Here is a 55,674-nt window from a genome sequence, read left to right on the forward strand (position 1 = left end):
GCCCTGGGCACCAGCATGGCCTGGCTGTTGTCGGCGGCGGTGACGTTGCTGGGGCGGGAAGACCAGCATGTCTATTTTGAAGCCAGCGCCTCGGTAATTACGCTGGTGCTGCTGGGCAAGCTGCTGGAAGCCCGCGCCAAGGGGAAAACTTCGGCCGCGATTGAGGAGCTGATCCGGCTGGCGCCCAAGACCGCCCGCGTGGAGCGCGAGGACGGCCGGGTGGAGGAGGTGGCGGTCACCGCGCTGCGCCAGGGCGATCTGATTGTGGTGCGCCACGGCGAAACCTTGCCGGTGGACGGCGAGGTGGTGGACGGCGCGGCGGCGCTGGATGAAAGCATGTTGACCGGCGAAAGCCTGCCGGTGGCCAAGCGCGTCGGCGACAGCGTCTACGCCGCCACCCGCAACCAGGACGGCATGCTGAAGATCCGCGCCACCGGCGTGGGCGGGGACACCCAGTTGGCCGAGATTGTGCGCCTGGTGAGCGCGGCCCAGGGCTCCAAGGCGCCGATTCAGCAATTGGCGGACGTGATTTCCGGCGTGTTTGTGCCGGTCGTGGTGGGCATCAGCCTGTTGACCTTCATCATTACCGGCCTGTGGCTGCAGGATTGGCCGGCGGCGCTGATCCACGCGGTGGCGGTGCTGGTGATTGCCTGCCCTTGCGCTTTGGGCCTGGCCACGCCGACAGCGGTGATGGTGGGCGTGGGCAACGGCGCGCGGCGCGGCATCCTGTTCCGCAACGCCACCGCGCTGGAACTGGCAAGCCAGGTGGGGGTGCTGTTGGTGGACAAGACCGGCACGCTGACCGAAGGCAAGCCGCAAGTCAAACAAGTGCTGCCGCTGGCGGCGGACACGGATTTGGTGCTGCAACTGGCCGCCAGCGTGGAGGCTGGATCGGAACACCCGTTGGCGCGCGCCATCCTGCAACAGGCGCAAGAACAGGGCCTGGGCTTGCTGCCGGTCAGCGGCTTCGCCGCCCAGGTGGGGCAGGGGGTGCAGGCGGAAGTGGCCGGTCACGGCCTGGTGCGCGCCGGCGTGCCCGGCTGGTTGGGCGAGCAGGCCTTGAACGCCGCCTTGCCCTTGCAACAGGCGGGAAACACCGTGGTGGCGGTGGCGCGCGGCGAGGAGCTGTTGGGCCTGCTGGCCATCGCCGACCGCATCCGCCCCAGCTCGGCTCAGGCGGTGGCGCAGTTGCAGCGGATGGGCATACGGGTGGCGATGCTGACCGGCGACAACCCGGCCACCGCCGCCGGCATCGCCGCGGAGGCGGGCATCCGTGATTACCGCGCCGAGGTGAAGCCGCAGGACAAGGCGGCGGAAGTGCGGCGTTGGCAGGCGCAGGGCTTCAAGGTGGCGATGATGGGCGACGGCGTCAACGATGCGCCGGCGTTGGCCGCCGCCGACGTCAGCCTGGCGATGGGCGCCGGCTCGGACGTGGCGATAGAAGCCGCCGATATCACCCTGATGCACGGCGACTTGATGCACGCGGTGGACGCGATTCGGCTGTCGCGCGCCAGCCTGCGCAAAATCCGGCAGAATCTGCTGTTCGCCTTCATTTATAACGTGATGGGGATTCCGCTGGCGGCGCTGGGCATGTTGAACCCGGTGATCGCCGGCGCGGCGATGGCGATGAGTTCGGTATCGGTGGTGAGTAATTCGCTGCTGCTGCGGCGCTGGAAATAAGGCGGCATCGGTGTGAGAACGTGTTTACGATCTCGCGAGCTAAGGCGAAAACAGCTGAGAAGGCGCAGTGTACAGACGGTATATGAGTATTTCGAAGCTGTACTCACCGTGTGACGTCTCACGACGCGCAGCAGATCGTGAACAGGTTCTGAGGGGCGGTTTGAATTTTTTCAGGAGAAAGCAATGTCCGAATTGATCATGAAAGTGGATGGCATGACCTGCCAGGGGTGCGTGAAAAGCGTCAGCGGCGTGCTCAGCGGCATGGCCGGCGTCAGCGAGGCCGAAGTCAGCCTGGAGGCTAAGCAGGCCAAGGTGGTGTACGACGCGGAGATCGTGTCGCCGGAGGAACTGGCGGCTGCGGTGGAGGACGCGGGCTTCGACGTGACGCGCTGAGTGTTAAACGGTGGCGAGGCGGAACAGGGCATGGCTTGCGGGGCATGCCCTGTTTCATTGTTCGTCGCCTTTGGGCGTTGACTGAGTCCCGTCGTTTTCAGAGGAGAGGGCGTAGGGGAATTGCCGGCAATGTATTGTTTTTCAATGACCTTGCCGGCTTGACGATTCGGGGAACGGGTGCCGGCATCAAGCTATGCCTGGCTGGCAAAGGTCAATGATGAGCGACGAGAAAACCATAGAGAAGATGAGACAGCGGGCGGCCTCAGCTTAGATGAACTCATGGCCGTGCGCGACGCCAGCTGAATCAAGGGCAGCCACCAGCTCTACAAGATCCCCGGAGTTCCAAGTAGCGTGAATATGTGAAGTTCAGACCTTATCCGCCGGTCCTTGCCGGCTGGGTTGTCACTATTCCTCCTCCCCCAACACGCCGAACTCCACCGGCGTCTTCACGTAAAACACCTTGACCCCGGCGGCGGCGAGCGCGGCCAGCAGCCGCTCGGCCTCGTCGGCGCTGATCACCAGCGTGACTTCCTCGGGCTGGTCCGCCAGATCGAAGAAATGGACGGAGTGCAGCCGGCGGTGGCGGCCGTAGCCTTCGCTGGCGGTGAACAGCGTGGCGCCGCGGATGTCCATCCGCCGCGCCTGTTGCACGATCCATTCCGCCAGCGGCAGGCCGTCGTGGCAGTGGTCTTGCTGGGTGAAGAAGGAGAGTTGATAGCCTTGCATGGTCTTGGCCTCCGGCGGCTACAGTTCGATCAGCATGCCTTCGCGCAGCGGGCAGACGCGCAGGCCGTTGGCGTATTCGGAGCGCAGCTGTTCCAGCAGGTGTTCGCGGCAGCCGGGGTCGATGTGGCTGATCCAAAGATGGGTGTTGGCCGGCAGCAGCGGCAGGAAGGGCAGCAATAGCAAGGGCGTCATGTGGCCCTGGCGCGCGGCCTCGCCCTGGCGTTCGTCGGTGTAGGTCAATTCGCAGATCACGTCGGTCAGCGAGGGCACATTGGACACCCATTGCCAGAAAGCCGGGCAAGGGCCGCTGTCGCCGCTGAAAGCGAGAGCGCGCCAGCTGCCTTCTATCAACCAGCCCAGCGCCGGCACGCTGTGATTGGCCGGCAGCGCGGTGGCCAGGCCTTCGCCTATCGGCAGCGCGTAGCCGGGCTCCACCGCTTGCAGCCGCAGCCAGGGCTGTTCGACGCTGGGTTGACGGGTGTAGTCCGGCCAGAGTTCGCCGTTGAACAGATGGGCGCGCAGCGCGTCCAGGGTTTCTTGCTGGCTGTAGACAGTGAGGCCGGGGCCGCGGCGGCTGGCGTGAACGTCGGCCAGCAGCGGCAGGCAGCCGCAGTGGTCGGCGTGGCTGTGAGTGAGCAGCACCTGGCGGATGGACAGCATCTCGTCCGCGCGCAAGCTGGTCACGCCGGTGCCGCAATCTATCAGGGTGTCTTCGTCAATCAGAAAACTGGTGGTGTGGCCGGGGTGGCCAATGCAGGCGGCGGCGCCGAGAACCTTGATGTGCATGGGTTTCTCCTGGTTGCGGCCGTTGACCGGCCGGGCTTGGCCGGTCCGCCGCTGCAAACATGGAAACGATCTGCTGCCCGCCCCGCCCGATGCGAGTTATTGTCGCGCCGCCGCCCAAGAGACCGCCGGCTTGAATCTTTCTAGTGTAGACAAGCCGGCGGCCGCTTGCGCGGTCTGGGCTTAGCGCACGATGCCCACCGGGTAGAGGAAGCGGTTGCTGTCGGCGAACGGCGTCTGCTCATAGAACCAGTTGAGCCGGGCGTTGCGGTCCTTGGCGAACTTGGGGTCCTTGAGCCTGGCCTGGAAGGCCTGACGCAAGGCCGGGCTTTCCGCCAGCATGCGCCGCGCCATCGGTTCCATCACATAGGCTTCCGGCGCTTCCGCCGAGGTGAGGTTGGCGTTGAAGAAGCCCCAGTGCAGGAAGGAGTCCGGGCTGGCCGGTTCCAGCAGCAGCATCGCCAGCGTGCCCAAGGGTTGTTGCGGGTTCACCACCACAGAGCCAGCCGGATAGGTGACTTTGCGCTGCAAGGGGCTGGGCTTGCCGTCTATCAGCAGGCGGCCTTCGTAGCCGGGAATCTTGTCGGCGGATTCGCGGTCCGGCTCAAACGGCGTGCCCAGCTTGATATCGTCCAGCCGGTAGACGGTGACGTCCAGTGTTTCCGGCCGGCTCAGTTCGCGCAGCTGGATGCCGTGAGCGCGTAGCCGAGCGATCACCTCGTGCCACTGCGCCGGCACCACATAGGCCTTGGGCCGTGCGGCGGTGAGGTCCGGCACGGTCAGCGGGGTGATGGGCAGGCGGTAGTCGCGCGGCTGATTGCTCCAGCGCACGATCTTGTCGCCGGTGATCGGAGATTGCACTTTGTCGAACTTGACGCCCTTGAAGTCCACCAGCTTGGGTTTGCCCTCGGCTTCCTTCCAGGTCAGCGTCACCGGGTCCGGCCGCGCGGCGCGGTCCTTGGCGATGGCGGCGCGCAGGCTGTCGTAATGGCGGGACACGCTGTCGAAGATGGCGCGATAGAGCACGTAGTTGCCCAGCACTTGCTGCTTGTAGGGCTTGAGCGCGTGCAGTTCCACCAGGATGGCGGGGATGCCGCGGGCGTCGGCGTACTGATTGGAGAAGCGCGCCAGATCGCTGTAATACGGGTAATAGCCCTTGTCGGGGTTCTCGTTGTCGTTCATCGAGATGCAGACATTGGGTTCATGGCCGTAGCGGCGCAGTTCGCGGTAGACCTCGGGCGTCATCACCTGGTCCATCCAGCGGCTGGACTCGGGCGACCAGCCTTGGCCGTTGTTGCAGTAGGTGACGTCGTATTGGTAGTTGACGCCGTCCGTGCTGTGGGTGTCGATGAAGAAGTCCGGCTGGTAATCGTTGAGCGCGCGTGCCACGTTGCGGATTTCCGGGCTGTCCAGCTTGGTGAAATCCCGGTTGAGGTTGAGGTTGCGGCCGTTGACCCGCCAGCCGGTCTGTTCCGGCCCGTTCTGGTTGATGCGGCCGTATTTGCCGTAGCGCATGTCGCCGTCCACGTTGACGGTGGGGACGAACAGCAGGTTGACCTTTGACAGCAGTGCGTCGTCGCGGATGAGTAGATCGCGGATCAGCATCAGCCCGGCGTCCTTGCCGTTGGCTTCGCCCGGGTGGATGCCGGCTTGCACGTAGATCAGCGGCTTGCCGCTGGCGCGCAGGCCTTGCGGCGATTTGTCGGCGGCGGCGGACACCACCGCCATCATCATCTCGTGGCCTTGATCGGTTTTTTCCGCCATCGGGCCCAGCTTGAGCAGCGCCGGTTTGGCCGCGGCCAGCTTGTTCAGGTAGGCGATGGTTTCCGGATAGGCCGGCGTGTGCTTGAAGCCGCTGGCCTCCAGCGGCGTGGCCCACGGGTCGTCCGCCTTGGCGGCGAAGCGCTGGCTGTCCCCCTGCCAGGGGATGTCCGGGGGCAGCACGCGCTGGCGCGCGGCGGATAGGTATTGGCTGTCGTCGACGTAGTCCGGCGCGGCCGGCATGGCGTGTGCGTGCGGACCGAGGTGCAGGGCGGCGAAGGCGGAAACGATGGCGAGGCGCAGCGGCAAGTGCATGATGATTATCCTGATTGTCCAAGACCGAAACAGGCTACGCCCGCCGGCCCGGCGGACGCACGGGCTGTTGCACGGCGGCTTGACCGGGGTCAAGCGGTGCCTGCGGGGGTGTGGTTCGAGAATCGATATTTTTTGTGGCATATTGTCGCAGGGGTCCAGCGCGGCCGCGCCGGATCGGGATCATTTCAGACAAGGGGTTCTCGTGAAAACTTGGGTATCGAGCCTGGCCTTGGCCGTCGCGTTGTCCAGCGCGGCTTACGCCGCGGACATTCCGCTGCGTGACTTTTTCCGTAATCCGGAGCAGAGCAATTTCACCTTGTCGCCGGATGGCAAGAGCGTGGCTTTCCTGGCGCCTTGGGAGGCGCGGCGCAATATTGTGGTGCGCATGCCGGGGCAGCCGGACCGGCGCGTCACTGAAGTGAAGGACCGCGACCTGTCGGGTTATTTCTGGAAGGGCAATCAGCGGCTGGTTTACAGCAAGGATAATGGCGGGGATGAGAATTTCCACCTGTACGCGGTGGACCTGGTCAGCGGCAAGAGCCGCGATCTGACGCCGTTTCCCGGCGTGCGCGCGGAGATCGTCGACGAACTGACCGAGCGGGACGACGAATTGCTGGTGGGTCTGAACAAGCGCAAGCCGGAAGTGTTCGACGTTTACCGGGTGAACCTGAAAACCGGCAAGTTGAAGCTGGAGGCGAAGAACCCCGGCAATGTCACCAGTTGGAGCACTGATCACAATGGCCGCATCCGCATCGCCACCACCACGGACGGCGTCAACAGCACCCTGCTGTATCGCGACCAGCCGGGCGGCGCCTTCCGCAAGCTGATGACCACCTCCTTCCGTGACAGCTTCAATCCCTTGTTCTTCACTTTCGACAACCAGCGTTTCTACGCCGCCAGCAATCTGGGCCGCGATAAGAGCGCCATCGTCGAATTCGATCCCAAGACCGGCAAGGAAGTGAAGCAGATCTATCACCGCGACGACGTGGACGTCGACGGCCTGGGCTTTTCCCGCAAGCGCAAAGTGATCACCTGCGCCCGCTTCGAAACCGACAAGCCGGGCCGGCAATGCCTAGATGAGAAGAGCGAGGCCCTGCTTGCTAGGCTGGAGGCGCGGCTGCCCGGCTACCAGGTGGATATCCAGTCCGCCAACCGCGCGGAGAACCGTTTCATCGTGGCGGCCTGGAACGACCGTACCCAGGGCAAGCGCTATCTGTACGACGAGGCCGGCGACAAACTGGAACTGCTGGCCGAGATCACGCCCTGGTTGAAGGAAAGCGAGATGGCTACGATGCGGCCGGTGCAGTACCGCAGCCGCGACGGTTTGACCATCAACGGCTACCTGACCCTGCCCAAGGGCAAGGAGGACGCCAAGGGGCTGCCGGTAATCATTAATCCGCACGGCGGGCCATGGGCGCGCGACAGCTGGCGCTTCAACCCCGAGGTGCAGTTCTTCGCCAATCGCGGCTGGGCGGTGCTACAGATGAACTTCCGCGGCTCCACCGGCTATGGCCGTGATTTCTGGCAGGCCTCGTTCAAACAATGGGGCGGCACCATGCAGGACGACGTCAGCGACGGCGTGGACTGGCTGGTCAAGCAGGGTGTGGCGGATCCGAAGCGCGTCTGCATCTACGGCGGCAGCTACGGCGGCTATGCCACGCTGGCGGGCATCACTAAGACGCCTGATTTGTATCGCTGCGCGGTGGATTACGTGGGAGTGTCCAATCTATTCACCTTCATGAACACCATACCGCCGTACTGGAAGCCGATGCTGGACATGATGCACGAGATGGTGGGCGATCCGGTCAAGGACAAGGCGATGATGCGCGAACGCTCGCCGGTGTTCCAGGTGGACCGCATCAAGACTCCGCTGCTGGTGTTGCAGGGGGCCAAGGACCCGCGCGTCAACATCGACGAATCCAATCAGATCGTCAAGGCGCTGCAGAAGCGCGGCGTGGAAGTGGAATACATGGTCAAGGACAATGAGGGCCATGGTTTCCGCAACGAGGAAAACCGCTTTGACGCGTATGGCGCGATGGAGCGTTTCTTCCGTCAGCATTTGAATTAAGACCCGCTAAGAACGTGTTTACGATCTCGCGAGCCAAGGCGAGACAAGGCGAAAACGAGCGAAAAAGCGAAATGTACCGTGGTACATGAGCATTTTGAGCTCGGTTTCAACGCCGTATCGCCGGCGCGCAGCAGATCGTAAACAGGTTCTCAGGCCCTGGCCGGCAGACTCCAGCGCCTGTCGCTCCAGCGGCCCAGCAGTTGCAGGCCGCCGCAGACCACAAAGTAAGCCAGCGCGATGAAGGCGAAGATCTCCAAAGGGTAGACCTGCTCGCGGTTGTTGACCTGAGTGGCGACGAAGGTGAATTCGGCCACGCCCACCACATAGGCGAGCGAGCTGTCCTTGATCAGGGTAATCCACTGATTGACGAAGGAGGGCAGCATCATGCGCAGCGCTTGCGGCAGCACGATCAGCCGCAGCGTCTGCCTGCGGTCCAGTCCCAACGACAGCCCGGCCGCCCATTGTCCGGGGCCGATGGCGGCGATGCCGGCCTGCACCGACTGGCTCAGATAGGCCGCGTTGATCAGCGCCAGCGCCAATACCACGGTGAGTACGCCGGGGATGTCCACCCCAAACAGGATGGGCAGCAGGAAATAGCACCAGAAGATCAGCATCAGCACCGGGATGGCGCGCAGCAGCGCCACCAGCGTGGCCAGCGCGCGGCGCGGGCCGGGCCCGCACATGACTAGGGCGATGCCGCCGGCCAGGCCCAGCAGGCTGGCCAGCACGCCCGCGGCGGCGCTGATGGCCAGGGTCAGCAGCAGGCCGCCGGGCTCGCCGTTGGCCAGATTGCCCCACAGCAGATAATCGAGATTGTCCTGAATCACCGGCGGCATCATTGCGGCGCCCTCCATGCCGGCTCGCCGCGCTGGCTCAGCGCCTGAGTCAACAGCACCAGCAGCAGATAGGCGGCGGTGGCCACGGCGAAGGCCTGGAAGGCGAGCAGGGTTTCGGTTTCCACCTGGCGCGAGGTATAGGACAACTCCGCCACGCCTATGGCCATCGCCAAGGAAGTGTTCTTCACCACCGCGGTGTATTGGCCGACCAAGGGACGGCGCGCCAGCGCCCAGGCCTGCGGCAGCACCACCCAGCGGAATTCCTGCCAGCCGTTCATGCCCAGCGCGCGCGCCGCCTGGCGCTGGCCGGCGGCGACGCCGCGCAGCCCGGCTTGTAGTTCGCCGCAGATGAAGCTGGCGCTATAAAGGGTTAGCCCCACCAGCGCGGCCAGGAATTCGAAGGACGGCCATGGCAGCGTCAAGCCGCCCGGCAAGGGGAGGCTGCGCGGCGTGTTCAGCCACAGCATGGCGGTTTCCGGCAGCAGGCCGGCCACGCCGAAATACCACAGCAGCAGCTGCACCATCAGCGGCGTGTTGCGATGCAGACTGACCCAGAGGCCGGCGCCGTGGTTCAAGGCGCGCCAGCGCGATTCCAGCGCAGCGGTCAGCAGCATGCCTAGCGCGGTGGCGGCGACGCAGACCAGCAGAGCCAGCCAGCCGGTGAGCAGCGCGCCCTTGAGCAGCCAGCCCAGGTAGTGGGGTTCCAGCCAGTGGTGGCCAAGCCAGGAGGGGGGATTCATTGCTTGCTGTCCTGTATTTCGATAAGGCCGCCGTTCGGCGCCGGCGGCGCTTCAAATGGCGAAACCGCCGGGCGCGCCCGGCGGCTTGGGATACGGATGGGAAAACGCGCCGTCTTAGAGTCTGTTTACGATCTCGCGAGCTAAGGCGAGACAAGGCGAAAACGAGCGAAAAAGCGGAATGTACGAGTGGTACATGAGCATGATGAAGCCGTTTTCAACGCCGTATCGCCGACACGCAGCAGATCGTAAACCGGTTCTTGGAGCCGCTAAGAAAACCTCGCGGAGAACCTGAGCCAAGGTGCGCCGACGCAGGCAGTACAAGTCGTACGACAAGGAGGCGCAACGCAGGATCAGGGGTTTTGTTAGCGGGTCTTAGCTGGCTTCGCCGATCTTGAAGTCCCTAGGCAGCGGCGCCTTGGTGGCCGGCCCGAACCACTGGTTGTAGATCTTGGCGGCCTGGCCGGATTTTTCCAGTTCCAGCAGGCTGTCGTTCACCGCTTTCAGCAGACGCGCTTCGCCCTTGGGCAGGCCGATGGCCTGGTATTCGCGGGTCAGGGTGAACGGCGCCAGTTCAAACTTGGCCTTGTCCGGCGCGTTGGCCAGCAGCGCGGCCAGCTTGGAGCCGTCCTGGCTGATGGCCTGGACGTTGCCGTTGCGCAGCGCGGTGAAGGCCAGCGGGGTGTCATCGTAGGCCACTACGGTGGTCTTGGGGTATTTGTCGCGCAGGTTCACCTCCTGAGTGGTGCCCTTGTCCACGCCCACGCGCAGTCCGGCCAGTTGCTCCGGCTTTTGCAGCGAACCCTTGCGGGCGATGAACTGCTGACCGGAGGCGAAGTAGGGCAGGCTGAACGCCACTTGCTTCTTGCGCTCGTCGGTGACGGTGAAGTTGGCTGCGACCAGATCCGCCTTGCCGGAGACCAAGAGCGGCACGCGGTTGGCCGGATTGGTGGGGATCAGGCTGAGTTTGACGCCCAGCTTCTTGGCGATGTGCTGGGCCACGTCCACGTCCAGGCCGGAGATCTGGCGAGTCTTGGCGTCGAGAAAGCCGAATGGCGGATTGCTGTCGAAGGCGGCGACGCGCAGCACGCCGGCTTTCTTGATGTCATCCAGACGGTCGGCCCAAGCGGCGGTGGCGGCGGTGCTCAATGCGATGGCCAATGCGATGGCGTGTTTCATGATGATGCCCCTTGTCTGAAGACGCGCCGGGGGTTCCGTTCGCGCTGTTTGGCGGCGCGTTTTCAGAAGATGCCGGCGCATCGTGATTCCGAGAAATTTTCTGCCATGGATAAACCCATGACATGCGATGGAGTGATGCTAAGGCATTCTGCAAATTCTTGGAAATTATTAAAAATTAGTCTTATATATTGTTTTGTTTTGATTGTGTGATTTTCCTCATCGGAACAATGCCTTGTCCAAATCGAGATCGTGGCGACGGCAGGCCGATATTTTTGTTCGAGGTAGGATTGCCAAACAATTTCCTTTGCCGCGCTTTTCTGCAATCGGCATAATCGCGTTTTCCGTGTGCCCGCCCTTGGCGGACGCCTCGACGGATTTGCAACTTTTCTTGACGACTGTGATGACTGTCGCGTAAGCGCGCCGGGACGGATCAGACAAGCCAAAGCCGAAATGCCCAGCATCTATCAACTCAAATCCCGTTTTCAGGACCTGCTGCGCCCCTTGCTGCGCGGCCTGGTTTCCCTTGGCGTTACCGCCAACCACGTTACGCTCGGCGCCATGCTGGCTTCCATCGCCTACGGTGGCTGGCTGGCCACCCAGCCGGAGCGGGCCTTGCCCTGGTTGCTGTTGCCCGTATTCCTGTTCCTGCGCATGGCCTTGAACGCTATCGATGGCATGCTGGCGCGCGAGCACGGCCAGAAGTCCCGGCTGGGCGGCATTCTCAACGAAGTGGGCGACGTGGTGTCCGACGCCGCGCTCTACCTGCCGTTTGCCTTGTTGTTGGCGGAGCCGGTCTGGGTGGTGTTGGCGGTGACGCTGGCCTTGCTGACCGAGTTCGTCGGCGTGTTGGGCCCCAGCCTGGGCGGCACGCGGCGCTACGACGGCCCTATGGGCAAGAGCGACCGCGCTTTCGTATACGGCGCCTACGCGTTGCTGCTGGGCCTGTGGCCGCAGGCGACGGCCTGGGGGGCTTGGGTGTTTGGATTGAGCGCCGCCTTGATGGCGCTGACCTGCGTCAACCGGGCGCGGGCCATTTTGAAAGAGGGCGAAGATGTTTAAACCGCTGTTGCCGCAGGCATTGATCTGGGCGCTGGGCGCCGTATTCGCGTTGTTGGTGATCGCCAGCGTCGCCATCCGCGTGCTGGAGAGCCGATCGCCGCAAAAGAACTGGCTGGAGTTGAAGCTGCGCATCCGCACCTGGTGGTGGATCGTCGCCTGCTTCTCGCTGACTTTGCTGGGCAATGTGCCGCTGGCGCTGGTGGTGTTCGCGCTGATCAGCTTCCTGGCGCTGAAGGAATACCTGACGCTGTGCGCCACCCGCACCGCCGATCACGTGGTGCTGTTCTGGGCTTATCTGAGCATCCCGCTGCAGTATTACTGGCTGGGCATTCACTGGTACGGCATGTTCATCATCTTCATCCCGGTTTACATCTTTCTGTTCCTGCCGATGCGCATGGTGCTGATCGGCGAGACCCAGGGCTTCCTCAAGGCGGCCGCCTCGCTGCAATGGGGGCTGATGATTTGCGTGTTTTGCCTGAGCCATATGGCCGCCGTGTTGACCCTGCCGCAGCTGACCCATATCGGCGAACCGGCCCAAGGCGCGATGTTGCTGTTCTACCTGGTGGCGCTGACTCAGCTCAACGACGTGGCGCAATACTTGTGGGGCAAGGCCTTCGGCCGGCGCAAGGTGGCGCCCAAGGTATCGCCCAACAAGACGCTGGAGGGCTTCCTGGGCGGGGCGCTGACCACCTGCCTGCTGGGCTGGCTGCTGGGGCCGCTGCTGACGCCGTTCTCGCCGCTGCACGCGGCCTTGGCCGGTTTGTTGATCGGGGTGATGGGGTTCATCGGCGACATTGTGATTTCCGCGGTGAAGCGCGACATCGGGGTCAAGGACTCCGGCCGCCTGCTGCCCGGCCACGGCGGGGTGCTGGACCGGCTGGATTCGCTGACCTATACCGCGCCGCTGTTCTTCCACTATGTCCACTACTTGTACTTCTGAGCCGATGATGAGCCGATTGCTGCGCATTCTGTTTGTGTTGCTGCTGGCCCGGCCGGTGGTGCGATTGTGGTTGGGGGTGACGGTGCGTCATCAGGAGAGGCTGCCGCTGAACGGCCCGGCCATCGTGGTGGCCAACCACAATAGCCACCTGGACATCCTGGCGCTGTACAGCCTGTTTCCGCTGGGGCGCATCCCCGAGGTGCAGCCGGCGGCGGCGGCGGACTACTTCCTGAAAAACCGTCTGTTCGCCTGGTTCGCCACCCAGGTGGTGGGCATTATCCCGGTGGTGCGCGGCGGCGTGGCCAAGGGCCTGGACCCGTTGGAGGGTTGCCGCGAGGCGCTGCGCCAGGGACGGATTCTGATCCTGTTTCCGGAAGGCTCTCGCGGCGAACCCGAGGTGCTGTCCGAGATCAAGTCCGGCATCTGGTATCTGAGCCGCGATTTCCCCGACGTGCCGGTGGTGCCGGTCTATCTGCACGGCCTGGGCCGGGCGATGGGGCGCGGCCAATGGCTGCCGGTGCCCTTCTTCGTCGACATCGCCATTGGCCGGCCGCTGCAGTGGCTGGAAGAGAAAACCGCTTTCCGCGACCGCATCCGCGAATCGCTGTTGTACTTGAAGCAAAAAACCCTGCCCGCCGCGCCGGCGGAGCAGGAGGCTTGAAAGGAGCCGGAGCATGCGCCAAGCCGAAGAATCGCAGTTTGTCAGTTTTGACGGTCAAACCCTGTTTTATCGGCATTGGCCGGCGCTGACTCCCGGCGCGCGGCCGCGCGCCATCGTGCTGCTGCACCGCGGCCACGAACATTCCGGCCGCCTGCAGCACCTGGTGGACGAGTTGCAGCTGACGGATACGCCGATGTTCGCCTGGGACGCGCGCGGTCACGGCCGCAACGAGGGGCCGCGCGGCTACAGCCCCAGCCTGGGCGCCACGGTGCGCGACCTGGACTGCTTCGTCCGCCACCTGTGCCGGCGTCACGGCCTGGCGATGGAGGAGATCGTGGTGATCGCCCAGAGCGTGGGCGCGGTGCTGGCGGCCGCCTGGGCCCACGACTACGCGCCGCGCGTGCGCGCGCTGGTGCTGGCCTCGCCGGCCTTCAAGGTCAAGCTCTACGTGCCCTTCGCCCGGCCTGGGCTCCGGCTGATGCAGCGGTTGCGGGGCAATTTCTTCGTCAACTCCTATGTCAAGGCGCGCTTCCTGACTCATGATCCGGAGCGCATCGCGTCCTACAACAGCGACCCGCTGATCACCCGGCCGATTTCCTCCAACATCCTGCTGGACTTGTACGACACCGCCGAGCGCATCGTCGCCGACGCCGGCGCCATCACGCTGCCGACCCAGTTGTTGATGTCGGGCGCTGACTTCGTCGTGCACCAGGGGCCGCAGCGCGAGTTCTTCCAGAAACTGGGCAGCCCCCTGAAGGAAATGCACCTGCTGCCGGGCTTCTACCACGACACCTTGGGCGAGCGCGACCGCGCGTCGGCGCTGGACAAGATTCGCGCCTTCATCCAACGAGTGGAGGCCGGCGCGCCGGCGGTGGACTTGAGCCGCGCCGACGCCGCCGGCCATACCGCGCTGGAATACCAGCAACTGCAGCAGCCGCGCTCCTGGCTGTCGCCGTTGCGCTGGCAGTTTGCGCTGACCCGGCTGACCCTGGCCACGCTGGGCCGCCTGTCCGCCGGCATACGCCTGGGCTGGCGCACCGGTTTCGATTCCGGCAGCACCCTGGATTACGTTTACCGCAACCAGGCGTCCGGCTTCAGCCCGCTGGGCCGGCTGGGCGACCGCGCCTACCTGGACAGCGTGGGCTGGAAGGGGATACGCCAGCGCAAGCTGAACCTGGAGGAGCTGATCGCCGCGGCGATGAGCCGCCTGCGCGTCGATGGCCGGCCGCTGCGCCTGTTGGACATCGCCGCCGGTCATGGCCGCTACATTCTGGACGCCGTGGCCGGCCAGCCGGTGGAACATGTACAGCTGCGCGATTACAGCGACATCAACGTAGGCGCCGGCCGACGCTTGATCGCTGAACGCGGCCTGGAAGCGGTGGCGCGTTTCGACCAGGGCAACGCCTTTGACCGCGCCAGCCTGGCCGCGCTGCAGCCGGCGCCGACGCTGGCGGTGGTGTCCGGCCTCTATGAGCTGTTTCCCGAAAACGAACCTATCCGCCAATCGCTGGCCGGCCTGGCCGAGGCGGTGCCGCCCGGCGGCTATCTGGTCTACACCAACCAGCCCTGGCACCCGCAGCTGGAACTGATCGCGCGCACGCTGAGCAGCCATCGCGGCGGCGCGGACTGGATCATGCGCCGGCGCACTCAGCAGGAAATGGACCAACTGGTGTCCGACGCCGGCTTCGAGAAGCTGGAGCAGCGCATCGACGAATGGGGCATCTTCAGCGTCAGCCTGGCGCGACGCCGCGCCGACGCCGCAACGGAGCGGCCACAGCCGCTGGCCGAGGCCGAGGCGTGAGCGCGCCGGCCGCCGCCGGCCGTCCTTGGCGGCTGGCCTGTCTATGGCTGTTGCTGTTGGGGCCCAGCTTCTTCCTGCTCTACGGCGCGGCCAATCAATACGCGGCCGGCCTGCCGCCGGAGCGGGTGGGTAATGTGGCGATGGCCTGGGAGCGGGCCATCCCGCTGTGGCCGTGGACCATCGTGCCGTATTGGAGCATAGACCTGCTCTACGGCCTGTCGCTCTTCCTGTGCGTCAGCCGCGCCGAACTCAATGCCCACGCCAAGCGCCTGCTGGCGGTCACCCTGCTGTCCTGCCTGTGCTTTCTGCTGTTCCCGCTGCGCTTCGGCTTTGAGCGCCCGCCGCTGGACGGTGTCTTTGGGCAACTGTTCGACCTGCTGATGGGCTTCGACAAACCGTTCAACCAGGCGCCTTCGCTGCATATCGGCCTGTTGGTGGTGCTATGGCTGCGCTACTGGCAGCACACGCCCCGGCGCTGGCTCTGGCTGCTGCATGGCTGGTTCGCCTTGATCGGCGTGTCGGTGCTGACCACCTGGCAGCATCATTTTTGGGATGTGCCCAGTGGTTTCGCGCTGGCGGTGCTGGTCTGCTATCTGTGGCGGATGCCGGCGCCGACGGCCCCGTCCTGGCGTTCGCCCGAGCCGGGCCGCAGCCGCGTTTTGGGCGCGCGTTACACGGCAGGGGCCGCGTTGCTGCTGGTTTTGGCGGCGGCGCTGGGCGGCTGGGGCTGGCTGCTGGCCTGGCCGGCGCTGGCCTTGAGCGTGCTGGCGTGGGCTTATTGGCGGCTGGGTCCGGCCGCGCTGCAAAAACACGCCGGCCGCCGCCGCTTCGCCGCGCGTGTGCTGCTGTGGCCTTACAGCCTGGCCGCGCGGCTGGCGCATGCTTATTTTCTGCGCCGCTTGCCGGGCGCGGAGGAGGTGATAGAGGACGTTTGGCTGGGGCCGGTCAGCGCGGCGCGCGACGCCCGCTTCGTCGCGGTGCTGGACCTGGCCGCGGAATACGACCGCCAGGCGGCCGGAGCCGTGGTATACCATAGCCAGCCCTTGCTGGATCTGCTGCTGCCGGCGCCGGCTCAATTGCGGCTGGCGGTGCAGGCGCTGGATCGATTGCGGGCCGGCCAGCGCGGGCCGTTGCTGGTGCATTGCGCTTTGGGCCTGACACGCAGCGCGGCAGTGTTGCTGGCTTGGATGGTGCTCAGCGGACGCGCGGGCTCGGTGGAGCAGGCGCGCGCGCTGCTGAGGCAACGCCGCCAGCGCGTGGAGCTGAGCGATGCGCAATGTGAAGAACTGGCGCGCCTGTGCGCGCGATTGGAGCCCTTGTGACGTCTGATCTTGCGCAGGCGAGGCTGAGCGCCGCGGTTCTGGCCTCCTGCCGCTGGCTGTGCTGGCCTAGTTGGGGCTTGCTGGCCTTGTCGGCGCTGACGCCGGCGCCGGCCTTATGGCTGCTGTTGTGCGCTGCTGTCGCTTTATGGCAAGCCTGGCTGGGCTGGCGTCTGCAATTGGACGCGGCCTTGTTGCAGGCCGTGGATTCGGCTGGCACTCTTGAGGAGCTGGACCTGACCTTGTCACGGCTGTTTGGGCGCGACTTGGCCGGCCGCTCGCTGGAGGCAAGGCAGCGCGGCATGGCCCGCTTGCTGCGCGGATTTTTACTGGCGACCGGCCTGTGCTGGCTGCTGTGCCTGGCAGGGCTGTTGGCGGGGCGGATGTGAACAATAAGAAGATTCAAAAGCGTGGGAAGAGGAGAACCGTGATGAGCAAGAGAGCATGGTATGGCGGGGCGGTCTGCGCTTTGCTGGCCTCCGGCGGCTTGGCCTGGTTGGGTTTGATGCTGGCGGGCTTTGGCGCGTCCGGCAGCAATGGCGGCACGCCGGAGTGGCCGTTCTTGGTGGCCAAGGCGCTGGGGTTCGCGGGTTTCGCGATGTTTGTGTGTGGATTGGTCGCCTGCAAGGAAGCCAATTAAGCATGGGATGAAAATGGACGGGGCGGCAGGCTAAGGCTTGCCGCCCCGCGTTCGTCGTCTCAAAACCTGTTCAAGGTCTGCCGCGCTTCGTGGAGCGTTGCACGGTGAGTACAAGTTCAAAATGCTCGTGTAGCACGAGTACATTCCGCTTTTTCCCTTGTTTTCGCCTTGTCTCGCCTTTGCTCGCGAGACTTTGAACAGGCTCTCAGCCCAGGCGCCGGCGCAGCGCGCGGCTCAGCTGTTCCACGCTCCAGGACAGCGCGACCATCGCCAGGATGACGGCGGCGGCGGCCTGCTGTTGGAACAGGGACAGCGCCAGATACAGCTGCTGGCCCAGGCCGCCGGCGCCGACGATGCCGAGCACGGTGGCGATGCGGATATTGTTTTCCCAGCGGTACAAGGTGTACGCCAGCCATTGGCTGGCGACCATGGGCAAGGGCCCGTAGCAGAAGGCGGCCGCGCGGCCGGCTCCGGCGTGGAGCAGCGCCTGTTCCGCCTGCGGCGGCGCGTTTTCCAGGGTTTCCGCAAACAAGCGGCCCAACACGCCGGCGGTATGCATCGCCAGCGCCAGCACGCCGGCGGCCGGCCCCAGGCCCAGCGCCAACACCGCCAGCGCCGCCCACAGCAGGTCCGGTATGCCGCGCAGCATGTTCAACAACAGACGCGTCGCGCTCTTGGCTGCGACGCCCAGCCGGCCGGCCGCCGGCAAGGCCAGCGGCATGGCTAGAAGGGCCGCCAGCACCGTGCCCAGCGCCGACATCGCCAAGGTCTCCACCACGCCCTGACCCAGTTGCCTTAAAGTGGCGGGGGAGAAGTCCGGCGGCAGGAATTCCATGGCGAAGCGCGGCAGGCCGCGCCAGTCGAAACCGTTGGCTCGCCAGTCCGGCCATAGCCAGCAAAGACTGAAGGCGGCCAGCGCGCCGCCGGCCAGCAACAGGCGGCCGCCGCCGCCGTTGCGTTCCAAAGCGCGCCGCGACCAGCGGCTGACGCCTTCGCTCAAACCCACCAGCAGCAGGAACACCAGGAGCAGAGCGCCCACCTCGCCGCCGTTGAGCATTTTCAGGCTGCTGTCCAGCAACTGACCGATGCCGCCGGCGCCGACGAAACCCATCACGGCCGACGCGCGAATCGCGCATTCCCAGCGGTAGACGCTATAGCTGATCAATTCCGGCAGCGCTTGCGGCCACAGCGCCCAGCACAAGCGTTGCCAGCGGCTGGCGCCGACCGCCGCTAGAGCCTGCGCCGGCGCGCGCGGCTGGGATTCCAGAATTTCCGCGTATACCTTGCCCAGCATGCCGCCGTAAGCCAGGCCCAGCGCCAACACCGCCGGCAGGCTGCCCAGGCCGGCGGCGCGGACAAAGAGCAGGGCCCAGACGATGTCCGGCACGCCGCGCAGCCACACCATCAGCCCGCGCAGCAGGCTTTGCGCGGCCAAGACCTCGCGGCGCGGCGGGGAGGCGGTGAGTTGATGATCGTCCAGCGCGCGGCTGGTGGCGAAGGCCAACGGCGCGCCCAGCAGCATGGCCAGGACCAGGCCGGCGCTGGCTACCGCCAGCGTGACGACGGTTTCCCTCACGACTTCTTTCAGGAAGTCGCCGTCGTGGGCCGGCGGCAGAAAGCCGGCGGCGAAGCGCGCCAGGCTGAGCCAGGTGTCGCCGTTGAGCAAGGTGGCCAGCGTGAACTGAGTCAGCGGCAGCGTGAGTAGAAGCAGCGCCAGAGTCAGCAGCAGCCAGCCTAGCCGCGCGCGCGCGGCCGGGTCGCGCGGTTTCAGCATTGCAGGCCTCTGAGCGCCGTGGCGGGCGCGGCCGCTTCCATCGCCGCGTCAGGCGCGTCGCCGGAGTAGAGTTCGGTCAGCAGCGCGGAGTCGACCTGTTCGCGCGGCAAGTCGAAGGCGATCGCGCCGTCGCGCAGGCCGATGATGCGCGGGAAGTGCTCCAAGGCCAGTTGCACCGAGTGCAGGCTGACCAGAAGCGCGGCGCGGCGCGCGCGGGCGTCCTCGCACAGCAGGCGAATGGTGTCGTCGGCCAGCCTGGGGTCCAACGCCGACACGGGTTCGTCGGCCAGCAAGAGTTCCGGGCGCTGGTACAGCGCGCGGGCGATGCCGACGCGCTGGCGCTGGCCACCGGACAGCTGGTCGCAGCGCTGCCACAGTTTGTCGGACAGGCCCAGCCGTTCTAGTTCGGCGGCGACGCCGGCGTCGTCGTCCGGCCACAGCAGCCGGCGCAGGGCCGCCAGTTCGCCGCTATGACCCAGCCTGCCGGCCGCCACCGCATGGATCACCCGCTGGCGCGGAGGCAGCGGCGGCGTCTGATAGACGCTGCCGATGCGCGCGCGCAAGGCGCGCAGGGCGCGGCGCGGTAGGCGCCAGGGGTCGGCGCCCAGCAGCCGGACCTCGCCGGCGTCCGGGCGCAGGCCGGTGTTGGCCAGCAGCAGCAGCGAACTCTTGCCGGCGCCGGACGGCCCGATCAAGGCCGCTTGCTCGCCGGCGGCCAGGCGCAGCGTTATGCCGCGCAGGATGACGGCGCCGTCCAGCTTCAGGCCGGCGTCGTGGAACTCCAGGCTCACTTCAGCAGCCCGGCGGCCGTGGCGGCGGCTTCTATGCCCTGATAATTGTCCGGCTTGGTGGGAATGAAGCGGCTGGCGCGCTGTAAATCCAGCACGGCTTTCTGTTCAGGATTCTTGGCGTCCAGCTTGAGGAAGGCCTGGCGGATTTTGTCCTGCAAACCCTTGTCCATGCTGCCGCGCACCGTCCAGTTGTAGTCGTAGTAGGGCGGGGTGGTGGCGATTACGCGCACTTTGGCGCTATCCACCTTCTTGCTTTCCACCAGCTTTTGCCACACCGAGCTGTTCAACACGCCGGCCTCCACCTTGCCGGCGGCCACCCAGGCCACGGTGGCGTCGTGGGCGCCGGAATAGGCGACGTTCTTAAAGAAGCTTTCCGGTTTGATGCCGTCCTTCTGCATGAAATAGCGCGGCATCAGATGGCCGGACGTGGAGGAGGCCGAGCCGAAGGCGAAGCTGTCGCCCTTCAGCTCCTTCAGGCTCTTGGCCGGGCCGCTGGTGATGAAGGTTGAGGTGAACTTGCTGTCCTCCTCGCGCTGAACCAGCGGAACCACCTTGCCGCGCTGGCTGGCCTGCACATAGGTGAAGCCGCCCAGCCAGGCCAGGTCCAGCTTGTCCGAGGTCAGCGCGGTGACCACGCCGGCGTAGTCCGATACCGGCACGAACTGCACTTTCATGCCCAGCTCTTTTTCCAGGTACTGGCCCAGCGGCGCGAATTTGCGCTGCAGTTCGGTGGGGGATTCGTCTGGAATAGCGGAGACTTTGAGCACGGTCTGGGCGGCGTTGGCCAGGGTGGCGGCGGCCAGCAGGGCGCTGGCCAGCGTCAGTTTGATGGCGGTCATGGCGGTGTTTTCCTCTATCTGCGGACAAAAAGCCGCAAGGGCTGGCGCCGGCGGGCCGGCGATTCAAAAAGGCCAGTCATAAGACTGGCCTTGAAGCAGCGGGCTAAGAACTTGTTTACGATCTGTTGCGCGTCAGCGATACAGCGTTGAAACCAACCTCGAAATGCTCATGTACCGTATGTACATTCCGCTTTCTCAGCAGGTTTCGCCTTGTCTCGCTCTCGCTCGCGAGATCGTAAGCCGGCTCTAAAAACCACCGCGTATAGCAAGCATTCTAGCCTAGCCTGGCTCAGGCTGCCTTGCGCTTGCCGAACAGGTAGAACAGCGCCAGGCCGATCACGATCATAGGCAGGCTCAGCCATTGGCCCATGCTGATCACGTCCGACTGGCCGAAGATGCCGGCGTCCGGCGTGCGGAAGAATTCGCTGCCAAAGCGGGCCAGGCCGTAGCCGATCAGGAACAGCGCTGACACCTGGCCGCGGGCGCGCGTCTTGGCGCTAAAGCACCACAGCAAGGCAAACAGCGCCAGGCCTTCCAGCGCGAATTCGTACAGCTGCGAGGGGTGGCGCGGCAGGCCGCCGTACTGGAGCAGGGTCACCATCAGGTCGGAGGACTGCTGCGCCTGGATCAGGTCGTCCATTCTGGCTTGCGGAAACAGCATCGCCCACGGCAGCTTGGGATCGGCCACCCGGCCCCATAGTTCGCCGTTGATGAAGTTGCCGATGCGGCCGGCGGCCAGGCCCAGCGGCACCAGCGGCGCGATGAAGTCGGTGACTTCCCAGAAGCTGCGACCGTGCTTGCGCGCGAACAGCGCCACGCCGATCAGCACGCCGATGAAGCCGCCGTGGAAGGACATGCCGCCCTTCCACACCATCAGGATTTCCAGCGGGTGGCTGAGGTAGTAGCCGGGCTGGTAGAACAGCACTTCGCCCAGGCGGCCGCCCAGCACCACGCCGACGGCGCCGTACATCAGCAGATCGTCCAGCAGTTTGGAGGTGAGGAAGGCGTGGCCGCGCTTGATGCGGTAATTGCCCAGGATCAGGAAGCTGGCGAAGCCCAGCAGGTACATCAGGCCGTACCAATGAATGGCTAGCGGGCCCAGCTGGATGGCCACGGGGTCGAACTGCGGATGAATGATCATTTGTCAGCCGTGTGCGTTTGCGGTAAAAGAATGTGGACGGATTATATGGGAAAGCGTTCCCACGCGTCGCGCGGCCCACCCGCCGCCCGGCGCATTTTTGCCTTGAGCTCCCCGGCACCCGGAGCCAGGCGGCCCGGCCTTAAAGCAGGCCAGGCCCGGAGCGCCTTTCCGCCCATGCAGAAATTAAGGAATCAGCAATGCCCCAATACCGCTCCCGCACTTCCACCGCCGGCCGCAATATGGCGGGTGCCCGCGCTCTATGGCGCGCCACCGGCATGAAGGACGACGACTTCGGCAAACCCATCATCGCCATCGCCAACAGCTTTACCCAGTTCGTGCCCGGTCACGTGCACTTGCACAATATGGGCCAACTGGTGGCGCGGGAAATCGAACGCGCCGGCGGCGTGGCCAAGGAGTTCAACACCATCGCCATCGACGACGGCATCGCCATGGGCCACGGCGGCATGCTCTACAGCCTGCCCAGCCGCGACCTGATCGCCGACAGCGTGGAATACATGGTCAACGCCCACTGCGCCGACGCGCTGGTGTGCATCTCCAACTGCGACAAGATCACCCCCGGCATGCTGATGGCGGCCATGCGCCTGAACATCCCGGTGGTGTTCGTCTCCGGCGGCCCGATGGAAGCCGGCAAGGTGCAGTGGGGCAACGACATCCGCAAGCTGGATCTGGTGGATGCGATGGTGGAGGCCGCCAACAGCGCGGTGTCCAACGAGGATGTAGAGCGCGTGGAGCGCTCCGCCTGTCCCACCTGCGGCTCCTGCTCCGGCATGTTCACCGCCAACTCCATGAACTGCCTGACCGAGGCGCTGGGCCTGTCCCTGCCCGGCAACGGCAGCCTGGTGGCCACGCACGCGGACCGCAAGGAATTGTTCCTGCGCGCCGGCCGGCTGATCGTGGACATCACCAAGCGCCATTACGAGCAGGACGACGCCAGCCTGCTGCCGCGCGCCATCGCCACCAAGGCCGCGTTTGAGAACGCGATGAGCCTGGATGTGGCCATGGGCGGCTCCACCAACACGGTGCTGCACCTGCTGGCGGCGGCGCAGGAAGCCGGAGTGGACTTCAAAATGGCGGACATCGACCGCATCTCGCGCTCGGTGCCGTGTCTGGCCAAGGTGGCTCCGGCCACCCAGAAATACCATATGGAAGACGTGCACCGCGCCGGCGGCGTGGTGGCCATCCTGGCTGAGCTGGACCGCGCCGGCCTGATCCGCCGCGAGGTGCCCACCGTGCACAGCGCCACGCTGGGCGAAGCGCTGGAAGCGTGGGATATCCGCCGCCACGGCGAAGACAGCGAGGCGCGACGCTTCTACCGCGCGGCGCCGGGCGGCGTGCCCACCACCATCGCCTTCTCGCAATCCATGCGCTACCCGACGGTGGACGACGACCGCGCCGAAGGCTGCATTCGCGACCGTGAGCACGCTTACTCCCAGGATGGCGGCCTGGCGGTGCTGGCCGGCAATATCGCCGAACGTGGTTGCATTGTTAAAACCGCCGGCGTGGACGACTCCATTCTCAAATTCAACGGGCGCGCCCGCATCTTTGAAAGCCAGGACGCGGCGGTGGAGGCCATCCTGGCCGACCGCATCGTAGCCGGCGACGTGGTGGTGATCCGCTACGAAGGCCCCAAGGGCGGCCCCGGCATGCAGGAAATGCTGTATCCCACCAGCTATCTGAAATCCAAGGGTTTGGGCAAGGATTGCGCTTTGCTGACCGATGGCCGCTTCTCCGGAGGCACCTCCGGCCTGTCCATCGGCCATGTGTCGCCGGAAGCCGCGGAGGGCGGCGCCATCGGTCTGGTGGAAGAGGGCGACCGCATCGAGATCGATATCCCGGGCCGTTCCATCCGCTTGGCGGTCAGCGATGAAACGCTGGCTGCGCGACGTGCGGCGATGGAAGCCAAGGGCCGCGACGCCTGGAAGCCGTTGGGCCGCGACCGCGTGGTCAGCCCTGCGCTGCGCGCTTACGCGGCGATGACCACCAGCGCCGACACCGGCGCGGTACGCGATGTGACGCAAGTAGAACGCCGTTGATATTTGTCATATTTCCTTAACCGGTTTCCGGATAGGATTCGGGCCGTGCGGTTTTTTGCCGTGCGGCCCATTGTTTTTTAGGGCGCAGCAACCATCTGGTCCTCATTCGCTCGCCGCTGTTTTCGCAGGCGCAGCCTCGCTTCTCTCTCGCCTCCCGGCTTCCGGCGGCGTCTTAGTCTTGTTCATTTGTTTTCGAATCCAACAGTTCTTCTCTGTGTGTTTTCCTAAATTTTCACAAACGAAATCCGTTCTAATGCCATTAGTCATATGCTTTGTCTGTTTAAATCTAAATGGCATTGTTTTTGACTAAAGCGAAAACGGATCAAGATAGCGCAGATACCTGAGAGGAGGGAGGACGTGATCAAGTTGCGAGGGACAGGCAGGCAAGTTCCCTTATTACATGAATTTTAATAATTTTGTTGTTTAACAAAAGCTTAGCGAATGCTTAGCATGGGTGTGGCTGGGGGAAAGGCAAAAAAAATGCGCGGTACCGTTAGGTCCGCGCCAAGTCTACAAAGGAGAAATAGAGGAGAAACTATCAAGAAGCAATTGCTGCATCTCAACGAGAACGAATTATCCAGATTGCGGTATCGAGTGTCAACATGTTGTTTTTCGCAAATGTGTGAAATTATAATTTTCTGTCGCGCATCTGGTACATCTCGGCCGGGGCCGCCTCTGTCGCGGCGCACCATGGCCGCCGCAGCTGTGCCAAAATAGCGGTTTTCCGATTGCAGCAGGATTCCCCTTCATGGACGCCGTACGCCATACCCTTCCCGATCCGCGCCAGTACCACCCGCAAGTGGCGCTGACCAATATGCTGATTCACAATGCCCAGTCGGCGCTGAACGCCAAGACCGAGTCCGATCGGGAAATGTGGTTCTCAGCGGTGCGAGACGCGATGGCCGAGATGCTGGCGCGCGGTGAGCTGCTGTCCATTTCCGTGGCGCTCGCCATGGTGCCGTCGCAGCAATGCTATCAATTGGTGTGGGACGCGCTGCGCGACGCGGTGGAAAACACCGGCGGCGGCCGCGCCATTGTCTTCGCCATGCCCTTGGTGTTGGTGGCCGGCAGCAAGAGCCAGACCACGCTGCCCGGCGAGATTGCCGACGAGGCCGGCCTGAACCAGCTGCTGCGCGAGCACGGCGTGTTCGCCGGCGACGCCGACGTTGCCTTGGGCGGCGCGCTCTTGCACCCGGACAGCGTGGTGGGCTTGGACTCCGCCCAGCTTTATAAGCTGAACCGCGACCCGGCCCATGCCCGCGCGTTGCTGCCGCAGCAACCGGCGCCGGTCACGGTGAAAGAAGAGGGTGTGTTCCTGCGCTACCTATTGGGCGTGGCGATTCAGCCGGAGGGCGCGGAACCGCCGTTGCGCCTGGGCGGCGCGGTGGGCAGCTGGGGCATGCCGCTGATGAAATTCCTGGGCGAGCAGTTGAAGGCCGACGGCGTGACGCTGTTCCCCATCGCTCGTCCGCCGATGCCTGCGATGCAGGCGATGGTGGCGGGCAACTACGCCCGTTTCGAGGTGGCGATGCAGGTATTCGCCAGCAGTCAGATCCGCCGCCTGCGTGAACTGAACAAGGAGCCGGTGGCCATCCTGTCCGCTCACGATAACGGCGAACTGCATATCACTCTGTCCGCGGAAGGCGACGAGCGCAATTGGGAAGCCTTCGTCTGGCCGCTGGCGGCGCTGGACAATGTGCAACTGATTGAAGAAAGTTTCCGCGAACTGATGGCGGAATGCCATGTTCGCGAAGTGCATGTGCTGCCGGAGCTGCACCCGGACAGCAAGGACGGCGTGCCCCTGTTCTTTACCGCCGACGATTTGTAAGAGCGTGTTTACGATCTCGCGAGCTAAGGAGAAACAAGGCGAAAACAGCTGAGAAAGCGGAGTGTACACACGGTACATGCGCATTTTGAAGGTGCACTCACCGTGTAACGCTCCATGACGCGGAGCAGATCGTAAACAGGTTCTAAGCCCCGTCCCATTTTGTTCGATGACCAAGCCCCGCATGAAGCGGGGCTTGGTCATGGGGCTCAGCTTTTCGCTTCCGGCTGATGGCGCGCCCATGGCGCGACGGCCAGCCGCGCCGCCAGATAGTCGATCAAGGCCTGCACCCGCGCCGGCCGGCTGCGGCCCGGCGGCGTGAGAATGTAAAGCGCGATCGGGTCCACCTGCCAATCCATCATCACGGTTTCCAGTTCGCCGGCCTGCACATCCTGCCAGGCCAGGAATTCCGGCTGAAGCGCCAGGCCCAGGCCGGCGCGCAGCGCCGGCGTCAATGCCTCGGCGTTGTTGACCCGCAGCGGCGAGGGCATTTCCAGCGCGAACTCGCCTTCATCCGGGTGGCGGAAGCGCCAGAACTGCCCGCCGGGCGCGTTGCTGTACAACAGCGCGCGGTGTTCGGCCAACTCGCGGGGATGGCGGGGCCGGCCATAGCGCGCGAAATACGCCGGGGAGCCCACCAGCAGGATGCGCACCGCGCACAGGCGGCGGGCCAGCAGGCTGGAGTCGGTCAGCGAGGCGATGCGCAGCGCCAGGTCCAGCCGTTTGGCCACCAGATCCACCTGCTCGTCGCTGAAGTGGAAGTCCAGTTCCACGTCCGGGTGGCGGGCCATGAACTCCGGCAGCAGCGGCGCCAGGTGGGACAGGCCGAAGGACATTGGCGCGGTGACCCGCACCGCACCGCGCAGGCTGGTGGATTGCTCGGCGATGTCCGCCTCCACCGCCTCGCCCTCCGCCAGGATGCGGCTGGCCCGCTCCAGCGCGGCGTGGCCGGCCTCGGTCAGCGTGATGCGGCGCGAGGTGCGGTGGAACAGCATGGTCTTCATTCGGGCTTCCAGGCGCGTGATGGCCTTGGACACCGTGGCCTGGGACAGCGTCAGTTCCGCGGCGGCGCGGGCGAAGGAGCCGCATTCCGCCACCTTGGCGAAAATAGCCCAGGCTTCCAGATCGGGGAGTCGTTTCATCATTGGATTCGCTTCAGGCGATGGATTTCAATTTTAACCATCAAACTGCAAGATAGCGCATTAATCATGTCAAAAATGGAAACGATGCAATTCCATATATCCCGTTAACATAGCGTTGTCCGCTGCGTATAGTGGTTGCATCAGACGCGTCGCCGGGCAGGCGGCGCCTCGCCACAATACGGGAGGACAGCATGATAGAACATCGCTCTTTCGCCAGCCTGGGCGGAGCCCACCATGGCTGGTTGGACGCCAAACACCATTTTTCCTTCGCCGAATACCATGACCCGGCGCGCATGCACTGGGGCGCTCTGCGGGTGTGGAACGACGACACCATCGCGCCGGACACCGGCTTTCCTCCACATCCGCATGCGGATATGGAAATCATCACTTATGTTCGTGAAGGCGCGATCAGCCACCGCGACAACCTGGGCAATCAGGGCCGCACCGAGGCCGGCGATGTGCAAGTGATGAGCGCAGGCAGCGGCATTGTTCACTCTGAATACAATCTGGAAGCCGTCGACACCCGTATTTTCCAGATCTGGATCATGCCGGAGCGGCGCGGAGGCGAGCCGTCCTGGGGCAGCAAACCGTTTCCCAAGGAGGACCGCTCCGGCGCCTTCGTCGCTCTGGCCAGCGGCATGGACGGCGACGATCAGGCCTTGCCGATCCGTGCCGACGCCCGCGTGTTGGGCGCCGCCCTCAAGGCCGGCGAAAGCGTCGATTACCGGTTGGGCGCACAGCGTTGCGCTTATCTGGTGCTGGCTCGCGGCCGGGCGGAGGTTAACGGCGTGACGCTGCAAGCCCGCGACGGCGCGGCGATCCGCGATGAGGACTTGCTGCGCATCGTCGCCGGAGAGGACGCCGAACTGATTCTGGTGGATAGCCGCGAGTGACTGCCGCGGCGGGCAGGGGCCGGCGGCCCTTCTGCCCGCCCGGCGTCTTGCCCGTCCGGCCGCCGTCTGTTCATTCCTTGATCCACTGGAGAATGCCATGAGCCTGAAAGCCACCCCGACCCCCAGCCCGCTGTTGCTGACCCCGCACGATCACACGCTGATCCTGATCGACTACCAATCGCAGATGGCTTTCGCCACTCACTCCATCGACATGCCCACGCTGCGCAACAACGCCGGCTTGGTCGCCAGCGCCGCCGCCGGCTTCAAGGTGCCCACGATACTGACCACTGTGGCCGAAAAGAGCTTTTCCGGGCCGATGTTCGAAGAGGTGAGCGCCCCCTTTCCCGGACAGCGTATGCTGGACCGCAGTTCGATGAACACCTGGGAAGACGCCGCGGTGATTGATCGCGTCAACCATATCGGCAAGGGCCGCATTGTGCTGGCGGGCCTGTGGACCAGCGTCTGCATTGTCGGCCCGGCGTTGTCCGCGCTGTCCCAGGGCTTCGAGGTCTACGTGATCGCCGACGCTTGCGGCGACATCTCGGCGGAAGCGCACGAGCGCGCGATCCAGCGCATGGTGCAGGCCGGCGCGCGGCCGATCACGGCCTTGCAATACTTGCTGGAATTGCAGCGCGACTGGGCGCGAGCCGACACATACGACCTAACCACCGGCATCGCCAAAAAGCTGGGCGGAGGCTACGGCTTGGGCATCCAGTACGCCAAAACCATGTTCGGCGCCCAGGAAGGTTGATCCGCCGAGCGTATTGATTCCATGCCGGCGGCCACGCCGCCGGTAGAGGGCGCAAGCATGAAACCTTATCTGATTTCCTTGGCGGCCGGCCTGTTGGTGGGGGTCATCTACAGCCTGCTGCACGTGCGTTCGCCGGCGCCGCCGGCCGTCGCCATCCTCGGCCTGCTGGGCATGTTGATCGGCGAGCAGCTTTGGCCCCAATTCCAAGCGTTGCGCCATGGCGCGCCAGCCGCCGTCAGCCAGCCGGCGAGCCCGGTCGCCGCCCCACAGGAGAAGCAATCATGACCACCACCGCCTTGGCCGATCTCATTTTGCGCAATGGCCGTTTCACCACGCTGAACCGCGCTCGGCCCCGCGCCAGCGCCGTTGCCGTTAAGGACGGCCGCTTTCTCGCCGTGGGCGAGGACAGTGAAATTATGGCGTTGGCCGGCGCGGCCACCCGCGTGATCGATCTGCGCGGTCGCAGCGTTTTGCCCGGCCTGATCGACAACCATACTCACGTGGTGCGCGGCGGCCTCAACTTCAATATGGAGTTGCGTTGGGACGGCGTGCGTTCGCTGGCGGACGCCATGGAGATGCTGCGGCGGCAGGTCGCCGTTACGCCCGCGCCGCAATGGGTGAGGGTGGTGGGGGGCTTCACCGAGCACCAGTTTCTTGAGAAGCGCCTGCCCACGCTGGAGGAGATCAACGCGGTAGCGCCGGACACGCCGGTCTTCTTGTTGCATCTGTACGACCGCGCCTTGCTCAACGGCGCGGCTCTGCGCGCGGTAGGCTACACCAAGGACACGCCTGCGCCGCCGGGCGGCGAAATCGTCCGCGGCGCCGACGGCGCGCCCACCGGCTTGCTGCTGGCCAAGCCCAATGCGGCCATCCTTTACGCCACCCTGGCCCAAGGACCCAAGCTGCCCTTTGATTACCAACTCAACTCTACCCGCCATTTCATGCGTGAGCTCAACCGCCTGGGCGTGACCGGCGTGATCGACGCCGGCGGCGGCTTTCAGAACTACCCGGACGATTACGCGGTGATCCAGCAACTGGCCGACGCCGGCCAGATGACGGTGAGATTGGCGTACAACCTGTTCACCCAAAAACCCAAGCAAGAGAAAGAGGACTTCCTCAACTGGACCGCCGGCGTCAAATACAAGCAGGGCGATGATTATTTCCGTCACAACGGCGCGGGGGAGATGCTGGTGTTTTCCGCCGCGGACTTTGAGGATTTTCGTCAGCCGCGGCCGGACATGCCGCCGGAAATGGAGGGGGAACTGGAGGAGGTGGTGCGCATCCTGGCGCAAAACCGCTGGCCGTGGCGTTTGCACGCCACTTACGACGAAACCATCTCCCGCGCGCTGGACGTGTTTGAAAAAGTGGACCGCGACATTCCCTTGAGCGGCCTGAACTGGTTCTTCGACCACGCCGAAACCATTTCCGATCGCTCAATCGACCGCATCGCCGCGCTGGGCGGCGGCATCGCGGTGCAACACCGCATGGCTTACCAGGGCGAGTATTTCGTCGAGCGCTACGGCGCCGCCGCCGCCGAGGCCACCCCGCCGATAGCCCGCATGCTGGCCAAGGGCGTCAGGGTGTCCGCCGGCACCGACGCCACCCGCGTCGCCTCGTACAATCCATGGGTGTCGCTGGCCTGGATGGTGACCGGCAAGACCGTGGGCGGCTTGCGGCTCTACTCGCAGCGCAACTGCCTGGACCGAGAAACCGCGCTGCGGATGTGGACGGAGAACGTGGCCTGGTTCACTCATGAAGAAGGCCGGCGCGGCCGCATCGAAGCCGGGCAGTTCGCCGATCTCATCGTGCCGGACCGGGACTTCTTCGCTTGCGCCGAGGACGACATCTCCTTCATAAGCTCGGACTTGACCATGGTGGGAGGCCGCATCGTTTACGCCGCCGCCGACTTCGCCGCGCTGGACGACAATCCCTTGCCGCCGGCAATGCCGGATTGGTCCCCGGTGCGACGCTACAAAGGCTACGCCGCTTGGGGCGAGCCGGAGGGCGCTGGCCGCCGCTCGCTGCACCGCCAGGCCGGCGCGGCCTGTGCTTGCGCCAGCGCCTGCGGCCTGCACGGGCACCAGCACGCCCGCGCCTGGGACGCTGGCCTGCCGGTGTCCGACTCCCAGAGTTTCTTCGGCGCCCTGGGCTGCTCCTGCTGGGCGGTTTGACTCCGGGATAGAAGAAGCCAGCGCGCGGCCGCGGCCGGCTGCGTTATCATGACGATGGCCTGCCGCGCCCGCGGCGGCGCCCATCTTGAGGATACATGATGAAATCCATCGCCAGCGGCCGTTTCGACGTCAAACTCTCCCCGGAACCCTTGAGCGAGACAGCCGGCGCTAGCGGTCTTGGCCGCATGTCGCTTGACAAGCGTTTTCATGGTGATCTGGACGCCGTCAGCCAGGGCGAGATGCTGAGCTTCCGAAGCGCGGAGCCGGGTTCGGCCGGCTATGTCGCCATGGAGCGGGTGCAAGGCAGCCTGCACGGCCGCAAAGGCAGTTTTGTGCTGCAACACAGCGCCACGATGACGCGCGGAGCCGCCGAGCAAGCCATCATGGTGACGCCGGATTCCGGCACCGAGGAACTCTGCGGCATCAGCGGCTGCCTGCGCATCACGATCACCGCCGGCGAGCACTTCTACGATTTTGATTACACCCTGCCCGGATAAGCGGTTCAAAGCCGGATGCGCCCTGGCTCGCAAGATTTTGAACTGGTTGCGCGCATCTGGAGAGGCTCGTTTTTCCCTTCGCGGCAATTGCTTCACGTTAAGGTTTTCGCCTCGGCATTTCGTGTAGAATGCCCGCATCGTTAACCCTTTGATGGATGAGTCAAAGATGTTCGCTGCTGACCAGACGATTGCCAAATTCGATCCCGAACTCGCCGCCGCCATTGCGGCCGAGTGTCAACGCCAGGAAGATCACATTGAGTTGATCGCCTCGGAAAACTACACCAGCCCCGCGGTGATGGAAGCCCAGGGCTCCCAACTGACCAATAAGTACGCCGAAGGCTACCCGGGCAAGCGCTTCTACGGCGGTTGCGAGCATGTGGACGTGGTCGAGCAACTCGCCATCGACCGCGTTAAGCAGCTGTTCGGCGCGGAATACGCCAACGTGCAGCCGCACTCCGGCAGCCAGGCCAACCAGGCGGTGTACTTCTCCATCCTGAAGCCGGGCGACACCGTGATGGGCATGAACCTGGGCCACGGCGGTCACCTGACCCACGGCTCTCCGGCCAACCTGTCCGGCAAGATGTTCAACATCGTTGCCTACGGCCTGAACGACAAGGAAGAAATCGACTACGACGACATGGAGCGCGTAGCGATGGAAACCAAGCCCAAGCTGATCATCGGCGGCGCGTCCGCTTACGCCTTGCGCTTCGACTTCGAGCGCATGGGCCAGATCGCCAAGAAATGCGGCGCTTACTTCATGGTGGACATGGCGCACTACGCAGGGCTGATCGCCGCCGGCGTGTACCCGAACCCGGTGCCGTTCGCCGACTTCGTGACCTCGACTACCCACAAGACCCTGCGCGGCCCGCGCGGCGGCATCATCCTGGCCAAGGCCGAGTTTGAGAAAAGCATCAACAGCAATGTGTTCCCGACCCTGCAAGGCGGCCCGCTGGAGCATGTGATCGCCGCCAAGGCGGTGGCCTTCAAGGAAGCGCTGCAGCCCGAGTTCAAGGTGTATCAGGAACAAGTGCTGAAGAACGCCTCCATCATGGCCAAGACCCTGGCCGAGCGCGGCGTGCGCATCGTGTCCGGCCGCACCGAGAGCCACGTGTTCCTGGTGGACTTGCGTCCCAAGGGCCTGACCGGCAAGGCCGCCGACGCGCTTCTGGGCCGCGCCCACATCACCGTGAACAAGAACGCGATCCCGAACGACCCGGAAACCCCGTTCGTGACTTCCGGCATCCGCATCGGTTCCCCGGCCATTACCACCCGCGGCTTCAAGGAGGCCGAAGCCATCCAGGTGGCCAATCTGGTGGCGGACGTGCTGGACAACCCGAACGACGACGCGTTGATCGCTCGCGTAGCGGAGCAAGCCACCGCGCTGTGTCATCGGTTCCCGGTGTACTCCAAATAAGCCGCGCTGGTCTCGGCCTTAAAAAGACGCCCTCAGGGGCGTCTTTTTCATGGAGGGCGATAGCGGCATTAACTTGACTGCGCATTGCTGATAACATCCATACATTGGAACCCTTAGGATTAAGTCATGAAATGCGCGTTCTGCGGCAATGCCGATACTCAGGTAATCGACTCCCGCGTCAGTGAGGACGGCAGCAGCATCCGGCGGCGGCGGCGCTGCCCGGTGTGCGAGAAGCGTTTCACGACCTTTGAAACCGCCGACGTGCGCATGCCGCAGGTGGTGAAAACCGCCGGCCATCGTTCGGAATTCGATATCGAGAAAGTTCGCACCAGCTTCCTGCGCGCGCTGCACAAACGCCCGGTGCCCACCGCGCTGGTGGACGAAGCGATAGACCGCATCTGTCACAAGTTGCTGCAACTGGGCGAGCGGGAAGTGTCCAGCCGCGAGATCGGCGAAATGGTGATGAACGAACTGGCCCGCCTGGACAAGGTGGCCTATGTGCGTTTCGCCTCGGTCTACCGCAGTTTTCAGGACGTGTCCGAGTTTTCCGACGCGATCAAGGAAATCCAGAAGTCTTCGCATTGACCTCCCGGCGGGAGGCTGGAGTAGACTGCTCCATTCTTCCGTCCTTGCGGGTGCCTGCATGTCTGAACCCCTGCCTGCCCATGTTTCGCTGAGCGCGCCTGAGCTGTCCGACGCGCCGGCGCTGTTCGCCTTGATCAACGCCAACCGCGACGCGCTGCGGCCATGGATGCCGTGGGAGCCGCTGACCCGTTCCGAGTCCGACTCCCGCGCCTTTCTGCAGTCCGCCGCCGTCAGCCGTCAGATCGGCAAAGCCTATACTTGGCTGGTGTTGCGCGGCGGCGAGCTGGCCGGCGTTTGTGATCTGCACTCCGTTGACGCCTTGAACCGCCACGCCTTCGTCGGTTATTGGCTGGACCGCCGTCAGGTGGGCCAGGGAGTGATGCAGGCGGCGCTGACGCAACTGCTGAACGAGGCTTTCGGCCCATTGGGCCTGCACCGGGTGGCGATAGACGCGGCGGCGGCCAATCACCGCAGCTGCGCGGTGGCGGAGCGGCTGGGCTTCCGTTTTGAAGGCCTGCTGCGCGAATACCTGCTGCTGCAAGGCCGCTACTGCGACGCCAGGCAGTACAGCTTGCTGGCTCATGAATGGAAGCAATGAAACATGAACGACTCCGCCGATGACCATCGTTACATGCAGCGCGCGCTGCGGCTGGCCGCCGAGGCTACTCGCCGCGCCGCGCCCAATCCGGGCGTGGGTTGCGTGTTGGTGCGCGACGGCGCGGTGATTGGAGAGGGCGCCACCCTGCAAGTGGGCGGCGATCACGCGGAAATCCAGGCGATCAAGGACTGCCTGTCGCGTGGCCTATCCCCACGCGGCGCCACCGCCTATGTCACGCTGGAACCCTGCAGCCACCACGGTCGAACTCCGCCGTGCGCGCGGCGTTTGATCGACGAAGGCGTGGCCCGAGTGGCTGCGGCGATGGTGGACCCCTACCACGAAGTGTCCGGCCGCGGTTTGGCCATGTTGCGGGCCGCTGGCGTAGACGCCGACGCCGGGCTGATGGAGGCGGAGGCGAGACAAGTACATCGCGGCTTCTTGTCGCGGGTTGAGCGCGGCCGCCCGTGGGTCATGCTCAAGGCCGCCGCCACGCTGGATGGCAAGACCGCCTTGCTCAACGGCCGCAGCCAGTGGATCACCGGACCCGAGGCGCGGCGCGACGTGCATCGTCTGCGTGCCGAGCATTGCGCGGTGCTCACTGGCAGCGGCACGGTGTTGGCCGACGATCCGCAACTGACGGTGCGCGAAGTCCCCTGCGAGCGCCAGCCGCTGCGCGTGGTGCTGGACAGCGATCTGCGCACTGCGCCGACGCAGCGCATCTACCAGGACGGAAGCACTGTGCTGGCCACCTGCAACCATGAGGAAACGCGTCTGCGGCCTTATCGCGCCGGCGCGGAGATACTGACCTTGCCGCGGCAGGCCGACGGCCATGCCGACCTGCCTGCCTTGCTGGCGTCCTTGGCGCAGCGCGGCGTCAATATGCTGATGGTGGAAGCGGGGGCCGGCCTCAACGGCGCGCTGCTGCGCGCCGGGCTGGTGGACGAGATCGTGCTTTATCTGGCGCCGTCGCTGGCCGGCGACGCCGCGCGCGGCCTGTTTGCCTGGCCGGCGCTGGAGGACTTGGCCGATAAGCAGAAGCTGAATATCCGCGATGTGCGAATGGTGGGCGCGGATTTGCGCTTGAGCCTGACGCCGGCCTGAGAAGCTGTTTCCAGCCAGGCGCGTTAGAAAAACGCCGACGTCGCCGTGAATCCCGTCTGGAGTCTGCAACATTTCTGTCCGAAAATAAGAACAGTCCACCGGCTGTGCCGAAGAGCGCGAGCGGCGCGGGGAAGGGCGGGCAAGACCGGGAGGGCTGGGGAAAGGGCATGAGCGATTTGAAGGCGGCGCTGGAGGCTTATATGCGATTGCTGGCGCGTCAGGGCGCGCCTGCCCAAGTGATCGACGAGAGGCGTCGCATTTTGGAGCAGATGTTGCCCTGGCTGGATGGCGTCGAGCGCAGCGCCGAAGGGTTTCGCGTTCCTTGCGAGCGTTTGTTGCAGGCCTGCGCGCCGGACGAGCAGGTGCTGGCGCTGACCTGTACCCGCGAGTTCTATTACTTCTGGCTCGGCGATACCAAGAAAGTGGTGGAGATCACCGCGCGCAGCGGTTTTTCGGTGCGCAATGTGCGGGTTTGGCTGGAGACGGACTGGGAAGGCCTGTTGACGCGAATGGAACGCGATGGTTTCTCCCGCTTCCCGCCGTCGCTGGGCCTCTACCTGGGCAAACTGTTCGAGGACGGCATGTCCGAGCCGGACATCCATCTGCGCGAGCGCCTGCTCAAATCCTTGCTTTATCTATTGGACGGCCAGCCCATCCAGGGCGACAGCTTCCGCATGATGGTGGACGCGGTGTTGCTGCATCTGCGCGATGCGGAGCTAAAAAACATTTTTCTGCTGCTGGTGCGCGAGTATTTCTACTATTGGCATCAATTCCCGCAAGCCCAAGCGCGCAACGCCGGCCAGCCGGCGGCGTGAGGCGGGCTGACCGGTCCGCTATTCCATTCCAGATGCTTCCACCACCGTAGCCTCAAGCCGGGCCCTGCCCGGCAAGCCCCGGCGCCAGGCCGGCGGCGCTTCGGCGCTGGCCCAGTATTCCTCTATCTGGCTGATCAGCCCGTGCTCCAGCGTGAACAGCGAATTGGCGAAGAAGCGCGCCGCGCCGTGGTCCACTTGCGCCACCACGTGCCAGCGGCCGTCGGTCAGTAGATTGTCCTGCAGCAGGCGGATGCTCCAGCCCTCTGGATAAACGCGGTTGACGTGGACGATGGCTTCCGCGCCGCGGAAACACTCGCCGCTGCAATGCCATAGCATCACGGCGTCGTCGCACAGCAAGCGGCGCGCGCGCTCCCAGTCGCGGTCCAGGTAGGCGAGGAAGAGTTGAGCGGCGATGGATGGCATGATTTTACCTCATGCTAGTCATGGGATATTGATAATGTACAAAATCAAAATCCTTGTCAATACGCGGCTTTTGCGGGTTTTGGGGCGGAAGTTGTCAGATCAAATAGTCTGATGGCATCATGCTTTTACAAGTAGAGCGTGTTTATGATCTCGCGAGCTAGAGCGAGACAAGGCGCAAACTGCTGAAGAAGCGCAATGTACAAGACTACATGAGCATTCTGAAGCGGTTCTCAACGCCGTATCGCCGACGCGCAGCAGCCCGTAAACCGGTTCTTTTATAGAGGAGACAAGATGACGCACACATCCGCCTACCAGGCATTGACCCACACTTTCGCCCGCTTGCACCGCTTTAGCCACCTTGGCGCCATCGCCGGTTGGGACCAGGCGGCAATGATGCCGAGCAAGGGCAACAACGCCCGCGCCGCCGCGCTGGCGGAGCTGGGGGTGCTGACCCACGGCATCATCACCGCGCCGCAGCTGAAGGAACAGTTGGACGCGGCGGAGCAGGAAAACCTGGACGAGCTGCAGCGCGCCAATCTGCGCGAAATGCGCCGCGAGTGGGCGCAGGCCAATCTGCTGCCGGCGGAGCTGGTGGAGGCCAAGACCCTGGCCGGCGCGCGCTGCGAGCACGCCTGGCGCAGCCAGCGCCCGGCCAACGACTGGAAGGGTTTTCTGGAAAACCTGCGCGAAGTGGTCAAGCTGTCGCGCGAGGAGGGCCGTCTGCTGGCCGAGGCCAGCGGCGGCAGCCGCTACGACGCGCTGATGGACAAGTACGAGCCGGGGATGAAGAGCGTGGAGATCGAGCGCATTTTCGCCGAGGTGAAATCCTGGCTGCCGGGCCTGATCGACCGCACGCGCGCCAAGCAGGCGTCGGAAACGGTGATTGAGCCGGTAGGGCCGTTCGCGGTGGAGCGGCAGCGCGCGCTGGGCGTGGAGGCGATGAAACTGCTGCGCTTCGATTTTGATGGCGGCCGGCTGGATGTCAGCAGCCATCCCTTCTGCGGCGGGGTGCCGGAGGATGTGCGCATCACCACCCGCTACCGCGACGATGATTTCGTCCAGAGTCTGATGGGCATCGTCCACGAAACCGGCCACGCCCGTTACGAGCAGAATCTGCCCAAGGACTGGCTGGAGCAGCCGCTGGGCCGCGCGCGCTCCATGGGCATCCATGAAAGCCAGAGCCTGTCCTTCGAGATGCAACTGGGCCGCAGCCCGGCCTTCCTGCAGTTGATCGCTCCGCTGATCCGCAGCCATTTTGGCGAGCAGCCTGCGTTTGCGCTGGATAATCTGCAGCGTTTGTACAGCCGGGTGCAGCCGGGTTACATCCGTGTGGACGCGGACGAGTTGTGTTATCCGGCGCATGTGATTCTGCGTTTCGAGATCGAGCGCGCACTGATGGACGGCGAGATCGAGGCCGAGGATATTCCGGTGCTGTGGGACGAAAAGATGATAGCTTATCTGGGCGTGGACACCCGCGGCAATTACACCAATGGCTGCATGCAGGACATCCACTGGACCGATGGCGGCTTCGGCTATTTCCCCAGCTACACGCTGGGCGCGATGTACGCGGCGCAGTATTTCGCCAGCCTGCGCCGCGCTGAACCGGAGCTGGACGCGAAGGTGGCGGCTGGCAATCTGGAGCCTATTTTTGATTGGTTGAACGCCAATATCTGGAGCCAGGGTAGCCGTTGGAGCACGGACGAGCTGGTACGCCGCGCCACCGGCGAGACGCTGAACCCGGCGCACTTCAAGGCGCATCTGGAGCGGCGTTATTTAGGTGTTTGATTTGGTAGGTCAACCATGAAAAGCGCGGCTAGGCCGCGCTTTTTTTAGGCCCGCTAACAAAACCCCTGATCCTGCGTTGCACCTCCTTGTCCTACTACTAGTACTGCCTGCGTCGGTGCGGCTTGGCTCAGGTACGCTACGCGGTTTTGTTAGCGGTTCTTGGAGCCTGTTTACGATCTGCTACGCGTCGTGAAACGTGGCTCGGTGAGTGCATCTTCAAAATGCGCATATACCGTGTGTACACTCCGCTTTTTCAGCGGTTTTCGCCTTGTCTCACCCTAGCTCGCGAGATCGTAAACACGTTCTTATTGGGGTTGGCTGAAAAACGCGTGGATCGCCGCCGCCAGCGCTTCCGGCTGTTCCCATTGCAGCATATGGCCGGCGTCGGCAATCACGATTTCTTGCAGTTGGGCGAAGCAGGCGCGACGCTGCGGTATGCTGGCGGCCACGCTCTTGGCCAGCGGGTGGTCGTCGGTGTCGCCGCCCAGCGCCCACAGCACCGGCGCGCTGATGCGCTGCCAGCAGGCCATCGCTTCCTCCAGCCGGTACAGCACCGGGTTGACCATTTTGTGGCGCGGGTCGGCGCGGTAGTAGAGGCCGTCGTCCCGCTGCCGGGTCAGTTCGCCCGCCAGCCATTGGGCCCGCTCCGACGTCAGCCTGGGGTTGCGTTCCAGCAGCTTGGCGGCCACGGCGTCCAGTGATTGCAAGTCGCCGAACTCGGGCGCCGCGCGGGTTTCGCGCAGCCAGCGCGCGTAGCGGCCAGGCGCTTCCGCCGGCTTGGTGGCGGCCAGGCCGAAGCCTTCGGCCAGCACCAGCTTTTCTATGCGCTCGGGGCGGGTGCCGGCGTAGATGCCGGCGACCATCGAGCCCATGCTGTGGCCCAGCAGCTTGACCGGCTGTTGCGGCGACAGCGCGTCCAGCAGCGCGTCGAGGTCGGCCAGGTAATCGGGGAAGTAATAGCTGCCGTGGTTCCAGTCGCTGTCGCCAAAGCCGCGCCAGTCCGGCGCCGCCACTTGCCAGCCGTCCGGCAGCGCGTCCACCAGGAATTGGAAGGTGGCCGAGCTGTCCATCCAGCCGTGCAGCAGCACCAGCAGCGGCGCATTGCTAGGGCCCCAGCGGCGCAGATGATAGCGGTGGCGGTTGAGGATCAGGGTTTCGGACTGGCTGAGACGTTGAATCGGCATGGCGGCGCGGGCGGTGGGACGAAAGCCCCAGTCTACCCAGAAACACGGCGAACCGGGAGGTCCGCCGTGCGCGTGGGAAGGAGCTTATTGATGGATGTCGGCGCGGTGCGTCTCCTTCAAGCCCAACAGGCAGACCACGAAGCTGACGCTGTAGACGATGACCGGATACCACAGGCCGTAGAGGATGTCGCCGGTGTAGACCACCAGCGAGAACGCCACGGTGGGGAACAGGCCGCCTATCCAGCCGTTGCCGATGTGATACGGCAGCGACATCGAGGTATAGCGGATGCGGGTGGGGAACAGCTCCACCATGGTGGCGGCCAGCGGGCCGTAGACCATGGCGGCGATCAGGCTGAGCAGCACCAGCACCGCTATCACCATCGGGTAGTGGATCTTGTCCGGGTCGGCCTTGTCCGGGTAGCCGGCCTGTTTCAGCGCGGCCAGCAGCGCGGCCTTGTCGAAGCCGGTCAGCGTCTGTCCGCCCACCTTGATCTGGGTTTCGCCGCCGGCGGGCGCGGCCTCACGCTGGTAGGGCACGCCGTTCTTGGCCAGCAAGGCCTTGGCCTGGTCACAGCTGGTGTTGAGTTTGGCCTTGCCCACCGGATCAAACTGGAAACGGCAGCTGGCCGGGTCCGCCACCACCACCACCGGCGCCTGGCGCGCGGCGTTGGCGATGTCCGGGCTGGCGTAGGCGGTCAGCCATTTGAAGGCGGGAAAGGTCAGCAGAGCCGCTAGAAGCAGGCCGGTCAACATCACCGGCTTGCGGCCGATCCGGTCGGACAGGTAGCCGAAGTACAGAAATAGCGGGGCGGCGATCAGCAGGGAAACCACCAGCAACTGGGTGGCGATCTGTGAGTCGACCTTGAGGATTTGGGTGAGGAAGAACAGCGAATAGAACTGCGCGCAGTAGAAAGTGACCGCCTGGCCGCCGTTGATGCCGAACAGGGCGGTGAGCACGATGCGCAGATTTTTCCAGTTGGTGAAGGATTCGGTCAGCGGCGCCTTGGAGTGCTTGCCCTCGGCCTTCATTTTCAGGAAGGCCGGCGACTCGTGCATCGACAGCCGTATCCAGGTGGAGATGGCCAGCAGCGCCAGCGACAGCAGGAAGGGCAAGCGCCAGCCCCAGTCGTCGAAAGCCGGGCCGGTGAGTTTGCGGCAGGCCAGGATCACCAGCAGGGACAGCAGCAGGCCGGCAGTGGCGGTGACCTGGATCCAGCTGGTGTAGGCGCCGCGTTTGTGGTCCGGCGCGTGCTCGGCCACGTAGATGGCCGCGCCGCCGTATTCGCCGCCTATCGCCAGGCCCTGCAACATGCGCAGCAGCACCAGCAGGATGGGCGCGGCGATGCCTATGCTGGCGTAGCCGGGCAGCAGGCCCACCAGGAAGGTGGAGACGCCCATGATCAGGATGGTGGCGAGAAAGGTGTATTTGCGGCCTATCATGTCGCCCAGCCGGCCGAACAGCAGCGCGCCGAACGGCCGCACCAGGAAGCCGGCGGCGAAGGTCATCAGCGCGAAGATGAAGGCGGTGGTTTCATTGACGCCGGCGAAGAACTGTTTACTGATCACCGCGGCCAGCGCGCCGTACAGGAAAAAGTCGTACCACTCGAAAACGGTGCCCAGCGACGAGGCGAAGATCACTTTGCGCTCGGAGCTGCTGATCGTGTGCCCCGCCGTGGCGGCGGGCGTCAGGGTGCTGCTCATGGTGCTGTCTCCTCTTTGCGACAAGTTGTGGGTCGGGAAGTGGGCTTCCTCTGTTTGGGTGGGCCGATGTTGCGCAGCGCCGCTCAGTCCGGCGCGGGGCGGTCTTGCAAAATCATGCGGGAGGCTTTCTCCGCGATCATCAGCGTGGGCGAATTGGTGTTGCCCGAGGTGATGGAGGGCATGATGGAGGCGTCCGCCACTCTTAATCCGGATAGTCCGTGAACGCGCAGTCTGGCATCGACTACCGCATCGGTATCCTGTCCCATTTTGCAGGTGCCTACCGGATGGAAAATGGTGGTGCCGATGCGGCCGGCGGCGGCGGCCAGTTCCTCGTCGCTCTGGGCGGCGAGGCCGGGCAGGTATTCCTCCGGCCGGTAGCGCGTGAGCGCCGGCGCGGCGACGATGCGTCGGGTCAGCCGCAGCGCGGCCACCGCGACGGCGCGATCCTGCGGGTGGCTGAGATAGTTGGGCTGGATCAGCGGCGCGGCATCCAGCCCCGCGCCTCCGATGGCGACCCGGCCGCGGCTGAGCGGGCGTAGATCGCATACCGAGGCGGTGAAGGCGGGGAAGGGGTGCAGCGGTTCGCCGAAGCGTTCCAGCGACAGCGGTTGCACATGGTATTCCAGGTTGGCGCGTGGCTGTTCCGGGCCGGATTTGGCGAAGGCGCCCAGCTGACTGGGGGCCATCGCCAGCGGTCCGCTGCGCCGCCACAGGTATTCCCAGCCCATGGCCAGCTTGCCGGTCCAGCTATTGGCCAGCTGGTTCAGCGTGCGCGCGCCGCTGACCTTGAACACCATGCGCAGTTGCAGATGGTCTTGCAGGTTGGCGCCGACACCGGGCAGCGCATGACGCACGGCGACGCCGTGTTCTTGCAGCAGCGCGGCGGGGCCGATGCCGCTGCGCTGCAACAAAAGCGGGGAGCCGACGGCGCCGGCGGCCAGGATGATTTCGCCGCGGCAGCGCGCTTGCCAGCGCTGCCGCTGTTGCAGGAATGCAATACCGATGGCGCGGCCGTCCTCCAGCAGCAAGGTTTCCGCCTCGGCATGGGTCAGTACAGTGAGGTTGGGGCGCTGGCGCGCGGGGCGTAGAAAGGCTTTGGCGGTGTTCCAGCGCAGCCCGCCCCGTTGGTTGACTTCGAAATAGCCGCAGCCGGCGTTGTCCCCGCGATTGAAGTCGTCCACTGGGGCGATGCCGCTCTGCTCCGCCGCGTCGCGGAAAGCGTCCAGAATCTTCCAGGACAGCCGCTGCCGTTCCACCCGCCATTCGCCGCCGTGGCCGTGCTGGGCGCGGGCGCTGTCGAAGTGGTCCTCCATGCGCAAAAAGTCCGGCAGCACTTCGTCCCAACTCCAGCCGGGGCAGCCCTGGGCCGCCCAGCCGTCGTAGTCCGCGGCCTGGCCGCGCATATAGATCATGCCGTTGATCGAGGAGCAGCCGCCCAGCACTTTGCCGCGCGGGTAGTTGAGGCTGCGCCCGCCAAGGCTGGGCTCGGGCGCGGTGCGCAGGCACCAGTCGGTGCGCGGATTGCCGATGCAGTAGAGGTAGCCCACCGGGATGTGTATCCAGGGGTAGTTGTCCTCGCCGCCGGCTTCCAGTAGCAGCACGCGGAGCCGCGGATTGCGCGACAGGCGGTTGGCCAGCAGGCAACCGGCGCTGCCCGCGCCGACGATGATGTAGTCGAATGTCTCCGCCAATACCTGCATGCCGCGCTTTCCTATGACGTCAGTATCGCCACCATATAAGATCAAGCCGGGCCGGACTGGGAATAGCCAGAGCGGAACAATGGCTGTTAGTTTTCTAACAGCAGTGCAGTTGAAGCTTGCCATCGTTGTGTGCAAGCGCACCATAAACGCGAGGAGGGTGCAATGTTCGACTGGAACGACATCCGTTATTTTCTGGCCTTGCAGCGCAGCGGCAAACTGCTGGCGGCGGCCCGGCAACTGCGTACCACCCATGCGACAGTGGCCAGGCATATCGAGCAGTTGGAGCGGCAGTTGGGCCAGCCGTTGTTTGTGCAGCAGCCGGACGGATATCAGTTGACCGCGGCAGGCCGGCAGCTGCTGCCGCTGGCGGAGCAACTGGAAAACACCGCGTCCCGGATGCAGGACGAGGCGAGGGTGGGGCATGTGGAGGTGGCCGGCCTGGTGCGCTTGGGCGCGCCGGAAGGCTTGGGTTCCTTATTCCTGTCGCGGCACTTGCCGCGGCTGATGGCGCGCTATCCGGCGCTGGAGATCGACCTGGTGTCGGTGCCGCGCTTCGTCAGCATCACCAACCGCGAGGTGGACATCGCCATCGCGCTGGAGCGGCCGCAGGCCAATATGGTGGTGACGCGCAAGCTGACCGATTACTGCCTGGGCTTGTACGCGACACCGACCTATCTGGACGCGCATGAGCCCATTCGCGAGCGCGAGGACCTGGCCGGGCATCCCATCGTCGGCTATGTCGACGACTTGCTGTTCTCGCGCGAACTGATGTTTCACCGCGGTCTGTGCCGCAACCCGCTGATTAATCTGCGCTGCACCAGCGTGGTGGGCCAGCAGCAGGCGGCGCTGGCCGACGGCGGCATTGCGGTGCTACCGTATTACCTGACCTACGACGACGCGCGGCTGCGTCAACTACTGCCGGAGCTGCGCATCATCCGCTCGTACTGGATCAGCGGCCGCAGCGACATCCGCCGCACGCTGCGCTATCGCGTGGTGTGGGATTTCGTGGTGGATGTGTGCCAGAGCATGCAATGGCTGCTGCTGCAACAGCCAACTCAGCAAAACGAATCAATCGATGCGGGATAAGCTCACTTCATGAGAACGCTCTATCGCAACGGCGGCCCGGATTCGCCGTATTTATGGCGGATGCTGCGGGTGCTGGACTACCTGTGGCGCCATCTGGATGGGCCGGTGCCGCTGGAAAGGTTGGCGGAGGAGGCTTGCTTGTCGCCCTTTCACTTTCACCGCGTGTATCGCGGCCTGATGGCCGAAACGGTGGGGGAGACCCGGCAGCGGCTGTTGCTGCATCGCGCGGCCGGGCAGTTGGACGGCGGCTCGCTCCCTTTGTCGAGGGTGGCGGCGCGTGCTGGCTACGGCGGCACCGCGGCTTTCGTCCGGGCCTTCGCCAGGGCTTACGGCGAGAGTCCGGGCCGCTATCGCCAGCGCAGAGCGTTCATTTCTAGGCAAGACTGGGAGACCGTTATGCATGAAGTGACATTGCTCAAGCAGGATAAGGGGCTGAAGGTGCTGATGCGCCGCCATGTCGGCAGTTATATGGAGATCGGCCAAGCCTTTGGCGCTTTGCAGGCCATCAGTCCGGGTTGCGCAGTCGGCGACGCGCCAGGTCGCGTATTCGGCATGTATCTGGATGATGCGGAACAAACGGAGGAAGCCAAGCTGCGCTCCATCGCCTGCGTGACTGTGCCGGATTCCTGGCAGGAGCGGCCGCTGCCGGATGGGTTTGAATGGGGGGAGATTCCCGCCGGGGAGTACGCTTGCGTGACGCACCTGGGACCGTACGCGGAGCTGTCCACGGTCTGGTCCTGGTTGTACCGGCACTGGCTGCCCGGCAGCGGGCGCGCGCTTGGCGGCGTGCCGTGCGTGGAAGAGTATTTGAATTCGCCTTACGACAATCCGCCCACAGCCTTGCGCACGCGGCTGATGTTGTCGCTGGCCTGACCGCGCTTGTGGTTCAACCATGAAAAAACCCGCGCCGTTTGGCGCGGGTTTTGCCGTAAAGGACGACCCTAGAGCGTACTTACGATCTTGCGAGCTAGAGCGAGACAAGGCGAAAACAACTGAGAAAGCGGAATGTACATGGAGTACATGAGCATTTCGAAGTTGTTTTCAACGCCGTATCGCCGACGCGCAGCAGATCGTAAACAGATTCTTAGCGGGATACGTGGTAGTTCGGCGCTTCCTTGGTGATCTGCACGTCGTGGACGTGAGACTCCTGGATGCCGGCGGAGGTGATTTCCACGAATTCCGCTTTGGCGTGCATGTCGGCGATGGTGGCGCAGCCAAGGTAGCCCATCGAGGAGCGCAGGCCGCCCACCAACTGGTGGATCACCTGGCCGATGGAGCCCTTGTACGGCACGCGGCCTTCGATGCCTTCCGGCACCAGCTTTTCCACATTGCCTTCGTTGTCCTGGAAGTAGCGGTCGGACGAGCCCTGGCTCATCGCGCCCAGGCTGCCCATGCCGCGGTAGGACTTGTAGGAGCGGCCCTGGAACAGCTCGACTTCGCCGGGGGCTTCCTCGGTGCCGGCGAACATGCCGCCCAGCATCACGCAGTTGCCGCCTGCGGCCAGCGCCTTGGAGATGTCGCCGGAGAAGCGGATGCCGCCGTCGGCGATCATCGGCACGCCGGTGCCTTTCAGCGCCTCGGATACATTGTGGATGGCGGTCAGCTGCGGCACGCCCACGCCGGCTACGATGCGGGTGGTGCAGATGGAGCCGGGGCCGATGCCGACCTTGACGCCGTCGGCGCCGGCGTCAACCAGCGCCATCGCGGCGGCGGCGGTGGCGATGTTGCCGCCGATCACGTCCACTTGCGGGAAATTCTTCTTCACCCAACGCACGCGCTCAATCACGCCCTGGCTGTGGCCGTGGGCGGTATCGACCACGATCACGTCCACGCCGGCCTTCACCAGCGCGATCACGCGCTCTTCGGTGTCTCCGCCGGTGCCGACGGCCGCGCCCACGCGCAGACGGCCTTGGCTGTCTTTATTGGCGTTGGGGTGCTCGCTGGTCTTGATGATGTCCTTGACCGTGATCAGGCCCTTCAACTCCCAGGCGTCGTTGATCACCAGCACGCGCTCTAGGCGGTGGGTATGCATCAACTCGCGGGCCTCGTCGATGCTGGCGCCTTCCTTGACGGTGATCAGACGCTCGCGCGGGGTCATGATGGAGCCGACGGTCTGGTCCAGGCGGGTCTCGAAGCGCAGGTCGCGGTTGGTGACGATGCCGACCACCTTGCCGTTTTCGATCACCGGCAGGCCGGAAATCTTGTGGTGGCGGGTCAGCAGCACCAAGTCGCGCACCAGCATGTCCGGGGCGATGGTGATGGGATCCTTGACCACGCCGCTTTCATGGCGTTTCACCTTGGACACTTCGCTGGCTTGTTTCGCGGGGTCCATGTTTTTGTGCACGATGCCGATACCGCCTTCTTGAGCCATGGCGATGGCAAGACGGGCTTCGGTCACCGTGTCCATGGCGGCGGACACCAAGGGCAGGTTCAGGGTGATGTTGCGGGTAAGCTTGGTGGAGAGGACTACGTCGCGCGGCAGAACTTCAGAGTGGGCCGGGACGAGGAGAACGTCGTCGAAAGTATAGGCTTTCTCGATGATACGCATCTTGGCGTTTCCTTTGCGGCAAAGCGGCATTATACCGAGGCATTGCCGCTATTGCAAAAAAACGGGCTTTCCGCCCGCAACCCTGTTACCTTTTTGCCGACCGGCCGCGCAGGCCTTACAATTTGAGTATCTGCAGCGCAATTCGGGTCAGGGAGTCGATGATGAAGTCAACCTTAGTATGGACCTTTTTGCTGGCTTTGCTGGGCTCCGCCGCCGCCAGCGCGGAAGTCTATGTATGGAAGGACGAGGCCGGAAAAACCGTGTACTCGGATCAGCCGCCGCCCAGCGTCAACGCCCGCCGCATGAATACGCGCGTGCCGGCGCCCGCCTCGGCGCCGGTCAAGGAAAGCAAAAAGGCCGCGGACAAGGACGCGAGCGGGGAAAACGCCAGGATCGCCGCGGAGAACGCCAAGGTCGCGGAGGCCAACGCCAAGATCCGCGAGCAGAATTGCCAGAACGCCCGCACTCAACTGGCCACGGTGCAGACCAATAGCCGCATCCGCATGCCGGGTTCCAATGCGCTGGCCTCGGACGCCCAGCGCAATGAACTGATCGCCCAGGCGCAGGCCAATGTGCAGATCTGGTGTGGAAAATAAGTGGCGAAAACGGTTTTTGACTACAAGGCGGTATTGGTTTCCCTACCCAATCTGCCCGGCGTGTATCGAATGCTCGACGCGTCGGGCAGCGTGCTTTATGTCGGCAAAGCCATCGATTTGAAACGGCGGGTCAGTTCCTACTTTCAGAAGAACGACCAGTCGCCGCGCATCCAGCTGATGGTGCGCCAGATCGCCGATATTGAAACCACGGTTACGCGCTCCGAAGCGGAAGCGCTGATCCTGGAAAACAATCTGATCAAGGCATTGACGCCGCGTTACAACATTCTGTTTCGCGACGACAAGTCCTATCCCTATCTGATGTTGACCGGCCACGCCTTTCCGCAGATGGCCTATTACCGCGGCGACCCCAAGCGTCCGAACCAGTATTTCGGCCCGTATCCCAACGGCTACGCGGTGCGCGAGAGCATCCAGATCCTGCAAAAAGTGTTCCGGCTTCGCACCTGCGAAGACGCGGTGTTCGCCAACCGTTCCCGCCCCTGTTTGCTGTATCAGATCAAGCGCTGTTCCGGGCCTTGCGTTGATCATGTCTCCAAGGAAGACTACGCGCGCGACGTGGCCAGCGCGGTGGCTTTCCTGCAAGGCCGCCAGAGCGAGCTGATCGACGGTTTGACCCAGCGCATGATGGCAGCGGCCGAGGCGATGGAGTTCGAGCAGGCGGCGGAGCTGCGAGACCAGATTCAGGCGCTGGCGCGGGTGCAGGAGAAGCAGTTCGTTTCCAGCAACTCCAGCCAGCAAGATTGCGACGTGGTGGCCGCGGTACAGCGGGAAGGCATGCTTTGCGTCAATCTGGTGATGATTCGCGGCGGCCGTCATTTGGGCGACAAAAGCTTTTTCCCGGTCAGCGGGGAGGAGGGCGAACTGGCGGACAGCCTGGAGGCCTTCCTGGCCCAGCATTATCTGGGCGCGCCCTTGCCGCCGGCCATCATCATCAACGGCGAAATTTCCGATACCTTGCGTCAGCACCTGGAGCGGCAAGCCGAGCGCAAGCTGGCCATCGCCAGCAACCCCATAGGGGAGCGGCGGGTATGGCTGGAAATGGCGGAAAAGAACGCCGAGCTGGCCATCATGCAGCGGGCCAACAGCAAAGCCACCCAGAACCAGCGGCTGGCCCAGCTCAACGAGGTATTGGAGTTGGAGGGCGCCGGCCGCTTTGAATGCTTCGATATCAGTCACACCATGGGAGAAGCCACGGTGGCTTCCTGCGTGATCTACGATAAGGGCGCGATGCAGCCAAGCGAATACCGGCGCTACAATATTGAAACCGCCAAGCCCGGCGACGATTACGCCGCGATGCGCGAAGTTCTGTCACGTCGCTACGGCAAGCTGGCGGCGGGAGAGGGCAAGTTGCCGGATGCTGTGTTCATCGACGGCGGCAAAGGGCAGGTGGGCGTGGCCTTGGAGGTGTTCGCCGAAATCGGCCTGAACCTGCCCATCGTCGGCATCGCCAAGGGCGAAGAGCGCAAGCCGGGCCTGGAAACGTTGATCCTGCCGTATCTGGACAAGAGCCTGCAGTTGAGGCAGGACCATCCTGCGCTGCATTTGATCCAGACGGTGCGCGACGAGGCCCACCGCTTCGCTATCACCGGCCACCGCGCGCGGCGCGCCAAGGCGCGCACCGCGTCCACATTGGAGGAGATTCCGGGGGTGGGGGCCAAGCGGCGGCAACAGCTGCTGATGCGTTTTGGCGGCCTGCGCGGCGTGGCCGCCGCCAGCATGGACGACCTGGCTCAGGTGGACGGCATCAGTCGCACGCTGGCGGAGAAGATTTACAACGCGCTGCATTGATTGCCGGCGCGCCATCGTTTATACACTGTAACCATCGCTGTGCGTCCCGTTGTGGCTTGGGGCGAGCGCGCAGTTTTTGACCGAGCCGCAAACAATAAGATTACTGACACCGATGCCCTTCAATTTGCCGATATTCCTGACCTGGCTCAGGGTTGCCCTGATCCCTATCTGCGTAGCGGTTTTCTTTTTGCCGGATTCCGTCCTGCTGCTGCAAAGCCGCAATCAGGTAGGCGCCGCCATCTTCGCATTGGCGGCGATCACCGATTGGCTGGACGGCTACCTGGCGCGCAAGCTGGGGCAGACCTCGGCCTTCGGCGCTTTCCTGGACCCGGTGGCGGACAAGCTGATCGTCGCCGCGGCCTTGATCCTGCTGGTTCAGATGGGGCGCACCGAGGGCTGGATGGCTATGATCATCATCGGCCGCGAGATCGCGATTTCCGCGCTGCGCGAATGGATGGCGGAAATGGGCACTCGCAAGAGCGTGGCGGTGGCCTATATCGGCAAGCTCAAAACCACGGCGCAGATGGTGGCTATTCTATTGCTGCTCTATGCCGGGCCGCTGCTTCCCGGCGTCTCCACATTAATTTTGGGCAACGCCTTCATGGTTTTGGCGGTGATTTTGACTTTGTGGTCAATGGTTTATTATCTTCGGATGGCTGCCAAGGAGTTTTCCGGGAAAAAAATTGATGTTTGAAGTGTTGACAGTGCCTGATAAATCCTTATAATTCGCATCTCTCAGCGCTGCTCCAGCAGCAGCGAAGAGAAAGCAGAAGTATTGCAGCAGTTTTGAATGCGGGAATAGCTCAGTTGGTAGAGCGCAACCTTGCCAAGGTTGAGGTCGCGAGTTCGAGCCTCGTTTCCCGCTCCAAATCCTCTGCAATAGCGTTATGCGACGCGGGAATAGCTCAGTTGGTAGAGCGCAACCTTGCCAAGGTTGAGGTCGCGAGTTCGAGCCTCGTTTCCCGCTCCAAAACTTCTGCAATAGCATTGTGCGACGCGGGAATAGCTCAGTTGGTAGAGCGCAACCTTGCCAAGGTTGAGGTCGCGAGTTCGAGCCTCGTTTCCCGCTCCAGTGTCCGCATGCTTGTTGTTGCCGTACCCTGCGGGAATAGCTCAGTTGGTAGAGCGCAACCTTGCCAAGGTTGAGGTCGCGAGTTCGAGCCTCGTTTCCCGCTCCAAATTCACAACGGTCAGCGTAAGCTGACAGTTCGCCGGTAACGGCGGGGTAGCAAAGTGGTTATGCAGCGGATTGCAAATCCGTCTACGCCGGTTCGATTCCGACCCCCGCCTCCAGTTAAAGCCCCGTAAGTCAAAGACTTGCGGGGCTTTTGCTTTGTTTGGCCCGCACTCGTAATCGCCAAGCTCAGAGTGGTTTTTTCTCTTTTATCACGGATTGGAATCAAGTCCGCAGTTCTCCGTAGCGGCGTGCCATGGCCTTGATTGCCATCCCTGTTTGCCAGCGGGCCGGCTCTGGGATAGAATCGCCGTCTCTTTGCCCGCCCCGGTGGTGAAATTGGTAGACACAAGGGACTTAAAATCCCTCGACTTCGGTCGTGCCGGTTCGATTCCGGCCCGGGGCACCACTACGGCAAAACCGTCCACGAGACGAAAACGACCCGCACAGCCAGGCGCTGGGCGGGTTTTTTTTCGGCCTCTCTTAAAGCCGCACCTCGAATTCATAGAGATCGCTGCGGCACAAAACTTCGCTGAATTCCAATACCTGTTCCGCCGAGTTCAAACTAGTCTGCTGGATGCGCAGCAGCGGCGTACCGGTCTGGACATGCAATAGGGCGGCGCTGTCTGGGTCTGCCGGGCAGGAGGCCAGGCGGAAGTGCTTATGGCCGATCTCCACGCCATGCTGTTCCCACCACTGGTAGAGCGAGTGTTCTAGACGCTCCGGCTCCGGTAGATAGGTCAGCGGGATATAGGTGGTCTCCAGCGCAGCCGGCGTGCCGTCCATCATCCGCAGGCGGCGTAGCTTGGCGATGTCCGCGTCGGCGGGCAGCCGCAGCAGACCGGCGATGGCGGCCGGCGCGCGTTCACGCTGCCGCAGCAGCCATTGATTGGCCACGCTGCCGCCGCTGCGCAGTACTTGCTCGGTGAATCCGCCTTTGTCATTGAGCGAGTAGCGGAAAGCCTGCGCGACGCGTGTTCCTTGGCCTTGCTGGCGCGTGATCAGCCGCTTGCGCTCCAGCTCCGCCATCGCTTTGCTGATCGTGACGCGCGACAGCCCCAGTTTTTCCGCCATCAGCCGCTCTGTCGGCAGGAAAGTCCCTTCGGCCAACTGATGTCGCCGGATGGCTTGTTCCAGCGCGTCGGCGATCATCAGATAACGCGGCATAGTGCCAGGCTGCCGTAGGCTGGCGACCAAGCATTCCAGAATATCGCTCATATCGTATGAAAGCTCCTGTGCGTGCGCGTTCCAGTCTAAATCAATGCCGGAAGGCATGGGGAGAGCGGCTCAAGCTTTCTGGCATGCTTTCCTGATCAATAGTATGGTTATGTGCTATTGGATTTGCATTGGACTTATCATACGATGCCAATCAAAGTCCTTAGAACGTGTTTACGATCTCGCGAGCAAGGGCAAGACAAGGCGAAAACGGCTGAAAAAGCGGAGTGTACAGACGGTACATGAGTATTTTGAAGCCGTTTTCAGCGCCGTATCGCTCGTTTGCAGCAGACCATAAACAGGGCCTTAAACGGACTTCGGCGTTGGCATCCTGGCGGAGAGAAGTGGTTTGACAATGATTAGCAAGGGCTACCAGTCCATTCTTGGGGCTCTTTACGGGCAGGCGGCGGGGGATGCGATGGGCATGCCTTCCGAACTGTGGCCGCAACGGCAGGTGCAGACGTTCTTTGGCTGGATAGACGACTTCCTGCCCGGCCCCGCCGAGAACTTCGCCGCTTCCGAGTTTGTCGCCGGCGAATTCACCGACGACACCCAGCAGGCCATTGCATTGATGGACGCCTTGATCGCCGCCGACGGGGCGGTGGAGCCCGAGCGCATCGCCGCCAACATCATCGCTTGGGCCGAGGGCGTCGACGCCTTCAACAAGAACATTTTAGGACCCAGTTCGAAGGCTGCGCTGAGGGCGATTTTGTCCGGCCGGTCCATCGACTCGCTGGGCGCCAACGGCATTACCAACGGGGCGGCGATGCGAGTGGCTCCCCTGGGCTGCTTATTACCCAGCGCGAACCGCGAGGCTTTTATTCATGCGGTGCGGCTAAGCTGCAGTCCCACCCATCAGTCCGATATCGCGGTGGCCGGGGCCGCGGCTATCGCTTGGGCGGTGTCCCGAGCGGTGGAGGGGGCGGATTGGCCCTGCATCCAGGCAGAACTGCCTGGGGTCGCCGAGCAGGCGCAGCTGGAGCGCATCACCACGTTCAGCCCTCTGCTGAGCCGGCGTTTGGATTGGGGATTCGAGGTGGCGGCGCGTTTGCGGGGACGGGACGATGCGGCCGTGGTTGCCGAGCTGTACCGCACGCTGGGGGCCGGCATGGACACGATAGAGTCGGTGCCGACCGCCTTGGCCTTGGTGGATTGCGCGCAAGGCGACCCGCGCCGTTGCGCGGTGCTGGCGGCCAATCTGGGCGGCGACACCGACACCATCGGCGCGATGGCCACCGCGGTATGCGGCGCCTTGCGAGGCGCGGACGCGTTGCCCGCCGAATGGCGGGAGCGCATCCGGAAAGTGAATGGCGTTGATTTCGAATCTTACGCGCGGGCTTTGAGCGCATTGCGGTTTAGGGGGTGAGCAGATGAGCGATGTACAAGCAGCAGAGGGCTGGCGACTGGAGAGCGCGGGCATCGAACAAGTGCCGGAGCATGAGTGCAAGGGGAGGCCCGTCGAGTTGTTCTGGGTGTGGCTAGCGGCCAATATCGGCATCCTGGGCGTGGTTTACGGCGGCATCGTCACCAGCTTCGGGCTGTCCTTCTTCCAGTCTTTGCTGGCTGCGGCGCTGGGGGTGGCCAGTTTTGCCCTGGTGGGGGTGACCAGCATCGCCGGCCGGCGCGGCCGCACCTCCACGCTGACCTTGTCGCGGGCCATCTTCGGACTGCGCGGTAACGCCGCGCCCACCGCCTTCAGCTGGTTCAATCTGATGGGGTGGGAGGCGGTCAACGTGGTGACCGGCGCTTTGACGCTGGCGGCGCTGTGCCAGGCGCTGGGCATGGCGGAGAGTCGTTTGCTGACCGCTGTGTGTTTGTTCTTGTTCATCGGCTTGACCATCGTGGTCAGCCTGCTGGGACAGGCTACCGTGGTGTGGATGCAAAGTTGGTTAAGCCGGATTTTCGGCAGCATGACTCTGGTGGTGATCCTGTATGTGGCGTCGACGGCTGACTGGGGCGCCATCATGGCGCGGCCGGACGGCAACTGGCTGACTGGCTTCTGGCCGGCGGTGTCGGTGATCGCCGCGGGCACCGGCATTAGCTGGGCGATCGCCGGCGCGGACTATAGCCGTTATCAGCGGGCCGGCTCATCCAACAGCGGCATTTTCGGGGCGGTGATGGCGGGGGCGTCGCTGCCCTTGATGCTGCTGATCTTCACTGGCGTGCTGCTGTCGGCGCAGATTCCGGACCTGGCCAGCGCGGCCAATCCCATTGCCAAAATCGGCGCGGTGCTGCCGGCCTGGATGGCGGTGCCCTATCTGCTGACCGCGACCGCGGGCATCGTGACCATGGCCGTGCTCAGCCTGTATTCGGCCAGCCTCAATCTGCTGACCATAGGCGTCAAGGTCAGGCAGGCGCAGGCGGTTTCCATCAATGCGCTGATCGTGTTGGCGATCGCCGCTTACGTTTTATTCGTCTCCAGCGATTTCCTGGGGCCCTTCATTTCCTTCCTGCTGTTCTGCGGCGTGTTCCTGGCGGCCTGGGAGGCGGTGTTTGTGCTGGATTACCTGCTGCTGCGTCATCGCCAAGGTTATGACGATGCGGCCTTGTCCGGCGAGGGGCGGCAGGCCTTTCGCGGCGGGCCCTTGCTGTGCTGGCTGCTGGGCGCGGCCTGCGGCCTGCTGGTGAGCAAGACCGGCTTTATCGACGGTCCGTTGGCGGTGGGTGTTTTCGCGGATTCCAGCCTTGGCTTGTTTGTGTCTTTTGGAACCAGCTTGCTGGCTTACGGCTTGTATCTGTTGCTGAAGGAGCGACGCGCATGACCATTCCGTGTCCAAGTTATCATCCGACCAAGGCGATTCTGGCTTTGGGCGGCGCTGTGGGAGATGTGGTGCTGACTCTCCCGGAACTGCCGCGAAGCGGCGGCGATGTAGAGGCCTTGCAGCAGGAGCGCCAAATCGGCGGCTGCGCCTTCAATGTGGCGAGGGCGCTTTGTCAGTTGAACGCTCCTGTGATCAACGGCATGCCGGTGGGCAACGGGCCCTGGGGCGCGGCGGTAGACCGGGCGATGCGGGAGTTGGGACTGCCGGTGCTGTTGCGCAACGCGAATCGCGACAATGGTTGGTGCGTGGCCATGGTGGAGCCCAGCGGAGAGCGCAGCTTCATCTCCATCACCGGCTGCGAAGGGGAGTGGAGTCGCGAGCAACTGGACGCGTTGCCCTTGCCCGCCGACGCCTTGGTGTACGCCAACGGCTATGAACTGGCGGGAGAAGGCGGGCGGGCGCTGCGCGCCTGGCTGTTGGCCTTGCCGTCGGAACAGTTGCGGGTGATCGACCCCGGTCCGCGCGTCGCCTTGCTGGAGCCGGCGTTTCTGTCCAGCCTGAGCGAGACGGAAACCTTATTGACGTTGAACCGGGACGAGATCGCCATATTGTGCGGCCAGGGTGATCCGGTGGCGGCTGCACAGCGTTTCGCCAAAGACTACCAGTTGACGCTGATCTGCCGCTTGGGCCAGGACGGCGCCTGGGTCTGTCCGGGCACCTACGACCCATGGCATCTGCCCGGCTATCAAGTTTCGGTGGTGGACACCATAGGCGCGGGCGACGCGCATTGCGCCGGTTTGTTGGCCGGTTTATCCAGCGGCTGGCCGCTGCATTACGCGGTGGATCTAGGCAATCGGCTGGCCGCCTGTGTGGTGGCGAGCGCCGGACCGGACGCGGCGACGGATTGGGACAGCTTGAACCGCCGCTTCCCCGCTGCTTGCCTGTGAGCCGCCTTAGGGGGCGTGTGAAGCAAGGGAGGCCGGCTGGGCGCGGATAACGTGGCAAAAGACAGACGGATAGGAGTGGAAACGCCGCAATTGGCGTCAAGTGCTGGACATAAAGGGGCATTACTTAGTACTCTCCCACCCTCGTGAGCGCCTGCCCGGCAATGGGGCGCCCGGAGGATTCCGTTTGGCGCTTTCCTCCATTGCGTCAAGTTGGCTCCGCTGTCGACAAGCAGGGCGGGCCGATGGGTGCGGGGTCATGGCCCTGTCCCGGCAGGCCGCCCGCTTGGGTCCGGCTCCCGGATACCCTGCATGATTGGAAATTTTTCACGGCGCGCAGACGTCTTGTCTGCGCGTGTTGGTCAAGCCTGGTTACGATGTCGTCATTTTTTCGCCAGCTGTCAAGCTGGCCGGGCGGCTGGTTGCAGCGCTTCGCTTGATTAGGCAGCATGCGCTGCTTTTGCATCAATGGATCTAGATAGAAGTTCATGAAGCCAAATACTGAAACGGCACTCGGTGCTGCACTTAAGTCCGCTGTACAAAGTCTGTCCAAGAAAAAGCAGACCGAGATGATCGCGGATCATGTTTACAGCAAGTTCGACGTTTTCCGCCAGTTTCGTCCGCTGGCCTTGGGCATCCATGAGAGCCTGATCGCGGCCTTGCCGCAGTTCGACTCGACGCTGATCTCCCGCGTGGTGGCCAATCACTGTCGCAAGCCGCGCTACGTCAAGTCACTGGCGCGCGGCGGCAAGCGTTTCGATCTGGCCAACAAGCCGGTGGGCGAAGTGAGCGCGGAAGAGAAAAAGGCGGCGGAACAAATGTCCGCGCCCAAGCCGGCCCCGGCCCCGGCTGCTGCGGCTCCGGCCGAACCCGCTGGCGACGCCGCGGAATAAGCGTGCCGCGGCCTCGTGGCAAGAACGTAAAACAGCCTGACAGATCCGTTTGTCAGGCTGTTTTGCATTGGCGAGGCGGAACATTGGCACCGGCGAGGCGGTCGCAGCAGAACGCGCCGCGCGGCGGCGCCGAATCAGGACAGGAGTAGAATACCCGGCATGAAACGTCTTTTCTTGTGGGCCGCCATGGCCCTGAGCTTGTCCGCTTGCAGCGCGTTGCAACAACTGGGCGCGCCCATCAGTTCGCATCCTTCCTCTCCGGCCAAGGGCCGGCAGCAGACGGCTCCGGCGCCCACCGCCAAGTCGGACGCTTTGTTGCGTGAGGCCAACCGTTTGGCAGACAAGGTCAAGAGCGGCGAACTGACCAGGCTGGCGGCTGCTGATCAGTTGGGCGCATTCCGGCTCAAGGCAGTGGGGTCCAACCCCGTCGACGACAACACCTTCGCCATGTACCGCTATCTGACGGTGGAGCGCGAGGCGGGGCGCATTGATCAGGATACGTTCCGAGCCAAGATGGATGAGCGTTTGCGGGAGTGGATGAGGCGCTGGCCCAAGATGAATCCCAAGC

Annotated in this window: 50 protein-coding genes and 6 tRNA genes (2 of these 56 cut by a window edge); 39 read left to right on the forward strand and 17 right to left on the reverse strand. The window is 64.0% G+C overall.

All coding sequences use genetic code 11. The annotated features are described in order from the left end of the window. Both ACUXV1_RS17755 and ACUXV1_RS17760 read left to right on the forward strand, forming a co-directional pair. Positions 1 to 1,680, forward strand: partial view of a heavy metal translocating P-type ATPase gene (locus ACUXV1_RS17755; RefSeq protein WP_043637644.1) — the 3' portion only. 678 nt of this gene lie to the left of the window's left edge; only the last 1,680 of its 2,358 coding nucleotides appear in the window; its start codon lies off the left edge, out of view; the stop codon is at positions 1,678 to 1,680. A gap of 183 nt (positions 1,681 to 1,863) precedes the next feature. After that, complete coding sequence (locus tag ACUXV1_RS17760; protein ID WP_019102750.1) at positions 1,864 to 2,073, forward strand: heavy-metal-associated domain-containing protein; 210 nt, start codon at positions 1,864 to 1,866, stop codon at positions 2,071 to 2,073. Between the two features lie 405 nt (positions 2,074 to 2,478). On the opposite strand, the gene ACUXV1_RS17765 is transcribed toward ACUXV1_RS17760, so the two are convergent. The 3 genes from ACUXV1_RS17765 to ACUXV1_RS17775 all read right to left on the reverse strand — a co-directional run bounded on the left by ACUXV1_RS17765 (position 2,479) and on the right by ACUXV1_RS17775 (position 5,658). Beyond that, on the reverse strand, positions 2,479 to 2,799 hold the full coding sequence (locus tag ACUXV1_RS17765) for a DUF190 domain-containing protein (protein WP_446016104.1): 321 nt from the start codon (positions 2,797 to 2,799) through the stop codon (positions 2,479 to 2,481). An 18-nt stretch (positions 2,800 to 2,817) separates the two neighbouring features. Continuing rightward, complete coding sequence (locus ACUXV1_RS17770) at positions 2,818 to 3,585, reverse strand: 3',5'-cyclic-nucleotide phosphodiesterase (RefSeq protein WP_043637648.1); 768 nt, start codon at positions 3,583 to 3,585, stop codon at positions 2,818 to 2,820. 180 nt (positions 3,586 to 3,765) lie between these two features. Further along, complete coding sequence (locus ACUXV1_RS17775; RefSeq protein WP_446016105.1) at positions 3,766 to 5,658, reverse strand: M14 family metallopeptidase; 1,893 nt, start codon at positions 5,656 to 5,658, stop codon at positions 3,766 to 3,768. 202 nt (positions 5,659 to 5,860) lie between these two features. On the opposite strand from ACUXV1_RS17775, the gene ACUXV1_RS17780 reads away from it, so the two are divergent. Next, positions 5,861 to 7,726, forward strand: a complete 1,866-nt coding sequence (locus tag ACUXV1_RS17780) for a S9 family peptidase (protein ID WP_446016106.1) — start codon at positions 5,861 to 5,863, stop codon at positions 7,724 to 7,726. Between the two features lie 149 nt (positions 7,727 to 7,875). Here the strand turns inward: ACUXV1_RS17780 and ACUXV1_RS17785 are convergent, their stop codons facing one another. The 3 genes from ACUXV1_RS17785 to ACUXV1_RS17795 form a co-directional block, all read right to left on the reverse strand. Then, positions 7,876 to 8,565, reverse strand: a complete 690-nt coding sequence (locus tag ACUXV1_RS17785; RefSeq protein WP_081555450.1) for an amino acid ABC transporter permease — start codon at positions 8,563 to 8,565, stop codon at positions 7,876 to 7,878. Continuing rightward, on the reverse strand, positions 8,562 to 9,302 hold the full coding sequence (locus ACUXV1_RS17790; RefSeq protein ID WP_114152070.1) for an amino acid ABC transporter permease: 741 nt from the start codon (positions 9,300 to 9,302) through the stop codon (positions 8,562 to 8,564). Before ACUXV1_RS17790 ends, ACUXV1_RS17785 begins: the two co-directional genes overlap by 4 nt. Before the next feature lie 372 nt (positions 9,303 to 9,674). Then, positions 9,675 to 10,478: an ABC transporter substrate-binding protein gene (locus tag ACUXV1_RS17795; RefSeq protein ID WP_019102759.1), complete on the reverse strand. Its 804-nt coding sequence runs from the start codon at positions 10,476 to 10,478 to the stop codon at positions 9,675 to 9,677. Positions 10,479 to 10,928: 450 nt separating this feature from the next. Between ACUXV1_RS17795 and ACUXV1_RS17800 the strand changes: the two genes are divergently transcribed. From ACUXV1_RS17800 to ACUXV1_RS17830, 7 genes are read left to right on the forward strand one after another with little or no spacing between them, the layout of a single operon-like run. After that, positions 10,929 to 11,537, forward strand: coding sequence for a CDP-alcohol phosphatidyltransferase family protein (locus ACUXV1_RS17800; RefSeq protein WP_446016108.1), 609 nt, complete (start codon positions 10,929 to 10,931; stop codon positions 11,535 to 11,537). Further along, a complete protein-coding gene (locus tag ACUXV1_RS17805; protein WP_107732795.1) occupies positions 11,530 to 12,477 on the forward strand; it encodes a phosphatidate cytidylyltransferase in 948 nt (315 codons plus the stop codon). Before ACUXV1_RS17800 ends, ACUXV1_RS17805 begins: the two co-directional genes overlap by 8 nt. A 7-nt stretch (positions 12,478 to 12,484) precedes the next feature. Continuing rightward, positions 12,485 to 13,138, forward strand: a complete 654-nt coding sequence (locus tag ACUXV1_RS17810; RefSeq protein WP_019102762.1) for a lysophospholipid acyltransferase family protein — start codon at positions 12,485 to 12,487, stop codon at positions 13,136 to 13,138. A gap of 13 nt (positions 13,139 to 13,151) precedes the next feature. Then, positions 13,152 to 14,939 carry a bifunctional alpha/beta hydrolase/class I SAM-dependent methyltransferase gene (locus tag ACUXV1_RS17815; protein WP_446016109.1) on the forward strand — a complete coding sequence of 596 codons (1,788 nt, stop codon included), beginning with the start codon at positions 13,152 to 13,154 and terminating at the stop codon, positions 14,937 to 14,939. Continuing rightward, positions 14,936 to 16,261, forward strand: a complete 1,326-nt coding sequence (locus tag ACUXV1_RS17820) for a phosphatase PAP2/dual specificity phosphatase family protein (RefSeq protein WP_446016110.1) — start codon at positions 14,936 to 14,938, stop codon at positions 16,259 to 16,261. The genes ACUXV1_RS17815 and ACUXV1_RS17820 overlap by 4 nt, the downstream gene beginning before the upstream one ends. Further along, positions 16,258 to 16,647, forward strand: coding sequence for a hypothetical protein (locus ACUXV1_RS17825; RefSeq protein ID WP_446016111.1), 390 nt, complete (start codon positions 16,258 to 16,260; stop codon positions 16,645 to 16,647). The genes ACUXV1_RS17820 and ACUXV1_RS17825 overlap by 4 nt, the downstream gene beginning before the upstream one ends. Positions 16,648 to 16,688: 41 nt before the next feature. Beyond that, positions 16,689 to 16,898: a hypothetical protein gene (locus ACUXV1_RS17830; RefSeq protein WP_043590936.1), complete on the forward strand. Its 210-nt coding sequence runs from the start codon at positions 16,689 to 16,691 to the stop codon at positions 16,896 to 16,898. A 205-nt stretch (positions 16,899 to 17,103) separates the two neighbouring features. Here the strand turns inward: ACUXV1_RS17830 and phnE are convergent, their stop codons facing one another. The 4 genes from phnE to lgt all read right to left on the reverse strand — a co-directional run bounded on the left by phnE (position 17,104) and on the right by lgt (position 21,443). After that, a complete protein-coding gene (phnE, locus tag ACUXV1_RS17835) occupies positions 17,104 to 18,672 on the reverse strand; it encodes a phosphonate ABC transporter, permease protein PhnE (RefSeq protein WP_446016113.1) in 1,569 nt (522 codons plus the stop codon). Further along, a complete protein-coding gene (locus tag ACUXV1_RS17840; RefSeq protein ID WP_114154111.1) occupies positions 18,666 to 19,463 on the reverse strand; it encodes a phosphonate ABC transporter ATP-binding protein in 798 nt (265 codons plus the stop codon). The genes phnE and ACUXV1_RS17840 overlap by 7 nt, the downstream gene beginning before the upstream one ends. Beyond that, a complete protein-coding gene (locus ACUXV1_RS17845) occupies positions 19,460 to 20,302 on the reverse strand; it encodes a putative selenate ABC transporter substrate-binding protein (RefSeq protein ID WP_043590938.1) in 843 nt (280 codons plus the stop codon). The genes ACUXV1_RS17840 and ACUXV1_RS17845 overlap by 4 nt, the downstream gene beginning before the upstream one ends. A 289-nt stretch (positions 20,303 to 20,591) precedes the next feature. After that, positions 20,592 to 21,443 carry a prolipoprotein diacylglyceryl transferase gene (lgt, locus tag ACUXV1_RS17850; protein WP_081555409.1) on the reverse strand — a complete coding sequence of 284 codons (852 nt, stop codon included), beginning with the start codon at positions 21,441 to 21,443 and terminating at the stop codon, positions 20,592 to 20,594. A gap of 197 nt (positions 21,444 to 21,640) precedes the next feature. Here lgt and ilvD point away from each other — a divergent pair, with 197 nt between their 5' ends. Together ilvD and ACUXV1_RS17860 are read left to right on the forward strand one after the other, a co-directional pair. Beyond that, positions 21,641 to 23,497 (forward strand): dihydroxy-acid dehydratase, encoded by a 1,857-nt coding sequence (gene ilvD / locus ACUXV1_RS17855; RefSeq protein ID WP_081555410.1) that lies wholly within the window; start codon positions 21,641 to 21,643, stop codon positions 23,495 to 23,497. Positions 23,498 to 24,245: 748 nt separating this feature from the next. Beyond that, positions 24,246 to 25,325, forward strand: coding sequence for a hypothetical protein (locus ACUXV1_RS17860; protein ID WP_043637681.1), 1,080 nt, complete (start codon positions 24,246 to 24,248; stop codon positions 25,323 to 25,325). Positions 25,326 to 25,531: 206 nt separating this feature from the next. Here the strand turns inward: ACUXV1_RS17860 and ACUXV1_RS17865 are convergent, their stop codons facing one another. Beyond that, a complete protein-coding gene (locus ACUXV1_RS17865; RefSeq protein ID WP_446016114.1) occupies positions 25,532 to 26,467 on the reverse strand; it encodes a LysR family transcriptional regulator in 936 nt (311 codons plus the stop codon). Between the two features lie 188 nt (positions 26,468 to 26,655). Between ACUXV1_RS17865 and ACUXV1_RS17870 the strand changes: the two genes are divergently transcribed. From ACUXV1_RS17870 to ACUXV1_RS17915, 10 genes are all read left to right on the forward strand, one after another. Next, positions 26,656 to 27,357, forward strand: coding sequence for a pirin family protein (locus tag ACUXV1_RS17870; RefSeq protein ID WP_446016115.1), 702 nt, complete (start codon positions 26,656 to 26,658; stop codon positions 27,355 to 27,357). Between the two features lie 97 nt (positions 27,358 to 27,454). Continuing rightward, positions 27,455 to 28,108 carry a hydrolase gene (locus ACUXV1_RS17875; protein WP_043637689.1) on the forward strand — a complete coding sequence of 218 codons (654 nt, stop codon included), beginning with the start codon at positions 27,455 to 27,457 and terminating at the stop codon, positions 28,106 to 28,108. Between the two features lie 57 nt (positions 28,109 to 28,165). Continuing rightward, entirely contained in the window at positions 28,166 to 28,393 is a 228-nt protein-coding gene (locus tag ACUXV1_RS17880) for a DUF1427 family protein (RefSeq protein WP_446016116.1), read from the forward strand. Further along, complete coding sequence (locus ACUXV1_RS17885; protein WP_446016117.1) at positions 28,390 to 30,279, forward strand: amidohydrolase; 1,890 nt, start codon at positions 28,390 to 28,392, stop codon at positions 30,277 to 30,279. The genes ACUXV1_RS17880 and ACUXV1_RS17885 overlap by 4 nt, the downstream gene beginning before the upstream one ends. Positions 30,280 to 30,374: 95 nt before the next feature. Next, positions 30,375 to 30,776, forward strand: coding sequence for a DUF3224 domain-containing protein (locus tag ACUXV1_RS17890; RefSeq protein ID WP_218673442.1), 402 nt, complete (start codon positions 30,375 to 30,377; stop codon positions 30,774 to 30,776). A gap of 166 nt (positions 30,777 to 30,942) precedes the next feature. Next, positions 30,943 to 32,190, forward strand: coding sequence for a serine hydroxymethyltransferase (gene glyA / locus ACUXV1_RS17895; RefSeq protein WP_043637694.1), 1,248 nt, complete (start codon positions 30,943 to 30,945; stop codon positions 32,188 to 32,190). Positions 32,191 to 32,316: 126 nt separating this feature from the next. Beyond that, positions 32,317 to 32,775, forward strand: a complete 459-nt coding sequence (gene nrdR / locus ACUXV1_RS17900; protein ID WP_019100637.1) for a transcriptional regulator NrdR — start codon at positions 32,317 to 32,319, stop codon at positions 32,773 to 32,775. A 58-nt stretch (positions 32,776 to 32,833) separates the two neighbouring features. Further along, positions 32,834 to 33,373 (forward strand): GNAT family N-acetyltransferase, encoded by a 540-nt coding sequence (locus ACUXV1_RS17905; protein ID WP_043637696.1) that lies wholly within the window; start codon positions 32,834 to 32,836, stop codon positions 33,371 to 33,373. 3 nt (positions 33,374 to 33,376) lie between these two features. Next, entirely contained in the window at positions 33,377 to 34,474 is a 1,098-nt protein-coding gene (gene ribD, locus ACUXV1_RS17910) for a bifunctional diaminohydroxyphosphoribosylaminopyrimidine deaminase/5-amino-6-(5-phosphoribosylamino)uracil reductase RibD (RefSeq protein ID WP_043637699.1), read from the forward strand. A gap of 167 nt (positions 34,475 to 34,641) precedes the next feature. Beyond that, positions 34,642 to 35,289, forward strand: coding sequence for a hypothetical protein (locus ACUXV1_RS17915; protein ID WP_081555418.1), 648 nt, complete (start codon positions 34,642 to 34,644; stop codon positions 35,287 to 35,289). A gap of 18 nt (positions 35,290 to 35,307) precedes the next feature. Here ACUXV1_RS17915 and ACUXV1_RS17920 read toward each other — a convergent pair whose 3' ends face one another. Further along, positions 35,308 to 35,712 (reverse strand): nuclear transport factor 2 family protein, encoded by a 405-nt coding sequence (locus ACUXV1_RS17920; RefSeq protein ID WP_446016118.1) that lies wholly within the window; start codon positions 35,710 to 35,712, stop codon positions 35,308 to 35,310. 291 nt (positions 35,713 to 36,003) lie between these two features. On the opposite strand from ACUXV1_RS17920, the gene ACUXV1_RS17925 reads away from it, so the two are divergent. Further along, the gene (locus tag ACUXV1_RS17925; protein WP_446016119.1) at positions 36,004 to 37,497 is read left to right on the forward strand and encodes a carboxypeptidase M32; all 1,494 of its coding nucleotides are present in this window, start codon (positions 36,004 to 36,006) and stop codon (positions 37,495 to 37,497) included. A gap of 305 nt (positions 37,498 to 37,802) precedes the next feature. Here ACUXV1_RS17925 and ACUXV1_RS17930 read toward each other — a convergent pair whose 3' ends face one another. From ACUXV1_RS17930 to ACUXV1_RS17940, 3 genes are all read right to left on the reverse strand, one after another. Then, a complete protein-coding gene (locus ACUXV1_RS17930; protein ID WP_081555420.1) occupies positions 37,803 to 38,681 on the reverse strand; it encodes an alpha/beta fold hydrolase in 879 nt (292 codons plus the stop codon). 84 nt (positions 38,682 to 38,765) lie between these two features. After that, entirely contained in the window at positions 38,766 to 40,382 is a 1,617-nt protein-coding gene (locus ACUXV1_RS17935) for an MFS transporter (protein WP_048412025.1), read from the reverse strand. 83 nt (positions 40,383 to 40,465) lie between these two features. After that, on the reverse strand, positions 40,466 to 42,082 hold the full coding sequence (locus ACUXV1_RS17940; RefSeq protein ID WP_446016120.1) for a GMC family oxidoreductase: 1,617 nt from the start codon (positions 42,080 to 42,082) through the stop codon (positions 40,466 to 40,468). A gap of 162 nt (positions 42,083 to 42,244) precedes the next feature. Between ACUXV1_RS17940 and ACUXV1_RS17945 the strand changes: the two genes are divergently transcribed. Both ACUXV1_RS17945 and ACUXV1_RS17950 read left to right on the forward strand, forming a co-directional pair. Continuing rightward, positions 42,245 to 43,168 (forward strand): LysR family transcriptional regulator, encoded by a 924-nt coding sequence (locus ACUXV1_RS17945; RefSeq protein WP_081555422.1) that lies wholly within the window; start codon positions 42,245 to 42,247, stop codon positions 43,166 to 43,168. A 9-nt stretch (positions 43,169 to 43,177) separates the two neighbouring features. Further along, complete coding sequence (locus ACUXV1_RS17950; protein ID WP_043637719.1) at positions 43,178 to 44,041, forward strand: AraC family transcriptional regulator; 864 nt, start codon at positions 43,178 to 43,180, stop codon at positions 44,039 to 44,041. A 211-nt stretch (positions 44,042 to 44,252) separates the two neighbouring features. On the opposite strand, the gene guaB is transcribed toward ACUXV1_RS17950, so the two are convergent. Continuing rightward, positions 44,253 to 45,716, reverse strand: coding sequence for an IMP dehydrogenase (gene guaB / locus ACUXV1_RS17955; protein WP_019100074.1), 1,464 nt, complete (start codon positions 45,714 to 45,716; stop codon positions 44,253 to 44,255). A gap of 161 nt (positions 45,717 to 45,877) precedes the next feature. Between guaB and ACUXV1_RS17960 the strand changes: the two genes are divergently transcribed. The 9 genes from ACUXV1_RS17960 (at position 45,878) to ACUXV1_RS18000 (ending at position 49,701) form a co-directional block, all read left to right on the forward strand. Next, the gene (locus ACUXV1_RS17960; RefSeq protein WP_446016121.1) at positions 45,878 to 46,312 is read left to right on the forward strand and encodes a DUF4124 domain-containing protein; all 435 of its coding nucleotides are present in this window, start codon (positions 45,878 to 45,880) and stop codon (positions 46,310 to 46,312) included. Next, positions 46,313 to 48,118, forward strand: a complete 1,806-nt coding sequence (uvrC, locus tag ACUXV1_RS17965; RefSeq protein WP_043637721.1) for an excinuclease ABC subunit UvrC — start codon at positions 46,313 to 46,315, stop codon at positions 48,116 to 48,118. It begins immediately after the preceding gene. Positions 48,119 to 48,230: 112 nt separating this feature from the next. Then, complete coding sequence (pgsA, locus tag ACUXV1_RS17970) at positions 48,231 to 48,812, forward strand: CDP-diacylglycerol--glycerol-3-phosphate 3-phosphatidyltransferase (RefSeq protein WP_019100077.1); 582 nt, start codon at positions 48,231 to 48,233, stop codon at positions 48,810 to 48,812. Positions 48,813 to 48,910: 98 nt separating this feature from the next. Next, positions 48,911 to 48,986: transfer RNA gene (locus ACUXV1_RS17975), tRNA-Gly, on the forward strand. Positions 48,987 to 49,012: 26 nt separating this feature from the next. Further along, positions 49,013 to 49,088, forward strand: a tRNA-Gly gene (locus tag ACUXV1_RS17980). A 26-nt stretch (positions 49,089 to 49,114) separates the two neighbouring features. Further along, a tRNA-Gly gene (locus ACUXV1_RS17985) sits at positions 49,115 to 49,190 on the forward strand. A 30-nt stretch (positions 49,191 to 49,220) separates the two neighbouring features. Continuing rightward, a tRNA-Gly gene (locus ACUXV1_RS17990) sits at positions 49,221 to 49,296 on the forward strand. A gap of 41 nt (positions 49,297 to 49,337) precedes the next feature. After that, a tRNA-Cys gene (locus tag ACUXV1_RS17995) sits at positions 49,338 to 49,411 on the forward strand. A 205-nt stretch (positions 49,412 to 49,616) separates the two neighbouring features. Then, positions 49,617 to 49,701 (forward strand) — tRNA-Leu (locus ACUXV1_RS18000). A 74-nt stretch (positions 49,702 to 49,775) separates the two neighbouring features. On the opposite strand, the gene ACUXV1_RS18005 is transcribed toward ACUXV1_RS18000, so the two are convergent. After that, positions 49,776 to 50,510 carry a GntR family transcriptional regulator gene (locus tag ACUXV1_RS18005; protein WP_446016124.1) on the reverse strand — a complete coding sequence of 245 codons (735 nt, stop codon included), beginning with the start codon at positions 50,508 to 50,510 and terminating at the stop codon, positions 49,776 to 49,778. Between the two features lie 352 nt (positions 50,511 to 50,862). On the opposite strand from ACUXV1_RS18005, the gene ACUXV1_RS18010 reads away from it, so the two are divergent. The 5 genes from ACUXV1_RS18010 to ACUXV1_RS18030 all read left to right on the forward strand — a co-directional run. After that, the gene (locus ACUXV1_RS18010) at positions 50,863 to 51,873 is read left to right on the forward strand and encodes an ADP-ribosylglycohydrolase family protein (RefSeq protein WP_446016125.1); all 1,011 of its coding nucleotides are present in this window, start codon (positions 50,863 to 50,865) and stop codon (positions 51,871 to 51,873) included. Between the two features lie 4 nt (positions 51,874 to 51,877). Then, complete coding sequence (locus ACUXV1_RS18015; RefSeq protein WP_081555427.1) at positions 51,878 to 53,269, forward strand: purine-cytosine permease family protein; 1,392 nt, start codon at positions 51,878 to 51,880, stop codon at positions 53,267 to 53,269. Beyond that, complete coding sequence (locus tag ACUXV1_RS18020; RefSeq protein ID WP_081555428.1) at positions 53,266 to 54,216, forward strand: PfkB family carbohydrate kinase; 951 nt, start codon at positions 53,266 to 53,268, stop codon at positions 54,214 to 54,216. Before ACUXV1_RS18015 ends, ACUXV1_RS18020 begins: the two co-directional genes overlap by 4 nt. 485 nt (positions 54,217 to 54,701) lie before the next feature. After that, positions 54,702 to 55,106, forward strand: a complete 405-nt coding sequence (locus ACUXV1_RS18025; protein ID WP_203391259.1) for a ProQ/FINO family protein — start codon at positions 54,702 to 54,704, stop codon at positions 55,104 to 55,106. A gap of 159 nt (positions 55,107 to 55,265) precedes the next feature. Beyond that, on the forward strand, positions 55,266 to 55,674 hold the 5' portion of the coding sequence (locus tag ACUXV1_RS18030; RefSeq protein ID WP_043638583.1) for a hypothetical protein. It continues 65 nt past the right edge of the window; only the first 409 of its 474 coding nucleotides appear in the window; it begins with the start codon at positions 55,266 to 55,268; its stop codon lies beyond the right edge, outside the window.

The organism is Chromobacterium sp. W521, assembly GCF_052805975.1.

Excerpts from the sequence above, each read along its gene's own strand:
- ACUXV1_RS17930 (WP_081555420.1), bottom strand. The coding sequence starts at position 38,681 with ATGCCGATTCAACGTCTCAGCCAGTCCGAAACCCTGATCCTCAACCGC.
- ACUXV1_RS17785 (WP_081555450.1), bottom strand. The coding sequence starts at position 8,565 with ATGATGCCGCCGGTGATTCAGGACAATCTCGATTATCTGCTGTGGGGC.
- ACUXV1_RS17915 (WP_081555418.1), top strand. The coding sequence starts at position 34,642 with ATGAGCGATTTGAAGGCGGCGCTGGAGGCTTATATGCGATTGCTGGCG.
- guaB (WP_019100074.1), bottom strand. The coding sequence starts at position 45,716 with ATGCGTATCATCGAGAAAGCCTATACTTTCGACGACGTTCTCCTCGTC.
- glyA (WP_043637694.1), top strand. The coding sequence starts at position 30,943 with ATGTTCGCTGCTGACCAGACGATTGCCAAATTCGATCCCGAACTCGCC.
- ACUXV1_RS17760 (WP_019102750.1), top strand. The coding sequence starts at position 1,864 with ATGTCCGAATTGATCATGAAAGTGGATGGCATGACCTGCCAGGGGTGC.
- ACUXV1_RS17765 (WP_446016104.1), bottom strand. The coding sequence starts at position 2,799 with ATGCAAGGCTATCAACTCTCCTTCTTCACCCAGCAAGACCACTGCCAC.
- ACUXV1_RS17945 (WP_081555422.1), top strand. The coding sequence starts at position 42,245 with ATGTTCGACTGGAACGACATCCGTTATTTTCTGGCCTTGCAGCGCAGC.
- ACUXV1_RS17860 (WP_043637681.1), top strand. The coding sequence starts at position 24,246 with ATGGACGCCGTACGCCATACCCTTCCCGATCCGCGCCAGTACCACCCG.
- ACUXV1_RS18015 (WP_081555427.1), top strand. The coding sequence starts at position 51,878 with ATGAGCGATGTACAAGCAGCAGAGGGCTGGCGACTGGAGAGCGCGGGC.
- lgt (WP_081555409.1), bottom strand. The coding sequence starts at position 21,443 with ATGATCATTCATCCGCAGTTCGACCCCGTGGCCATCCAGCTGGGCCCG.
- pgsA (WP_019100077.1), top strand. The coding sequence starts at position 48,231 with ATGCCCTTCAATTTGCCGATATTCCTGACCTGGCTCAGGGTTGCCCTG.
- ACUXV1_RS17800 (WP_446016108.1), top strand. The coding sequence starts at position 10,929 with ATGCCCAGCATCTATCAACTCAAATCCCGTTTTCAGGACCTGCTGCGC.
- ACUXV1_RS17830 (WP_043590936.1), top strand. The coding sequence starts at position 16,689 with ATGAGCAAGAGAGCATGGTATGGCGGGGCGGTCTGCGCTTTGCTGGCC.
- ACUXV1_RS17805 (WP_107732795.1), top strand. The coding sequence starts at position 11,530 with ATGTTTAAACCGCTGTTGCCGCAGGCATTGATCTGGGCGCTGGGCGCC.
- ACUXV1_RS17890 (WP_218673442.1), top strand. The coding sequence starts at position 30,375 with ATGATGAAATCCATCGCCAGCGGCCGTTTCGACGTCAAACTCTCCCCG.
- ACUXV1_RS17875 (WP_043637689.1), top strand. The coding sequence starts at position 27,455 with ATGAGCCTGAAAGCCACCCCGACCCCCAGCCCGCTGTTGCTGACCCCG.
- ACUXV1_RS18010 (WP_446016125.1), top strand. The coding sequence starts at position 50,863 with ATGATTAGCAAGGGCTACCAGTCCATTCTTGGGGCTCTTTACGGGCAG.
- ACUXV1_RS18020 (WP_081555428.1), top strand. The coding sequence starts at position 53,266 with ATGACCATTCCGTGTCCAAGTTATCATCCGACCAAGGCGATTCTGGCT.
- ribD (WP_043637699.1), top strand. The coding sequence starts at position 33,377 with ATGAACGACTCCGCCGATGACCATCGTTACATGCAGCGCGCGCTGCGG.
- ACUXV1_RS17960 (WP_446016121.1), top strand. The coding sequence starts at position 45,878 with ATGAAGTCAACCTTAGTATGGACCTTTTTGCTGGCTTTGCTGGGCTCC.
- ACUXV1_RS17810 (WP_019102762.1), top strand. The coding sequence starts at position 12,485 with ATGAGCCGATTGCTGCGCATTCTGTTTGTGTTGCTGCTGGCCCGGCCG.
- ACUXV1_RS17865 (WP_446016114.1), bottom strand. The coding sequence starts at position 26,467 with ATGATGAAACGACTCCCCGATCTGGAAGCCTGGGCTATTTTCGCCAAG.
- ACUXV1_RS17845 (WP_043590938.1), bottom strand. The coding sequence starts at position 20,302 with ATGACCGCCATCAAACTGACGCTGGCCAGCGCCCTGCTGGCCGCCGCC.
- ACUXV1_RS17905 (WP_043637696.1), top strand. The coding sequence starts at position 32,834 with ATGTCTGAACCCCTGCCTGCCCATGTTTCGCTGAGCGCGCCTGAGCTG.
- ACUXV1_RS17770 (WP_043637648.1), bottom strand. The coding sequence starts at position 3,585 with ATGCACATCAAGGTTCTCGGCGCCGCCGCCTGCATTGGCCACCCCGGC.
- ACUXV1_RS17880 (WP_446016116.1), top strand. The coding sequence starts at position 28,166 with ATGAAACCTTATCTGATTTCCTTGGCGGCCGGCCTGTTGGTGGGGGTC.
- ACUXV1_RS17870 (WP_446016115.1), top strand. The coding sequence starts at position 26,656 with ATGATAGAACATCGCTCTTTCGCCAGCCTGGGCGGAGCCCACCATGGC.
- ACUXV1_RS17950 (WP_043637719.1), top strand. The coding sequence starts at position 43,178 with ATGAGAACGCTCTATCGCAACGGCGGCCCGGATTCGCCGTATTTATGG.
- ACUXV1_RS17775 (WP_446016105.1), bottom strand. The coding sequence starts at position 5,658 with ATGCACTTGCCGCTGCGCCTCGCCATCGTTTCCGCCTTCGCCGCCCTG.
- ACUXV1_RS17940 (WP_446016120.1), bottom strand. The coding sequence starts at position 42,082 with ATGCAGGTATTGGCGGAGACATTCGACTACATCATCGTCGGCGCGGGC.
- ACUXV1_RS17925 (WP_446016119.1), top strand. The coding sequence starts at position 36,004 with ATGACGCACACATCCGCCTACCAGGCATTGACCCACACTTTCGCCCGC.
- phnE (WP_446016113.1), bottom strand. The coding sequence starts at position 18,672 with ATGCTGAAACCGCGCGACCCGGCCGCGCGCGCGCGGCTAGGCTGGCTG.
- ACUXV1_RS17935 (WP_048412025.1), bottom strand. The coding sequence starts at position 40,382 with ATGAGCAGCACCCTGACGCCCGCCGCCACGGCGGGGCACACGATCAGC.
- ACUXV1_RS17885 (WP_446016117.1), top strand. The coding sequence starts at position 28,390 with ATGACCACCACCGCCTTGGCCGATCTCATTTTGCGCAATGGCCGTTTC.
- ACUXV1_RS17815 (WP_446016109.1), top strand. The coding sequence starts at position 13,152 with ATGCGCCAAGCCGAAGAATCGCAGTTTGTCAGTTTTGACGGTCAAACC.
- ilvD (WP_081555410.1), top strand. The coding sequence starts at position 21,641 with ATGCCCCAATACCGCTCCCGCACTTCCACCGCCGGCCGCAATATGGCG.
- ACUXV1_RS18025 (WP_203391259.1), top strand. The coding sequence starts at position 54,702 with ATGAAGCCAAATACTGAAACGGCACTCGGTGCTGCACTTAAGTCCGCT.
- ACUXV1_RS18005 (WP_446016124.1), bottom strand. The coding sequence starts at position 50,510 with ATGAGCGATATTCTGGAATGCTTGGTCGCCAGCCTACGGCAGCCTGGC.
- nrdR (WP_019100637.1), top strand. The coding sequence starts at position 32,317 with ATGAAATGCGCGTTCTGCGGCAATGCCGATACTCAGGTAATCGACTCC.
- ACUXV1_RS17790 (WP_114152070.1), bottom strand. The coding sequence starts at position 9,302 with ATGAATCCCCCCTCCTGGCTTGGCCACCACTGGCTGGAACCCCACTAC.
- ACUXV1_RS17920 (WP_446016118.1), bottom strand. The coding sequence starts at position 35,712 with ATGCCATCCATCGCCGCTCAACTCTTCCTCGCCTACCTGGACCGCGAC.
- ACUXV1_RS17795 (WP_019102759.1), bottom strand. The coding sequence starts at position 10,478 with ATGAAACACGCCATCGCATTGGCCATCGCATTGAGCACCGCCGCCACC.